Origin of the sequence: Achromobacter sp. NPDC058515, assembly GCF_042721735.1 — a bacterium.
Classification (GTDB): domain Bacteria; phylum Pseudomonadota; class Gammaproteobacteria; order Burkholderiales; family Burkholderiaceae_B; genus Achromobacter.
The window spans coordinates 1-57,259 of the sequence record NZ_JBHXNI010000004.1 but is presented as its reverse complement, the minus strand read 5'-3'; the positions used below and the strand labels follow the sequence as shown (position 1 = coordinate 57,259).

Here is a 57,259-nt window from a genome sequence, read left to right as displayed (position 1 = left end):
TGCCGCAGGGAGCTTTTGACGCTTGGCACGGCGTTCTTTTCACGCCAGTCCCCCGACGCGCCAGGCTCTGCTGGCTTCAGCTTCTCAGGCGCTGGGGCGGGCGGGGTTCTTGAGGTTCTCGCCACGGGTGGGGGGATGCCGCTACGCGTGCTGGTGTAGCGGATTCCGGTGTCAGACACCTCGGAGCGGAGATGATTCAGGTATCTGACACCCCGGAGATGTCAGATCAAGTTGAAGACTGTCTTGCACGGGTGTCAGACACCGGGCAGGCATCACCGTCCCTCCCGCCGATTGCTGCCGCCCGCGACGATGGGCGGCCTGCGAAGCCCCCCCACCGCCACCCATCAAAAACCAAACTACTTCGCATAAACCAGATCACGAAGCCCCAGCGACAGCCCCGGCCAGTAAGTGATGATCATCAGGCAGACAATCACCACCCCCACGAATGGCACCAGCGGCTTGATCAGCCGTTCCAGCGGCAGCTTGGCCACCGCGCAGGCCGCGAACAGGTTCACCCCGAATGGCGGCGTGATCATGCCCAATGCCAGGTTCACCACCATGATGATCCCGAAGTGCACGGGATCGACGCCGAACTGCAGGGCCACCGGCAGCAGCAAGGGCGCCAGCACCACGATGGACGCCGAGGTCTCGATGAACATGCCGATCACGAACAGCGCGGCGTTCACGCCCATCAGGAACGAGAACTGCGTGTCGAACAGCTGCGCCAGCCACACGCCCAGCGCGTCGGGGATGCCGGCCCGGTTGAGCAGGAAGCTGAACACGCCGGCGTTGGCGATCACGAACATGATGACGGCGGTCGACACCACCGACTTGTGCAGCGTGTCGGACAGCTGCCTGAAGCTCAGGCGGCGGTAGATGAACTTGCCGACGAACACGGCGTACATCACGGCCACGACGGAGGCCTCGGTCGGCGTGAAGATGCCGCCGTAGATGCCGCCCAGGATGATGACGGGCATCAGCAGCGCCAGCCAGGCGCTCTTGAAGGCCGGCCACAGGGGCAGGCGGCCTTCGCCGTCGCGCTTGCCCAGGTTGTTGCGCTTGGCGTAGAGCCACACGTAGAGCATCAGCGCGATGCCGATGAGAATGCCGGGCATCACGCCGGCGATGAACAGTTCGCCGGTGGAGGTGTCGGTCGACACGGCGAACAGGATCATCGGGATGGACGGCGGGATGATCACGCCCAGCTCGGCCGCGCTGGCCTGCAGCGAGGCGGCGAAGGGAGCGGGGTAGCCGTGCCGGATCATGGCCGGGATCAGGATCGCGCCCACCGCGAAGGTGGTGGCCACGCTGGAGCCGGCGACCGCCGCGAAGATCATGCAGGTCAGCACGCAGGTGCAGGCCAGGCCGCCCTGGATGCCGCCCACCACGCTCTTGGCGAATTCCACCATGCGTTCGGAGATGCCGCCGGCCTCCATCAGGTTGCCGGCCAGGATGAAGAAGGGGATGGCGACGAGCGGGTACTTGTCCAGCGCCGCGAACAGCTGCTGGGCGACGACCAGCCAGGGCAGGCCGGTGGCGCCGACGCCCGCCAGGCTGGCCAGGCCGATCGACACGGCGACCGGCACGGACAGCCCGAAGAAAATCAGCATCGAGACAATCATTAATTGGGACATGGCGATATCTGCTGCTCAGGTTCGATGGGGGCGGCTCAGCCTTGCGCGTCGTTGCGCACGGGCACGTCTTCTTCCTCGCCGGCGCACCAGCGGGCGAGCACGGCGATGGCGGCCAGGGTGGCGCCCACGGGGATCGCCAGGTAGATCCAGGAAATCGAGATGTCCAGGCTGGGCACGTTCTGGAAGCGCACGCGCCAGGTCATGTTGCCGCCGATCCAGGCCAGAAAGCCCAGGAAGCCGGCGCAGGTCAGGCCGATGACGGCTTCGAGCGCGCGGCGGCGCGCGCCGCCGAGCAGGTTGCGCAGCAGTTCCACGCTGATCATGGCGCCGTGGCGGAAGGCCAGGGCCACGCCCAGCAGCACCGTCCAGATCAGCAGGGCGCGGGTCAGCACCTCGCTCCAGTCGGCGGGCGAGTGCAGCACGAAGCGGGCGATGACCTGATAGAAGGCGGCGGCCGCGGCGGCCACCAGCAGGAGTTGGGCGAAGACCGAGACCAGCTTGAACAGGCCGCGGTCGAAAGCGCAGAGCAAACGCATGGTGAATCCCGTGAGCGATGTACGCGGAAAGGATGGGGAGTGAAGGGCGGCGGGAGTCGGATCCCGCCGCCAGGGCCCTATGCCCCGAAAAGGCGCAGGCCCCCGCTTACTTGGCGTCGCGGATCGAGTCGATCAGCTTCTTGTCGAACTTCTTGTAGTACTCGGGGTAGGCGGGCTCGACGGCTGCCGCGAAGGCGGCGCGGTCGACTTCGGACACTTGCATGCCTTCCTTCTTCAACTGCTCCGCGCCTGTCTTCTCGATGTTGTCCACGTAGGCGCGCATGGCCTGGGCGGAATCCTTGCCGGCCTTGTCGAAATTGGCCTTGTCGGCGGCCGACAGGCCCTCATAGACGTTGGCGGACATCAGCACCAGCGCCGGGCCGTATACGTGGCCGGTCAGGGACAGGTACTTCTGCATCTGCGACAGCTTGGCCGACGTGATCACCGACAGCGGGTTTTCCTGGCCGTCGATGGTGCCCTGCTGCAGGGCGGTGGCCACTTCAGGCCAGGCCATCGGGGTGGGCAGGATGCCGATCTGGCGGAAGGCGGTGATGTGGATCGGGTTCTCGGTGGTGCGGATCTTCAGGCCCTTGGCGTCCGCCGGGGTCTTGACCGGGCGCACGTTGTTGGTCAGGTGGCGAAAGCCCTGTTCGCCCCAGGCCAGCGCCACGATGCCGCGGCCGGGGAACTTGGCCAGCATGTCCTGGCCGATCTTGCTGTCCAGGACCGTGCGGGCGTGCTGCAGGTCGCGCAACAGGAACGGGATATCGAAAACCCCGGTCTCGGGAACAAAATTCAGGGTAGCCCCTGTCGAAACGATGGCCAGGTCGATGGTGCCGATCTGCAGGCCTTCGATCACCTCGCGTTCGCCGCCCAGCGCGCTGTTGGCGAATTGCTGTACCTTGTACTTGCCGTTGGAGGACGCCTCGATGGACTTGGCCAGCGCATCAGCCCCGGCGCCGTAGTGCGACGAGGTCGACAGGGCGTAGGCCATCTTCAAGGGAGTCTGGGCTGCCGAGGGCAGGGAGGTGGCGGCCGCGCAGGCGGCCAGGATCGTGGCCGCAAGCCAGGATTTACGCATTGTCTTCTCCGGATTTGGTTATCTTTATGGGCGGCTTTGCCTCCCGCCCCCGGGATGATATCGGGATTCAGTTCCGTTTCAGGCGGTTTTTAACTTAGTTGAATGATGGATTTCCCTGATATGTCACAGGCCAAGCGCCCTGGTTTCTGGTCCACCCTGCGCCTGGGCGCAAGGATGATGATGCGCGATGCGCGCGCGGGCGAATTGCGCCTGCTGGTGCTGGCCCTGGTCGTGGCGGTGGCCGCCGTGACCAGCGTGGGCTTCCTGGCCGACCGGGTCGGCCGGGCGCTGGAGCGCGACGCCGGCCAGATGCTGGGGGCGGACCTGGTGCTGGACGCCGACGAGCCGGTGCCCGCCGCTTTCCTCGCGCAGGCTCGCGAGCGCGGCCTGGCGGTGTCCAGCACCTGGCAGTTCCCGTCCATGGTCGGCGCGGGCGACGGCGCCCAGTTGGCGGCGTTGAAAGCCGTGGAGCCCGGCTACCCGCTGCGCGGCGCCTTGCGCGTGACCGAAGCGCCGTTCGCGCCCGACTCGCCCACCCGCGACGTGCCGCCCGAAGGCGCGGTCTGGGTGGATGCGCAGCTGCTTTCCCTGCTGAGCCTGAAGGTGGGCGACACGCTGAACGTGGGCGACGCCCATCTGCGCGTCGACCGCGTGATCACCTATGAGCCGGACCGCGGCATGCAGTTCGTCAACGTGGCCCCGCGCGTGCTGCTGCGCGCCAGCGACCTGCCCGCCACCGGCCTGATCGCACCGGGCAGCCGCATCGGCTATGCGCTGCTGGCCGCCGGCGAGCCCGACGCCGTGGCCGGATATTCGGCTTGGCTTAGCCAGAACCTGAAGCGCGGCCAGAAGGTCGCCACGCTGGAATCGGGCCGTCCGGAAGTGCGCCGCACGCTGGACCGCGCGCAGCGCTTCCTGTCGCTGGTGGCCCTGCTGGCGGTGCTGATTTCGGCGGTGGCCGTGGCGCTGGCTGCCGGCCGCTACATGACCCGGCATCGAGACGGCATCGCGGTCATGCGCTGCCTGGGGGCGGTGCAATCCCAGGTGTCGCGCATGCTGACGCTGGAATTCACGCTGGTCGGCCTGTTCTCGTCGGCCGCCGGCTGCCTGCTCGGCTACGCCGTCCACCAGGTGCTGGTGATGCTGCTGGGCTCGGTCATCGACACCACGTTGCCGGCGCCGTCGGCCATTCCGGCCTTGCAGGGCCTGCTGACCGGGCTTTTGCTGCTGCTGGGGTTTGCCTTGCCGGCGCTGGCGCAACTGCGGCATGTGCCGCCGGCCCGGGTGCTGCGGCGCGACGCGGATACGCTCAGCGCGCGCAGCGCCTTCGGCTATGCCTTGGGCGCGACGGGTTTTGCGCTCCTGATCTGGTGGTTCGCGGGCGACGCCAAGCTGGGCGCCGTGGTGGCGGGCGGCTTCCTGGGCGCGTTCGCGCTGTTCGCGCTGGTGGCCTGGCTGTGCATCCTGGGCCTGGCGCGCGTGCGCGGCCTGGCCGCGGGCCTGCCGGCGCTGCGCTTCGCGCTGGCCGGCGTGGTGCGCCGGCGGGCGGCCACGATCACCCAGGTCTGCGCGCTGGCCGTGGGCCTGATGGCGCTGCTGCTGCTGACCATTACCCGCACCGACCTGATCCAGGGCTGGCAGCGGACCTTGCCGCCGGACGCGCCCAATCGCTTCCTGATCAACGTGCAGCCGGACCAGCGCCAGGCCGTGACGGACGCGCTGACCCGCGAAGGACTCGGCGGGATCACGCTGTCGCCGATGGTGCGCGGGCGCCTGATCGCCGTCAATGGCAAGCCCGTGGGGCCGGACGACTACGAAGAGCCGCGCGCCAAGCGGCTGGTGGATCGCGAGTTCAACCTGTCCTATGGCGACGAGATGCCCTCGTCGAACCGCATCGAGCAGGGCCGCTGGCTGGCGCCGGGTTCCGCCGAGGTCTCGCTGGAATCGGGCCTGGCCAAGACGCTGGGCATCGCGCTGGGCGACAAGATGACCTTCGACGTGGCCGGCCAGCAGGTCGAGGTGGCGGTTTCGGGCACCCGCCGGGTGGATTGGGATACGATGCGCGTGAATTTTTTCGCCATCCTGACCCCCGCCTCGCTGGCCGACATGCCCCAAAGCTGGATCACCTCGTTCTACCTGCCGCCTGAAAAGGCGCCGGTGCTGCCCGCGCTGGTGCGCGAGTTTCCGAACCTGACGGTGTTCGACGTGGGCGCCATCCTGCAGCAGCTGCAGTCCGTGCTGGGCGAAGTGGGCCGCGCGGTGCAGCTGCTGTTCCTGTTCACGCTGGCCGCCGGCGTGCTGGTGCTGTCGGCGGCGCTGACCGCCACGCGCGACGAGCGCATGCGCGAAGCCGCGGTGCTGCGCGCGCTGGGCGCGACCCGCCGACAGCTGGCGCGGTCCCAGCGCATCGAGCTGTGGGCCGTGGGCGGGCTGGCCGGCCTGCTGGCCGCCGCCGGCGCCACCGCGATTGCCTGGGCGTTGTCAACCCTGGTGTTCGACTTCACCATTACCTTCAGCCCCTGGCCGTGGCTGGCGGGCATCGGCGCGGGTATGCTGGGCGCTTGGGCGGGCGGCGCCCTGGCCCTGCGCGGCGTATTGCGCACGCCGCCCCTGGTCACCCTTCGAGAAACCTGATGACGTCCCGCGTCCAAACCATTACCGAACCCGTGGAAAATTCCCGCAGCATTTTTGACCTACTTGGCGGCGAGCCCGGCGTGCGCGCGCTTGTCGACCGCTTCTATGACCTGATGGACATGGAGCCCGACTTAAAGGAGCTGCGCGCCGCCCACGGCCCCAGCCTGGACGAGGCGCGAGACAAGCTCTTCTGGTTTCTTTGCGGGTACTTCGGCGGCCCGGACCACTATATTGAGCGTTTCGGCCATCCCCGGCTGCGCGCGCGGCACCTGCCGTTTTCCATCGGCCAGGCCGAGCGCGACCAGTGGGTGACCTGCATCGGGCGCGCCATGGAGGACCAGGGCGTCGAGCCCGCGCTGGTCGAGCGCCTGCTTGAATCTTTCTACGGCGTGGCCGACTGGATGCGCAACCGTGAAGGCTGAGGACCCGCAATCCGGCGCGCGGCGCCAGGTCTGGGCGGGCCCCCTGGGCGGGGCCATGCTCAGCGACGCCTCGCGCCTGGCGGACGCCGGGCCGGAGGTCTTCAATCCCGCGCACTATGGCGAGCGGGCGCGGCCGGTGGACGCCGGCGGACGCCAGGCCGCCTGGTTCGTGCAAGGGCAGGGCTGGCAGGGCGTGCTGCGGCGCTACCGCCGCGGCGGCATGATCGCCCGCGTCAGCAGCGACGCCTATCTCTGGAACGGCGAGGCGCGCACCCGCAGCTTCCGGGAATACCGCCTGCTGGCGGCCATGCGCGCGCAGGGCCTGCCCGTGCCCGCGCCGCTGGCCGCCGCCTATTGGCGGCAAGGCCCGATCTATCGCGCCGCCATTGTGGTCGAACGGATACCCGGCGTGCGGCCGCTGGCCCAGGCGGTGGCCGAGCCGGTCTGGCAGGCGGTGGCCGATGCCATCGTCCGCATGCACCGGGCGGGCGTCTGGCATGCCGACCTGAATGCCTTCAACATCCTGATCGGCGGCGACGGGCAGGTCTGGCTCATCGATTTCGACCGCGGCACCCAGGGCGCCTTGTCCGAACGGCAGCGCCAGGCCAACCTTGACCGGCTGCGCCGCTCCTTGCGCAAAGTCGCCGGGGAGGCCGGCGAGCGCTTCTGGCTGCGCCTGCGCGACAGTTACTGGACGGCCTGGGGCGTCGGCATCCAGCCCTGACCGCGGTCCGGGCGCCCCAGGGCTCCGATCGCCGCCATCGGGGCCTAATTGCGCCAATCAGCCCCCAAAATTGGGCAGGCCATCGGTAAAAGGCTTTATCATTTCGCCTTTTGGTACTCGTGTCACACACGGCTAATAGCAAGGGGGCTGGTAATGGAACTCAGGCCGGGAATGCGCTGGGCGCTCGGGGCGGTGCTGGCCGCGGCAGCCGCTTCGGCGGCGGTCGCGCAGAACAAGGTCGTCAACGTCTACAACTGGGCCGAGTACACGGCTCCGGACACGATTCCGGGTTTCGAGAAGGAAACCGGCATCAAGGTCCGCTATGACGTCTACGACAGCAACGACACCCTGCAGGCCAAGCTCCTGGCCGGCAAGTCGGGGTACGACGTCGTTGTCCCGTCCACCCATTACGCGTCGCGCCAGATCGAGGCGGGCCTCTTCCAGAAGCTGGACAAGTCCAAGATCCCGAACCTGAAGCACCTGGATCCGGAAGTGATGGCGCTCGTCGCCACCGTCGATCCCGGCAATGAATACGCCGTTCCGTGGGGCTACGGCACCAACGGGCTGGGCTACAACGTCACCAAGGTCCGGCAGATCATGGGCGACAACGTCGACCTGGCCAGCTGGGACATGCTCTTCAAGCCCGAGAACGCCGCCAAGCTGAAGGAATGCGGCATCTCCATGCTGGACGAGGCCGCGCAGGTGTTCCCCGCCGTGCTGAAGTACATGGGCAAGGATCCCAACAGCACCAACGCCGACGACTACAAGGCCGCGCTGGATCTCCTGAAGACGATCCGCCCGTACATCCGCCAGTTCAGCTCGTCGGGGTATATCGACGAACTGGCCGTGGGCGACCTGTGCATGGTCTACGGTTTTTCCGGCGACGTCATGATCGCGCGCAAGCGCGCGCAGGACGCCAAGAAACCCTATGAAGTGAACTACTTCATTCCCAAGGGCGGCGCGCCCGCGTGGTTCGACCTGATGGTCATCCCCAAGGACGCCCCGCATCCCGAAGAGGCGATGGCGTTCATCAACTACATCGAAACGCCGCAGGTCCACGCCGCCATCACCAACACCATGTTCTACCCCAACGCCAACAAGGACGCGCGGCAGTACGTGGTGAAGGACGTGGCCGACAATCCCATGATCTACCCGCCGGCCGAGGTCTCCAAGACCCTGTACGTGATCAAGGCGCTGCCCTTGAACATTTCGCGCCTGCAAAACCGGATGTGGTCCGAGCTGAAGTCTGGAAGATAGTCATCATGAGCGATAGCCGTTACTCGGCGCAGCATTCGGCCGACCCGGACGAGTTCGTCCGGGTCTCCGATGTAGTCAAGATTTTTGGCGACGTGGTCGCCGTGCGCGCCGTCAATCTCTCGGTCAAGCGCAACGAGATTTTCGCGCTGCTGGGCAGTTCGGGCAGCGGCAAGTCCACCTTGCTGCGCATGCTGGCGGGCTTTGAAGACGCCACCTCGGGCCAGATCTGGCTCGATGGCGAGGACATCACCAGCGTGCCGCCGTACCGCCGGCCCGTGAACATGATGTTCCAGTCGTATGCGCTGTTCCCTCACATGACGGTCGAGGCCAACGTGGCCTTCGGCCTGAAGCAGGAAGGCGTGGACCGCGCCGAAATCCACGACCGCGTGTTCGAGGCCCTGGATCTCGTCCAGATGGCCGGGTATTCGCGCCGCAAGCCGAACCAGCTCTCCGGCGGCCAGCAGCAGCGCGTGGCGCTGGCGCGCAGCCTGGTCAAGCGTCCCAAGCTGCTGCTGCTCGACGAGCCCATGTCGGCGCTGGACAAGCAGATCCGCCAGAAGACCCAGATCGAGCTCGTGAAGATCCTGGAGCAGGTCGGCGTGACCTGCATCATGGTGACCCACGACCAGGAAGAAGCCATGACCATGGCGCACCGCCTGGCCGTGATGACCGAAGGCCAGATCGTCCAATGCGGCGCGCCGCAGGACGTCTACGCGTTTCCGAATTCTCGGTTTGTCGCCAGCTTCATCGGATCGACCAACATGTTCACCGGCACGATCGTGGTCGACGAGCCCGACCACGTGGCCATCGAATGCGCCGAGCTCACGCGCCCGCTCTTTGTGAACCACGGCGTCAGCGAGCCGCTGGGCATGGAAGTGCACGTCTCCATCCGCCCCGAGCGACTGGTGGTGTCGCGCGAGCAGCCCGCGGGCGAATACAACTGGGCCCACGGCATGGTCAGCCACATGGCCTGGATGGGCAGCTACGCGCTCTACCAGGTGCGGCTGGATTCCGGCAAGACGGTCGAGGCCAGCGTGCCCAGCCTGCTGCTGGCCCAGATGGACGCCCCGGGCATCGACGAAGAGATCTTCGTGAGCTGGGACGCCGACAGCGCGACGGTGCTGGCGTCATGATCCGCTTTTCGCCCCGCGACTGGTTGCCGTCGGGCCGGGCGCTGGCGGTGGTGCCGCCGTTCGCCTGGCTGGTGCTGTTCCTGCTGCTGCCGTTCCTGCTGGTGCTCAAGATCAGCTTCGCCGAAGTCAACTTCGGCATTCCGCCCTATACGCCGCTGGCCGAGTTCAAGGACGAAGCGGTGCAGTTCAGCCTGCACCTGCGCGGCTACATCCTGCTGTTCACCGACAGCCTGTACTTCAAGACCTACCTGAGCTCCGTGAAGATCGCCTTCATCACCACGCTGGTCTGCGTGCTGATCGGCTATCCCATCGCGTACTACATCGCCCGGTCCTCGCCGCGGGTGCGCAACCTGCTGCTGCTGGGCGTGATCCTGCCGTTCTGGACCTCGCTGCTGCTGCGCGTGTATGCCTGGGTGGGCATCCTGCGCAACGACGGCATCCTGAACAACCTGCTGCAGAGCCTGGGCATCATTTCCAGCCCGCTGGAAATCTACCGCACCGACCTCGCCGTCTATATCGGCATGGTCTATGCCTACCTGCCGTTCTTCATCCTGCCGCTGTACGCCACGCTGGTGAAGATGGACCTGCGCCTCCTGGAAGCCGCCTACGACCTGGGCGCCAAGCCCTGGCAGGCCTTCTGGCAGATCACCGTGCCGCTGTCGCGCCAGGGCGTGATCGCCGGCGCCATGCTGGTGTTCATTCCGGCGGTGGGCGAATTCGTCATTCCGGAAATGCTGGGCGGCGCCAATACGCTGATGATGGGCCGGGTCATGTGGTATGAATTCTTCAGCAACGCCGACTGGCCCATGGCCTCGGCCGTGACCTGCGTGATGGTCCTGCTGCTGCTCGTGCCGCTGGTGTACTTCCAGTACAACCAGGTCAAGCAGCAAGAGCTCGCCGGCGGAGGCCGCAAATGAACGGACCCAACAAGACCCTGCGCGCCGTGGTGCTGGGGCTGGGCTACTTCTTCCTGTACGTGCCCATCATCAGCCTGATGGTGTTCTCGTTCAACGCCTCGCCCACCGTCACCTCCTGGACCGGCTTCTCGTTCCGCTGGTATCACTCGCTCCTGAACGACGACGCGCTGCTGCGCGCGGCCTGGCTGTCGTTCCGCATCGCGGCCTTGACGGCCACCGCCGCGGTCGTCATCGGCACCTGGGCGGGCTACGTGCTCGGGCGCATGGGCCGCTTTCGCGGCTTCACGCTCTATGTTGGCATGCTCAGCGCGCCGCTCGTCATTCCCGAGGTCGTGCTGGGCATCTCGCTCCTGCTGATGTTCGTGGAATTGCGCGGCAGCCTGGGCTGGCCGGCCGAGAACGGCATCTTCACGATCTGGGTCGGCCACGTCACGTTGTGCATGGCGTTCGTGGCGATCGTCATCCAGACCCGCATCCGCGACCTGGACCGGTCGCTGGAAGAAGCCGCGCTGGACCTGGGCGCGACACCCATGACGGTGTTCTTCAAGATCACCCTGCCGCTCATCGCCCCGGCGCTGGCGTCGGCCTGGCTGCTGTCCTTCACGCTGTCGCTGGACGACGTCGTCCTGGCGTCGTTCCTGTCCGGCCCCAGTTCCACCACGCTGCCCATGGAGGTTTTCTCCCGGGTGCGCCTGGGGCTGAAACCCGAGATCAACGCGCTCGCCACCCTGTTCATCCTGGGCGTGGGCACCTGCGTGATCCTCGCCAACCGCATGCAATGGCGCAAGGAGTCCGAATCCAAATGAAGCAAACCACCCTGTATGGCCTGACCAAGTGCAGCACCTGCGTCAAGGCGCGCGACTGGCTGAGCGAGCACGGCGTCGACCACGCCTTCGTGGACTACCGCGACCACCCCGTGCCCGCCGCCACGCTGAAATCCTGGTCCGACCAGCTCGGCGGCTGGGAAAAACTGGTCAACCGCGCTTCCATGACATGGCGCAACCTGCCCGAAGACCGCAAGACGGCCCACACCGACGCGCAATGGAGCAAGCTGATCGCCGAGTACCCGGCGCTGGTGCGCCGTCCGGTCACGGTGACGCCGGATGGCGAGGTGAGCGTTGGCTTCAGCGAAAAGCGCTACGGCGAACGTTTCGCCTGAGCCCGCGGCGATGGCCGGCGGGGCCCCGCAAGGCGCCGGCCAGGCGCTGCCCGATGCCTTTTTCGACCGCGACGCGGCCCAGCTCGCTCGCGAGCTGCTGGGCAAGGTGATCCGCCATCGCGTCGACGGCCTGTGGCTGTCGGCGCGCATCATCGAGACCGAGGCCTACTACCTGGAAGAGCGGGGCAGTCACGCCTCGCTGGGCTACACGCACAAGCGCCGCGCCCTGTTCATGGATGGCGGCACGGTCTACATGTATTACGCCCGGGGCGGGGATTCGCTGAACTTCAGCGCCGCGGGTCCGGGCAACGCGGTCCTGATCAAGTCCGCTCACCCCTGGACGGACGCGCTGTCCGGCCCCGAGTCGCTGGCCCGCATGCAGCAACTGAATCCCGACGCGCAAGGGCGTCCGCGTCCGCCCGCCGGCCTGTGCGCCGGCCAGACGCTGCTGTGCCGCGCCCTGGGGCTGAAGGTGCCGGACTGGGACGCGCGCCGCTTTGATCCCGACGCCCTGTATGTCGAGGGTGTCGGCGAGGCCCCCGCGATGCTGATCTGCACCACGCGCCTGGGCATTCCGGCGGGGCGCGACGAACACTTGAGCTATCGCTTCGTGGATCCGGCCTACGCCGCCTTCTGCACGCGCAACCCCTTGCGGCGCGGCCAGCGCGCCGGGCATGACTATGTGTGGGTGGACCGCCAGGGCATCGTGCTGGCCGAGGCGCCCGCGGGCGGCTAGAGGCGGTTTTCCAGGGCGCGCCGAATCAGGGATTCGCGCATTTTTGCGTACTTCTGCTTGATGCGGCGGCGATTGAGCCGCTTGCTCCAGGCGTACAGCGGCACCAGCGGCAACACGCCAAAGCCGTCGACCAGGTACAGGCCCCGCTTGCCATCGGCGTTCATGCCCACGGCGATATTGCTGGCCGACACGTCGTTCACCACCACATGGGCGTCGGCCAGGTCATCGAAGAACTCGTCCATCTGCGCTTTGAGCGTATCGTCGAGCAGGCCTTTCCTGGCCAGTTCCTTCACGTTGGGGGCCATGTTGCCGGCTTCGTCGGTGATTTTCTCGACCAGCAGGCCCAGGCCCAGCGTCGTTTGCGCCACGCCCAGGATGCGCGCCATGGGCACCTGCCACACGCCGGAGGGACGGGTGGTGGTGGTGACGTATTCCGAGATTTCCTTCAGATACACGCGGTAGGCGCTTTCGCGCTGGTACTGCTTGTACCAGCGCTTGAACGGCCGATCTTCCAGATAGACGGCGTGCGCGCGCATATTCACGACCTTGACGAGCATGGCCGGTGAATGGGGATGCTGGTAGATTTGCCGGTCCGAGCCCGCCGCGATCGGCGTCTGGGTATTCAGATCCAGGGGGCCGAATACGGACTGAAACGAACCGGGCAGTTTGGAGGGGGAGAAATGGGCTGGATTCAAAGCAGCAAGCGGAGCCGTTGAGATGGCCGACAGTTTAATCCCGTTACGTCTTCGCGTCTTCCCGCTCGTCCTTGAACAAGGGCTGCTGGCTGCACAGAGGCAGGGACGGGACCTACAATTCGCGCTTTGGAGATGCATCTTTTGAACGACATTCTGCTTTGGGTCGCCGCCGGCGGCGCCGTGCTGGCTTTTCTGGCGGCGGTGCTGGCATGGCTGCGCCCCGCCGCGTCCGACGCCCGCCTGGACGCCTTGCTGGAGGGGCTGGAAAGGACCGAGCGCGCGCTGCGCGCCGACATCGCCGAGGGCCAGCGCGGCCTGCGCAGCGAATTCGCGGAATCCACGCGCGCCCTGCGGGTCGAACTGTCGCAGTCGCATGGCGAGCTGCGCGCCGGCCTGTCGCGCGACGCGCAGGCGGCCCGCGCCGAGTCCGCCGAATCGCTGGCCCGTTTCGCGACTGGTTTCGGCGAGCAATTGCAGGGTCTTATCCAGATCAACGAGCGCCGCCTGATGGAGGTGCGCGCCACGGTGGACCAGCGCCTGCAGTTGTTGCAGGCTGACAACAGCGCCAAGCTCGACGAGATGCGCCGGACCGTGGACGAAAAGCTCCATGCGACCCTGGAGCAGCGCCTGGGCGAATCCTTCAAGCTGGTGTCGGACCGCCTGGAAGCCGTGCACAAGGGGCTGGGCGAGATGCAGGCCCTGGCCGCGGGCGTCGGCGACCTGAAGCGTGTGCTGACCAACGTGAAGTCGCGTGGCACCTGGGGCGAAGTGCAGCTGGCCCGGCTGATCGAAGACAACATGACGCCGGACCAGTACGCCAGCAACATCAAGCCCGTGCCGGGCAGCGAGGCGGTGGTCGAATTCGCCATCCGCCTGCCCGGCCGCGGCGATGGCGGCGAACCCGTCTGGCTGCCGATCGACGCCAAGTTCCCCAAGGAAGAGTACGAGCGCCTCATGGACGCGCAGGAGGCGGCGGACGCCGAAGGCGTGAAGGCAGCAGGCGCCGCTCTGGGCAGGGCGGTCGAGCTGCAGGCGCGGCTGATCGCCAGCAAATACGTGGCGCCGCCCCACACGACCGATTTCGCCATCATGTTCCTGCCCACGGAAAGCCTCTATGCCGAGGTCCTGCGGCGGCCAGGCCTCCTGGACAAGCTGCATGACCTGCGCATCAACGTGGCGGGCCCCAGCAACCTGGCGGCGCTGCTGAACAGCCTGCAGATGGGATTCCGCACGCTGGCGATCGAGCAGCGTTCGTCCGAAGTCTGGCAGGTGCTGCGCGCGGTCAAGACCGAATTCGGCAAATTCGGCGAAGCGCTGGCCAGCGTCAAGAAGACGCTGGACACGGCCAGCAACAAGATCGGCCAGACCGAAGTCCGCACCCGCGCCATGCTCAGGAACCTGAAGAGCGTGGAGGCGCTGCCCGAAGCCGATGCCCTGCGCCTGCTGGGCGGGGCGCAGGCCGGCGACGCGGCCGAGGCGGAAGACGACGCGCAGGACCTGGACGCGCCGTCCGCGGGCGCCATCTGATCCGTCCCGTCGGACGCATCAGACGCGCGCCAATCCGGGCGCGCTTGTTGCCCGCCCCTACAGCCGATATCCTCATGCTTACGGCAATTCGCCGTCGATACCTGGAGCATCGTAAGCATGAGCACCGCCGAACGCCATGATTCTTCCTCCCTCGACGCGACGGCGCTGGCCGCCGATATCGCCCAAGGAGCCACCACGGCGTTTGCCGCAATGCAGCAAGCCGTGGACAGGGTGGCGGCCCGCAACCCCTCGGTCAACGCGGCCTGCGGCCTGCAGGCCGAGGCCGGCCTGAGCCTGGCCCGCTCCCTGGACGACGAACTGGCCGCGCTGCCGCCCGAACAGCGACTGGCGCAACTGCGCGACCGCCCCTTCCTGGGCGTGCCCACGCTGCTCAAGGACCTGGGCACCGCCGCCATCGGCCTGCCCAGCGCCATGGGGTCGGTGCTGTACGGCCATGTGGAATGGAATGTCGATGCCGAGATCGTCAAGCGTTACCGCCGCGCCGGCCTGATTCCGTTCGGCCGCAGCACCAGCGCCGAACTCGGCCTGAGCCCCACCACCGAATCCCCGGCCTACGGCCCTCCCACGCAAAACCCCTGGAAACGCGGCCATAGCGCGGGCGGCTCCAGCGGGGGCGCGGGCGCGGCGCTGGCCAGCGGCATGGTGCGCATCGCGCACGGCAGCGACGGCGGCGGCTCGATCCGCATTCCCGCGTCCTGCTGCGGGGTGCTGGGCCTGAAACCCTCGCGCGGACTGATGCCTCTGGGGCCGTTGAAGGGCGAAGGCTGGGGCGGCCTGGCCACCGAACACATGATGACCCTGTCCGTGCGCGATTGCGCGGCGTCGCTGGATATCAGCGCGGGCGCCGACGTGGGCGCGCCCTACGCCGCGCCCGCCCAGCCCGCGCAATCCTACCGCGCCGTCGTGGCGCGGGTGGCCGCCGATCCGCACGCCGCCGCGCGCCGCCGCATCGCCTTCATCAACACCACCTACGAAGGCGGCGCCATCCATCCCGACGTCGCCGCGACGCTGGACGAGGCCGCCAGGTTCTTTGCGTCCCTGGGGCACGAACTGATGCAGGCCGCCCCGCCCGTGGGTTCCGAGGAAGTCCTGTCCCCCATGCTGCCCCTGATCGCGAGCGCGGCGGCCAACGCCATCGACAGCTTCGTGGCCGCGCGCGGCAGGCGCCTGGCCGCCGATGAATTGCAGCCCACCACGCTGGGCGCCCGCGAGTACGCCCGGGCCATTTCCGGCTCGCAGTATGTGGCCTGCGTCGACACCTGCCATGAAATCACCCGCCGCATCGGCCACTTCCTGCATCGCGACGGTTCCCGGGGCTACGACCTGTTCCTCTGCCCGGTGCTGGCGCAGCCGCCGGCGCCTATCGGCCGCTACGCCATGGACAACGCCGACTACCTGGCCTACCGTCTGGGCAAGAAGGGCGTCATCGGCTATTCGCCGTTTGCGCCGCTGGCCAACCTGACCGGCATGCCGGCCATTTCCATTCCCTTCGGGATGTCGGCCGACGGCCTGCCCATCGGCATCCAGCTCATGGGGCCGCTGGGCAGCGAGGCGCTGTTGCTGGAACTGGCGGCGCAGGTCGAGGCGCTGCGCCCCTGGCCCCTGGTGGCGCCGATGGCCAGATAAGCGCGCAGGAGCGAATCGCGCCGCTTCGGCCCGTGGCGCCCGAGCGGATTGAACTGGGGAGTTGCCATGTCATCGTTTGCGACGCACGCCGTAGTCAACCAGGTCCCGCCCCTGGAAGACTATTCCCTGTATGACACCGATCCCGCCTTGCGCGAGGCCGTGCGGCGCGAGGGCGCCGATGCCTGGGCAGGCGACCTGAACGCGCACGGCGCCTGGCTGGGCCGCGCGCAGACGCTGGCGGCGGGCGCCGAGGCGAACCGCTGTCCGCCCCGTCTGCTCAGCTACGACCGCGGCGGCCACCGCATCGATCACGTCGAGTTCCATCCCTCATGGAACCTGCTCATGGGCGGCATCATGGCGCGCGGCCTGCACAGCCGCGCCTGGTCCCAGCCCGCGCACGGCGCGCACGTGGCGCGCGCCGCGGCCTATGTGATGCAGGGCCAGGTCGAGGCCGGCACCCTGTGCCCCACGACCATGACCTTTGCCGCCGTGCCCCTGCTGCAGCGCGAACCCGCCGGCGTGGTGGACTTTGGCGGCCAGTGGCTGACCGCGCTGTATTCCCGGGAATTCGATGCAAGCGATGCGCCGCTGTCCGCCAAGCGCAGCGCCCTGATCGGCATGGGGCTGACCGAAAAGCAGGGCGGCTCCGACCTGCGCGCCGCCACCACGCGCGCCACGCCGCTGGGGGCGCCCGGGCGCGGCGGCGCCTACCAGCTCGTGGGGCACAAATGGTTTTTCTCGGTGCCGCAGGCGGACGCGCACCTCGTGCTGGCGCAGACGGACGGCGGCTTGAGCTGCTTCTTCGTCCCACGCTGGATTCCCGACGGGCCGCGCAACGCCATCCGCGTGCGGCGGCTAAAGGACAAGCTGGGCAACCGCAGCAATGCCAGCGCCGAAGTCGAATTCGAAGAAGCCTGGGGCGTCATGGTTGGCGAACCTGGGCGGGGCCTTTCGGTGCTGCTGGAAATGGCGGGCGCCACGCGGCTGGACTGCGTGCTGGGCAGCGCGGCGCTGCTGCGCCAGGCGCTGGCGCAATCGGCGCACCATGCGCTGCACCGGCATGCCTTCGGCAAGGCGCTGATCGGGCAGCCGCTGATGCGCAACGTGCTGGCCGACCTGGCGCTGGAAAGCGAAGCCGCCATGGCGCTGGGACTGCGGCTGGCGCGCGCCGTGGACGAACGCGCCGACGCCGGGGCGCGGGCCCTGGTGCGCGTCGGCACACCCGCGGCCAAGCTGTGGGTCTGCAAGCGCGCGGTCTCCGCCGTGGCCGAGTGCATGGAGGTCTGGGGCGGCAACGGCTACGTTGAAGAAGGGCCGATGCCCAGGATCTATCGGGAAACGCCCGTCAACTCCATCTGGGAGGGCTCGGGCAATGTCATGGCGCTGGACGTGCTGCGCGCCTTGCTGCGCGAGCCGGACGCCCTGCCGGCGCTGGAGGCCGAGTTTGCGCGGGCGGCGGGCCAGCACCGCGGCTTTGACGAGGCCGTGGCGCGCTGGCGGGCCCTGCTGGCCGATGGTGGCCAGGCGGAGTTCCAGGCGCGCCGCATCGCCGGCGGCCTGGCGCGGCTGTGGCAGGCCGCCTTGCTGATCGAGCACGCGCCGGACGCCGTGGCGCAGGCGTTCGTCGCCAGCCGCCTGCAGCCGGACGGGGGCATGTTCGGCGAGCTTGCCGCCGGCGCGGATACTCAGGCGATCCTGTCGCGGGCGTGGCCCGCCGTCGGCGCATGCTAAATTTCCTGGCTCAACCAACCTTCCCGCATTCTTCACCGCCATGCTCTCCCAGCAAGAACTCAAGCAGCAAGCCGCCGACGCCGCCCTGGAATTCGTTGAACAGGTCGCCGGCCCGGACGTCATCATCGGCGTGGGCACCGGCTCCACGGCCGACCTTTTCATCGACGGGCTGGCGCGTTTCAAGGGCCGCATCGGCGGCACGGTGGCCAGTTCGGAGCGCAGCGCGGCGCGCCTGGCCGGCCATGGCCTGAAGGTGCTGGACCTGAACGACGTGTCCACCATGCCGGTCTACGTGGACGGCGCCGACGAGATCGACGCCAACCTGCACATGATCAAGGGCGGCGGCGGCGCCCTGACGCGCGAGAAGATCGTGGCGTCGGTGGCCGAGCGCTTCATCTGCATCGCCGACGAATCCAAGCTGGTCCAGACCCTGGGCAAGTTCCCGCTGCCGCTGGAAGTCATTCCGATGGCGCGCGAGTCCGTGGCGCGCGCGCTTGCCGCGCTGGGCGGCCAGCCGCGCCTGCGCGAGGGTTTCGTCACCGATAATGGCAACATCATCCTGGACGTGTCCGGCCTGTCGATCGCCGATGCGCCGGCATTTGAAGCGCGCGTGAACAACCTGCCCGGCGTCGTGACCTGCGGCCTGTTCTCGCTGCCCGGCGCCGACGTGGCGCTCCTGGCCACCCAGAACGGCATCCGCCGCCTGGACCGCCGCGCCTGATTCTCCTGGCTCCCGCGGCGCTCCGCCGGTCGCCTTGCGGGCGGCGGAGCGCCGATTCATAATCCTGTCACACTTGGGTCATAACCTTGCAGGTTGTGCAGGCCCATCTCGCAACTCTCTCTATTTCGGGGCAATGCAATGAGATCAACCACGCAGGGAGCCCGGATGACGGAGCATACAAACAAGCAGTTCGACGCCGATCTGGAAAGCGTCCGTTCGCAATTCTTGCAAATGGGCGGCCTGGTGGAAGCCATGATCCAGGAGGCCATCGACGCGCTGGCCAGCGGCGACCTGTCGCTGGTTGAGAAGGTCCGCGAGCGGGAAAAGGAAGTCAACCGCCACGAAGTCGAGATCGACGAAAGCATCAGCCGCATCCTGGCCCGGCACCAGCCCACCGCCATTGACCTGCGCATGCTGATGGCCGTGTCCAAGATGCTGACCGACATGGAGCGATCCGGCGACGAAGCCGAGAAGGTCGCCACCGTTGCCCGCCGCATCCACGAAGGCGAACTGCGCCACATCCCCGTGATCGAACTGCGCCACATGGCCGCCAATGTGCGCACCATGCTGCATCAGGCGCTCGACGCGTTCGCCCGCCTCGACCCCATCCAGGCCGCCGCCGTCGTGCGCAGCGACAAGGAAGTGGACAAGGAATGGAAGGGCGCGCTGCGCCACCTGATCACCTACATGATCGAAGACCCGCGCACCATTTCGCGCGCCATCGACATGATCTTCATCGCGCGCGCGCTCGAACGCATCGGCGACCACGCCAAGAACATGTCCGAACGCGTGATCTACATGGTCAAGGGCGCCGACGTGCGCCATACCGGCGTGAAGAACACCGAGCGCCTGGCGCGCGGCGAGGAAGAACTGGACGAGTCGCAGGAACCGTAAACGGCGGCGCGGCCACGGCAGCGCGCGGCCGAAAAAAACCCCAGGCGCATCCAGCCCTGGGGTTTTTCTTTTTTGTGGACCGGCCGGCGCTACAGCGGCAGCGTCGCGCCCTGGCACAGGCGCGGGTCCGGCACGCCGGGCTTGCCCGCGTCGATGCGGCCGGCCAGCCGGCGTCCGAAGGCCGGCATCGCGGGCGCGCTGACCTCCAGGTCGTACCAGCCTTCGCAGCCGGCGTACTTGAGCTCCATCGCGCCGCCCGAGGGCACGTGCGCCATGGCGCGCCAGCCATCGTTCATGCGCGACTCCAGCTTGACGGGCTGGGGCGCGTCGCCGTGGTTGATCAGCCGCAGGCGCAGGCCCGAGGTCACGGGCACGAGTTGCGCCTCCAGCGTGCCGGCATCCCGGGCATCGCCGCGGAACTGCCGGTGGAAACCGTCGGGACCGAGCAGCCACAGGTCATACGCGCCGCCGCCGGCCAGGCGCCAGCCGTCGTCCAGGCGGGCGCCCGCGCCCACGGTGTAGCGCCTTGGCGCCCGCGTCAGCGCGTTGCGGTCATAGACATGCATGACGGCGCCCGCGCTGCCGGGGTTGCGCAGCGTCAGGCGGTAGTGTTCGCCGTCGGCCGTCATCCGGCCGACGGCCTCCAGCGCATACGGCAAGGGGCAGGCGTGGCGGTTGCTGTCCGGATGGTGCGAGCCCCGGTCGCCGGCGAAGTCGAAGGCCGAGGTCAGGTCGCCGGCCACGGCGCGCCGCCATGCGCTGATGTTCGGTTCGGCCACGCCGAAGCGGGCCTCCAGGAAGCGGATCACCGAGGTGTGGTCGAACACCTGGGAGTTGACCCAGCCGCCGCGGCTCCAGGGCGAGACCACCAGCATTGGCACGCGCGGGCCCAGGCCGAATCCGCGCCCGTGCAGGCTGGCCGGGTCATCGTCGGTGGATGCGCTGGGGCCGCGCCGCGCATCGTGGTATTCGCCGTCCAGCTCGACGGTGGACAGGCCGCCCGGCTGGCCGTCCGCGTGGCGGGCCGGCGGCGCGGGCGGCGGCATGTGGTCGAAGAAGCAGTCGTTCTCGTCGTAGGTGACAAAGAACACGCAGCGGCTCCAGGTTTCGGGATGCCGGGTCAGGATGTCCAGCACGCGCTCGGTGTAGGCGCCGCCCTGGCGGGGCGACGACACTTCCGGGTGTTCGGAGTCGGCCGTGGGCGCGATGATCCAGGACACCGCGGGCAGCGTGCCCTGGGCCACGTCGCGCGCCAGGTCGTCGAGCGTGCGGGTGGACAGCGCGCGGTCGCGCAAGGGCGCGTCGGCGGCGGCGGCATGCTGGCGCCGGTACTGCCTGAAGCCGGCCAGCGGATTGTCGTGGTAGTTGTCCGCCATGTCCTGGTAAATGCGCCAGTCCACGCCCGCGTCCTGCAGGCGTTCAGGATAGGTGGTCCAGGCGTAGCCTTCGCCGGCGGGGCCCAGGCGGTCGAAGGTGTTGACCAGGGCTGGTCCGCCGGCCAGGCCCTGCGGGTCGTTGGTGCCGGTCCACAGGAACAGCCGGTTCGGATTAGTGCCGGCCTGCATCGAGCAGTGGTAGGCGTCGCACAAGGTGAAGGCGTTGGCCAGCGCGGTCTGGAACGGCACCTCGGCAGCCTGGTAGGCGCCCAGTCCCAGCCGGCTCTTGGCGGACAGCCACTGATCCATGCGGCCGTCGTTCCAGGCGCGCTGCGAGTCGTCCCAGGTGTGCGGCGTGATGTAGCCCACCGGCGTGTCGCTCGCGTACTCCGGCTGCAGCGCGTAGGGGCCGCAATGCGCGGCGCCGTCCGCCTGCGTCATGACCGTGCCGGCCGCCGTGGGCGCCGGGTGCGGGTCCGCAAAGCCCCGCACGCCGGGCAGCGTGCCGAAATAATGGTCGAAGGAGCGGTTCTCCTGCATCAGGATCACAACGTGCCGCACGTCTTGCAGCGTGCCCGTCTTGCGATCGGGGGCGATCTCCAGGGCGCGCTTGATGGATGGGGCCGGTTCGGCGGGAATGGACGAGCGCGATTCTTCTTTCATGACAGCATTAATACGGCCTGCGATATTCGAATCTTAAGGCCAGTCCAGCGCTCGTGCGCGGCCGGGGCGCGCTTGCCGCGCCGGAAATGCGAAGCCCCTCGCGGGCGAGGGGCTTCTTGGGCGTGCCGCCACGAGGGCGGCGCAGCCGGGTCAGGCCGAGGGCGGAACGTAGCCGTCGGCTTCGACGCTGCCGTCTTCGAACAGGAAACGCTCCATTTGCTGTTGCAGGTACTTGCGCGCGCGGGCGTCCGCCAGGTTCAGGCGGTTTTCGTTCACGAGGCGCGTTTGCACGCCTTTCCATTCTTCCCAAGCTTCCTTGGAAATGCTCTGCCAGATGCGCGTGCCGACTTCGCCGGGGTAGGGCGGATAGTCCAGCCCTTCTGCTTCACGCTTCAATTTCACACAGTTGACGATACGGGCCATGGTTCGCTGCCGGAAAGATAAGTAACGCCCTATTTTAGCGGGCTTGGCGTCCAGACGGCGCCAAGCCCCTTCAGGTCCTGTGGCCAGGGCCTGCCGCAAGGGTTTCAGAGCTTCTTGATGAAGACCAGGCTGTTGCGGGAACGGTTGTAGTTGTTCTGCTTCTCGCGGGGCAGGTCGGCGATTCCGCCCTGCACGAAGCCGCGCTTCATGAACCAGTGCGACGTCCGGGTGGTCAGCACGAACAGCCGCTTGGCGCCGGTGGCGCGGGCGCGGGACTCCATGTGGCGCAGCAGGATCTCGCCTTCGCCCGAGCCTTGCCATTCGGGGTGCACGATCAGGCAGGCCATTTCCGCCATCTGCTCGTCGGCAAACGTATGCAGGGCCGCGCAGCCGTAGATCACGCCGTCATGCTCCAGCACCGTGAAGTTCTCCACGTCGCGCTCGATCACGCTGCGCGGACGCGGCACCAGGGTGCCGTCCGCTTCCAGCGGCTCGATCAGGCTCAGGATGGCGCCCACGTCGTCGATCGTGGCGGCGCGCAGGTCGTCCAGCGTGTCTTCGACCACCATGGTCCCCACGCCGTCATGGGTGAAGATCTCCAGCAGCACGCTGCCGTCCAGCTCAAAGGGCAGCAGGTGCGCGCGCGCCACGCCGCGCTTGACCGCCAGCGAGGCGTATTGCAGGAAGGCGTGGGTTTCTTCTTCCAGCTCGCCGCCCGCGAGCAGCGCGTCGGCATCCACGCGGGCCAGTTCGGTGTCCAGCGTGCCGTCTTCGTTCAGCACGCCTTGCGAACTGGACAGGAAGATCAGCTTCTCGGCGCGCAGCGCCACGGCGACGCTGGTCGCCAGGTCTTCCATGGCCAGGTTGAAGGCGTCGCCCGTCGGGGAGAACCCGAGCGGCGACAGCAGCACGACCGACGAGCCTTTCTCGATGGCGAACTTCAGCGCGTCCACGTCGATCTTGCGCACCTGGCCGGTGTGCTTGTAGTCCACGCCGTCCAGCACGCCGGTGGGGCGCGCCGTGACGAAATTGCCGGAGATCACGCGGATGTGCGCGTGGGACATGGGCGTGTTGGGCAGGCCCTGGCTGAACGCCGCTTCGATGTCCAGGCGGATCTCGCCGGCGGCTTCCTTGGCGCATTCCAGCGCGGCGGCGTCGGTGGGCGACAGGCCGCGGTCGAATTGCTGGGTGTAGCCCTTCAGGCGCAGCTGTTCGTTGACCTGCGGACGCGAGCCATGCACCAGCACCAGCCGGATGCCCAGCGAAGACAGCAGGGACAGATCCTGGACCAGCGCATTCAGCGCGCCGGCCTGCACCAGTTCGCCGCCAAACGCCACCACGAAGGTCTTGCCTCGGAACGCATGCACATAGGGGGCGACATCTCGGAACCATCGCACAAACTGCGCGGCGGCGAATTCGGGGGCTTCAAGGGCGGAGACGGTGTCTGGTTCCAGGTCGGGCATGATGTGCGTTGCTAGGTCCTATGGGGTCGCGGGACGGCAAAGCCGGCGGGCTGTGCCGCGCGCGCCGCCGGGAGGGCGGCGCTACGCGGAATTATATGGCCGCGCGGCCCGCCCGCCATCGGCGTTCGTAACACCGTTTGTTGCGGGCGCCCCACAGGAAACTCAGTGCTTGGCCAGGTGCCGGTGCTCCAGCCGGCTCAAGAGGCGGACGACGGGCCACAGCAGCGCCAGGTAGAAGAGCGCCGCCAGCACGATGGGCGAGGGGTTGTAGACCAGCGACTGGGCGTCGCGCGCCACCCGCAGCAGTTCCGGCAGCGCGACGGCGCTGGCCAGCGTGGTCAGCTTGACCACCTCCAGCGTGTTGCTTATGAGGTCCGGCATGACGTTGCGCGTGGCCTGCGGAATCTGCACATGCCACATCGTCTGCCAGGCGGACAGCCCGGTCGAGCGCGCCGCCTCGATCTGCCCGCGCGGCACGCTTTCCAGGCCGGCCCGGAATACCTCGCCGTAGTAAGAGGAATTGTTGAGCATGAAGCCGACCGCCACCGCCAGCAGCTTGGGCAGGTCCAGCCCCAGGAAGGGGGCGCCGAAGTAGATGAAGATCAGCAGCACCAGCGGCGGCAGGGCGCGGAAGAAGTCGATGTAGATGGCCAGCAGCAGGCGCGCCCAGCGGCGCTTGAGCGTGATCGACAGCACGCCGATCAGAAGCCCCGAGGCCAGCCCCACCGGGATCACCATGGCGGACAGCATCAGCGTGCGTCCCAGGCCCTGCAGCAGGTAGGGCGCCACGCTTGCGTAGATGCTCAGGTTGAAAAAGTTCTGCAGGATTTCGTTCATGCCGTTCCCCTGGCGCGGAATCGTCGTGCCGCCGCCTTGTTTTGATGGCGCAACCTCAGTGTTTCCACTTGAAGCGCGTTTCGGTCCAGCGGCCCAGCGCCACCACCGGCAGGAAGATCAGCAGGCAGGCCACCGCGGCCAGGGTCAGCGGCGTGGCGTTGCCGGCATTGCTGCTGGCCGATTGCGCGTTGTTCAGCACTTCGCTCAAGCCCACGACCGAGCCCAGCGCGGTGCTCTTGGTGATGGCGATGACGCGGTTGGTCAGGGGCGCCACCGTCAGCCGCATCGCTTGCGGCATCACCACATGGACCATGCTCTGCAGCCAGTTCAGCCCCGTGGAGCGGGCGGCCTCCGCCTGGCCGCGCGGCACCGACAAGATGCCGGCCCAGAAGATCTCTTCGGCGAAGGCGGCCAGCACCAGCGACAGGGACAGCCAGCAGGCCACGAACGCCGACATCGACAGGTTGATGTAGGGGAAAGCGAAGAACAGCACCATGATCACCACCAGCGGCGGCAGCGCGCGCAGGATGTCGGCAAAGCAGATGATCAGGAAGTTCAGCGGCCGGATGCCCAGCGCGCGCAGCACGGCCAGCACCAGGCCGAGCGCCACGCCGGTGGCGGCCACCGCCACCCCCAGCTGCAGCGTGATCCACATGCCCGCCAGGATGTCCGGCAGGTAGCGCCACGCGACTTCGGCGTTGAAGAAGGAGAACAGCAGGGCTTTCAGATCCATGGATGGCTCACCGAACCCGCCTCAGGCGGCATGTTCCGCCATGCGGGCAAGAAAGGCCTGCGTGCGGGGTTGACGGGGAGCGCCGAAGACGGCTTGCGGCGGGCCTTGCTCGACGATCACGCCGCCGTCCATGAACACCACCCGGTCGGCCGCCGCGCGCGCAAATCCCATCTCGTGGCTGACCACCATCATGGTCATGCCGTCCTGCTTGAGCTCGCGCATTACGTTCAGCACGCTGCCCACCAGTTCGGGGTCGAGCGCGCTGGTGGGTTCGTCGAACAGCACCACCTTGGGCCGCAAGGCCAGCGATCGCGCGATGCCCACCCGCTGCTGCTGGCCGCCCGACAGCTGGTCGGGGTAGGCGCCGGCCTTGTCGCCCAGGCCCACGCGCTCCAGCGCTTCCATGCCGCGGCGGTCGGCTTCGGCGCGCGCCAGCTTCTGCACCTTGCGCAGCGCCAGCGTGATGTTCGACAGCACGGACATGTGGCGGTACAGGTTGAAGTGCTGGAACACCATGCCGATGTTCTGCCGGATGCGGTTCAGTTCGGCGGCGGGCGCGGTGATCTCTTCGCCGTCGACGTGGATGGTGCCGGCCGACGGCTCCTCCAGCCGGTTGCAGCAGCGCAGCAGGCTGCTCTTGCCCGAGCCGGACGGGCCGATCATGAAGACCAGCTCCCCCTTGCCCACCTCCAGGTCGATGCCCTTGAGTACGGCGTTGTCGCCATAGGATTTGTGCAGCCCGGCGATTTTCAGGATCGGCGTTTCCATCGTGTGCTCCTCGGTGCGCCGGGGCGGGCCGCAAGCGGCGCCATCCCCGGGCGTTGGCAATGGCGGCGGGAAATCAGCTGCAGCGCAGTTCGACCGGCGTGGCGTCGTAGCCCGGCAGGTCGGGCACGCCCTGGCCCGGCGTCACCGTGACCGCGGCCGAGCCGGCGGCGGGCGTGAAGCCGAACCATTTCTGCGCCAGCTTGGAGACCGTGCCGTCCTGCTTGAGGCACTTGAGCGCCGTGGACACGCGGTTGCGGCCCGCCTGGTCGTCCAGCCGGAACGCAAGCGCCCAGACCAGGCCCGTCTTGACGGTGTAGCTGGTGCGCACCGCCGGGTTCTGCTTGGCGACCCAGGCGGCCACGGTGTTGCCGGCCAGATTGGCGTCGGCGCGGCCCGCCTGCACGGCCTGCACCGCGTCCGCGTTGGACGCGTATACGTCGTACTTGAAACCGTACCTGGCCGCGTTGTCGCGCGCCCAGTTCTCATAGGCCGAGCCCTTGTTGACCGCCAGCTTCTTGCCCTTCAGGTCTTCCAGGCCGGCGATGTCCTTGGCCCCTTTGCCGATCACGAAGGTGTAGTCGGTGTTCAGGTAGCCTTCGGAAAACAGCAGGGCGCGGGCGCGCTCCTCGGTGGCGGTGGTGGGCGCCAGCACAAAGTCGTACTTCTTGGCGTTCAGCCCCGGGATCAGCGCGGCGTACTCGGTGCCTTCGATCTTGATGGTGGTGCCCAGCTGCTTGGCCAGGGCCTGGCCAAGCTCGATGTTGAAGCCGTCCAGGCCGCCGCCCAGCTTGGGCATGGCGTGCGGTGCGAACGTGGCGTCCACGCCGGTGGTGAGCGGCTGGGCGGCCGCGGCCAGGCCGGCGCCGGCCAGCAGGAAGGTGAGGCCGCAGCGGCCGGCAAACGTCAGGGTGCGGGTGAGGCGGGTCATGGCGGGTCCTTTAGGGCAGAGGCGTCTTGCCCAGCGCGGGTCCGGTGCCTACGCGCTCGAGAATCAAGCCGTAATGCTCCGGGCGCCGGTGGGCGGCGAAGTTGAAGATGTGCTGCTTGAAGGTGTCTCCCAATGCCAGGTCGGCCTGGCAAAAAATCACCTCGTCCTCCTCCCCCTGCGCCTGCGCCACGATCTCGCCCGTGGGCGCGACGATGGCCGATCCGGCGATCAGGTGGCTGCCGTCTTCCACGCCGGCCTTGCCCGCCGCCGCCACCCACACCGCGTTCTGATACGCGGCGGCCTGCAGGCTCAGCAGGTGGTGGAACATGCGCAAGTGGGCCGGTTCATTCCAGTGGATATTCATGGACGGCGTGTTGTATCCCAGCGCCACGATCTCGGCGCCCTGCAGCGCCAGCACGCGCCAGGTTTCCGTCCAGCGGCGGTCGTTGCACAGGCACATGCCGATGCGCGCGCCCAGCGTTTCCCAAACATTGAAGCCGTCGTTGCCGACCTCGAAGAATTTTTTCTCCAGGTGCTGGAAGGGGGCCTCGGGCTTGTGGTCGCTGTGCCCCGGCAGATGGATCTTGCGGTAGCGCCCGACGATCCGCGCGTTCGCGTCGACCAGGATGCTGGTGTTGTACCGGCGCCCGTCCGAGGCAATCTCGGCGTAGCCCAGGTAGAAGCCGATGCCCAGTTCGCGCGCGGCGTCGAACAGGACGCGGGTCTCGGGGCCGGGCATTTCCTTTTCGAAATAGCGCTCCATCGCCTCTTCTTCCGTCATCCAGTAGCGCGGGAAGAAGGTGGTCAGCGCCAGTTCCGGGAACACGACCATCCGCGCGCCGCGGCCATGCGCCTCGCGCATCATCGCCAGCAGCCGGGCCACCGCCTGGCGGCGGGATTCGTTTGGCTGCACCGGGCCCATCTGCGCGACCGCCAGGCCGAAGGGACGTTTGCTCATCGGGTGATCCTCATGCCGGGCCGCTGTTGGAAAAATACTTGCGCACGAGCGCGTTGGGATTGCCGGTCAGGCGCTGGCGCAGCACGGGTTCCGGCGTGCCGCGCTTGATGAACCGGCCGCTGCCGCGCGCCACGTGCAGCTGGCCGTTCTCGACCGCCACGCGGCCGCGGCTGATCACCACTTCCGGCCAGCCGCGCACGGTCCTGCCTTCGTACGGCGTGTAGCCGACGCTGTCGTGCAGCATGGAGGCGGAGATCGTCACTTCGCGTTCCGGGTTCCATATGGCGATGTCGGCGTCCGCGCCCACGGCGATGGTGCCCTTTTGCGGATACAGCCCGTAGGTGCGCGCGTGGTTGGCGGCGGTCAGCGCCACGAAGCGCTCGATGGAGATGCGGCCGCCCAGCACGCCTTCGGAGAACAGCAGCGGCATGCGCACCTCCAGGCCCGGCACGCCGTTGGCCACGTCCTTGAAGGTGGTGGCTTCGCCCTTGGGCAGCTTGCCGCTGGCGTCGTAGCGGTAGGGCGCATGGTCGGACGAATACAGCTGCAAGGTGCCGTCGGCCAGGCCCTGCCAGACGGCCTCCTGCGAGGCGGCGTCGCGCGGGGGCGGGCTGCAGCAGAACTTGGCGCCTTCCAGGCCGGGCAGGTCGATGTCCTCGGCGGTCAGGAACAGGTACTGCGGGCAGCTTTCGGCGTGGATCGGCAGGCCCAGCGCCTGCGACGAATGGACCACGCGCACCGCCTCCAGTCCGGCCACGTGCACGATCAGGATCGGCACGTCCATCATGCGCGCCAGCGTCACGGCGCGATGCGTGGCTTCGCTTTCCGCCAGCGGCGTGTGGGCGACGGCGTGGTACTTGGGCGCCGTCATGCCGCGCTCGGCCAGGCGGCGGGCCACCCAGCGGATCATGTCGTTGTTCTCGGCGTGCACCATGACCAGCGCGCCCTCGCGGTCGGCAACCTCCAGCACGTCCAGCAGCTGGTAGTCGTCCAGCTTCAGGCGGTCGTAGGTCATGAACACCTTGAAGGAGGTGATGCCGTTCCTGATCAGCTCGGGCAGGTCGTGCGCCAGCGCCTGCTCCGTGGGGTCCGACAGGATCAGGTGGAAGCCGTAGTCGATGACCGCCTTTTCCTCGGCGCGCCGGGCATAGTCGGCCACCACCTCCGGCAAGGCATTGCCGCGATGCTGGGCCGCGAACGGAATGATGGTGGTGGTGCCGCCGAAGGCCGCCGATACCGTGGCGCTGTAGAAATCGTCGGCGCACATGATGCCCATGCCGGACAGCTGTTCCACATGGCAGTGGCTGTCGATGCCGCCGGGCAGCACCCAGCGCCCCGCGGCGTCGATATCGCGCGCGCCCGGCGGCAGTCCCTGGCCCAGCGCCGCGATCACGCCGTCGCGCACGCCGATGTCTGCATGGAAGGTGTCCGTGGCCGTGCTGATGCGTCCGTTTCGGATGGTCAGGTCGAATGCGGCGGTGTCGGTCATGGGTGGGGTTTTCCGCGGGAAGAGTGTTCAGAGCGTGCCGGGATAGATGCCGCCGTCCAGCACCAGGTTCTGTCCGGTCGTGAAGCCGGCGCGGGCGCCGCACAGGAAGGCGCAGGCGTCGCCGAACTCGGCGGGGTCGCCATAGCGGCCGGCCGGTATGCCGGCCAGCCGCGCGGCCAGCACCTCGTCCACCGTCTTGCCGCTGTCCCGCGCGCCGCGCTCGGCGGTCTGGCGCAGGCGGTCGGTAAGGAAGGGGCCCGGCAGCAGGTTGTTGATGGTGACGCCATGGCGCACCGTCTGGCGCGCAAGGCCCGCCACGAAGCCGGTCAGGCCGGCGCGCGCGCCGTTGGACAGGCCCAGGATGTCGATGGGCATCTTCACAGCGGCGGACGTGATGTTGACGATGCGGCCGAAGCGGCGCGCGATCATGCCGTCGACGGTGGCGCGGATCAGCGCGATCGGCGTGAGCATGTTGGCGTCCAGCGCGGCGATCCAGTCCTCGCGCGACCACTCGCGGAAGTCGCCCGGCTTCGGGCCGCCCGCGTTGGTCACGAGGATGTCGGGTTCGGGGCACGCGGCCAGCAGGGCCTGCCTGCCGGCCTCGGTGGTGACGTCGGCGGCTACCGTCGCGACAGCCGCGCCGGCTTCGCGGCGGATCGACTCCGCCGCGGCCTCAAGCGTGGCCGCGGTGCGCGCGGCCATCACCAGGTTCACGCCTTCGCGCGCCAGCGACAACGCGCAGGCGTAGCCCAGGCCCTTGCTCGAGGCGCACACCAGCGCCCGCTTGCCTTTGATTCCCAAGTCCATCGCGATGCTCCTGTCAGCCTTGAACGGGTTGGCGGCCGGTAGCCGCGAGCGACAGGCCGACGCGCTTGACCGTGGCCTCCAGTTCGGCCGCCGTCGCCGGATCGATGCGCATGCCGGGCGCGCGCAGCGCATGGCTCTTGATCGCGCCGCGGCGCTGGTAGACATACTTGCGCAAGGCCAGTCCGATCTTGGGCTGGAACTCGTAGCGGATCAGCGGGCAGTAGCGGTCGAAGATGGCGGCGGCGCCGGCTTGGTCGCCGCTGGCGTAGCGCTCATAGATGGCCACCAGGATCTCCGGGAAGGCGAAGCCGGTCATGGTGCCGACCGCCCCGCGCTGCAGCTCTTCCAGGAAGTACACGCCGCCCAGGCCGCCGAAGATCTTCATGTCCGCATCCGGAACCAGCTCGCGGATGCGGCTGATCTTCTGCGCCACCGGCGGCTCTTCCATCTTGATCATGTGCACGCCGCCTTCGCGGCCCAGCCGGGCGACGACTTCGGGGCGGATCTCGGTGCCGAACGAATCGGGGAAGTCGTGGATCACCACCGGGATCTTCACGGCGGCGGCGACGGCCTGGTAGTAGTCGAACAGCAGGGCGTCGCTGGCGTTGTCCAGCGGCGCGGCAAACACGGCGGACGCGCCCAGGTCCTGCGCTTCGCGCGCCTGTTCGATCGCGCCGGCGATGCCGTGGGCGCGCACCCCGACCCAGACCGGCACGCGGCCGTCGGTGTGCTTGACGAAGGTCTCAAGGACCAGCCGGCGCTCGGCATTGGACAGCTTGTGCAGCTCGCCCAGGAATCCCAGGATGGCCAGGCCGGTCACGCCGGTTTCCAGCAGGAAGTCGACCAGTGTGCGGATGCTGTCGGCATCCACCTTCAGGGCGTCGTCGAAGGGCGTGGGGCAAATGGTGAAGACGCCGTTGGCGTCGAGGGAGGCGGCCATCTTTTCTCCGTCAGGATGCGTGAAAACCGAAATCGGAAACAACGTTTCGGATGTCATCCTAAAGCGGAAGTTTTAGAACTCCACTTGCTTTTTTATTGCTTTGGTATAACAGCCTGTTAAGTCAAGGTTTACCCTTGGCAGGGTTTGCCAGCGCGGTCGCCGAGAGCTCGAAACCCTGCTCCTGCAAGGTGTGGCGCAGCACGTCCACGAAGGCCTGCGCCAGTTGCGACAAGGGTTCGAAGCGCGACTGCACCAGGCTGGCCGTGATGATCTTGGCCTGGTCGATGGGGCGCACCACGAAGTCGCCCTGCGTGCGGCTCTTGACCGAGAATTCGTCCACGATGGCGATCCCCGCGCCGGCCTGCACCAGCGAACACGCGTTCTGCGGCGAGCTCACTTCGACCGCCAGCCGGCGGGCCTGGCCGGCCTCAAGGTACATCTGTTCCACCAGCGTGCCGAACGGCGTGTCGCCGCCGTAGGAAATGAGCGGGTAGGGCTGCAGGTCCGCAATCGACAACAGCGAACGGCGGGCCAGCGGATGGTTGTAAGGACAGATGCAGACCAGCCGCGCCTGCCCGATGGCCTGGGTCAGCAGGTTCGGGTGCTGGATCGGCAGGATCACCACGCCCAGTTCGGCGCGGTTGTCCAGCAGCATCTGCGTCAGCGGCTGCTGGGTCAGCGGCTGGAAGGTGATCTTCACGTCGGGATGCGTTTCGCGGAAGCGCGAAATGGTCAGCGGGACCAGCATATGGCCGATGCTGGGGCTGGACACCAGGTGCAGGATGCCGCTGCGGCGCTCGGCCAGTTCGGACGCCAGTTCCCCCACGCGCCGCACGCCGGCGTAGACGGCCTCGACTTCACGGAACAGCTGGCGCGATTCGGGCGTGGGGTAGAGCCGGCCCTTGATGCGCTCGAACAGCGCGAAGCCCAGCCGCTGTTCCGTGTGCGACAACAGGCGGCTCACCGCCGGCTGCGAGACGAAGAGCAGCTTGGCCGCCCCGCTGATCGAACCGGTCGTCATGACCGCCCGGAACACTTCGATTTGCCGCAGATTCAGTTGCATGGCGCGCACGCTCCGACTTGACCGGAAGAGCATAACAAAGGGTTAAGGCCGGCAGACAAATTGACAATACATGCTCATGCGGCGGCGCAGCTAGACTGGCGCCGTACCCAGCCCAGGACAGACGAATGGAACAGACCCTCTTTGTCATCAATCCCAATTCCACCCAGGCGGTGACGGACGCGTTCGACGCCGCGCTGGAACCGCTGCGCATGGCCGGCGGCCCGCGCATCCAATGCCTGACGCTGGCCGAAGGGCCCGCGGGCGTGCAGACCCAGCTGGACGTGGAAAGCGTGACCCTGCCGCTGGCGGACCTGGTGCGCAGGCTGGATGCCGAGCATGGCGCGGCCGCCGCGGGCTACGTGATCGCCTGCTTCAGCGACCCCGGGCTGCACGCCGTGCGCGAGGCGACGTCCAAGCCGGTGCTGGGCATCAGCGAATGCGGCATGCTCACGGCGCTTACCCTGGGCCAGCGCGTGGGCGTGATCGCGATCCTGCGCCAGTCGCTGCCGCGCCACGGGCGGCTGTTCGGCGCGGCGGGCGTGTCGGGCCGCGTGGCGGCCGAGCTGCCGCTGGACCTGGGCGTGGTGGAATTGTCGGACGCCGCGCGCACCCGCGCGCGCCTGCTGCAGGTGGGGCGGCGCTTGCGCGACGAGCACCAGGCCGACGTGCTCGTGCTGGGGTGCGCCGGCATGGCGGCCTACCGTGGCTGGCTGCAGGGCGAACTGGGCCTGCCGGTGGTGGAGCCGACCCAGGCCGCGGCGGCCATGGCCATCGGCCGCATCCGGCTCAACTGGCACGGCGCCTGAGGCCGGCATGCGCAATCACGAACTGATCGAACGGCTGTCGCACCTGGTGGGCGACGGCGGGCTGGTGCTGGACGCCGACGACCAAGCGCCCTATGTGCGCGACTGGCTGGGCAAGTGGCAGGGCAGCACGCCCGTGGTGGTGCGCCCGCGCAACGCCACCGAAGTGTCGGCCGTCATGCGCCTGTGCCATCAGACGCGCATCCCCGTGGTGCCGCAAGGCGGCAACACCGGCATGAGCGGCGGCGCCACGCCGGACGCCAGCGGCGCGCAGGTGATCCTGAGCCTGAACCGCATGAAGCGCATCCGCGAGGTGGACCCCGTCAATAACACCCTGTGCGCCGACGCCGGCGTGCTGCTGGCCGACGTGCAGGAGGCCGCGCGCGCAGCCGGCCGGTTCTTCCCCTTGAGCCTGGGCGCCGAAGGCAGCTGCACCATCGGCGGCAATCTCGCCACCAATGCCGGCGGCACCGCCGTGCTGCGCTACGGCAACACGCGCGATCTGGCGCTGGGGCTGGAAGTGGTGCTGCCGGACGGCCGGGTCTGGAACGGCCTGCGCGGCTTGCGCAAGGACAACACCGGCTACGACCTGAAGAGCCTGTTCATCGGGTCGGAAGGCACGCTGGGCATCATCACGGGCGCGGTCCTCAAGCTGTACCCCGCGCCCGCCGGCCGCGCCACGGCCTGGGCCGGCGCGGAAACGCCCTCGCAGGTGGTGGGCCTTTTGACCCGCCTGCAGGCCGCCTGCGGCGAACGCCTGACCGCGTTCGAGATGATGTCGGCGCGTTGCCTGGAACTGGTGGTGGCCCATGTCAGCGGCGCGGTCAGCCCGCTGGCCGGACGGCACCCCTATTACGTGATGCTGGAGCTGTCGGATACGGAACCGTCGGGACTGCCCGCCCTGCTGGAGGCCGCGCTGGGCGCGGCGCTGGAAGACGGATTGATCCAGGACTGCGCGATCGCCATGAACGATGCGCAGGCCCAGTCCATGTGGCGGCTGCGCGAAGGGATTTCCCAGGCGCAGGTGCGCGCCGGCAAGGCGGTCAAGCACGATATCGCGCTGCCCATTTCCCGGCTGGCCGCGTTCGTGGAAGAGGCCGACCTGGCGCTGGTGTCCGATTTTCCTGGCCTGCCGATCGTGAATTTCGGCCATATCGGCGACGGCAACCTGCACTACAACGTGCTGCTGCCGCTGGATGCGACGCCGGCGGAATACTCGCGCCTGACCGCGGCGCTGAACCGCCGGGTGCACGACCTGGTGGCGCAGCGCGGCGGCAGCATCAGCGCCGAGCATGGCGTGGGGCAATTGCGGCGCGACGAGCTGCGGCGCTACAAGTCGCCCGTGGAAATGGACCTGATGCTGATGATCAAGCGGGCGCTGGATCCGAATCAGCTGATGAACCCGGGCAAGCTGCTGTAGCGGGCCGCAAAGCGGGGCGGGGAGGCCGGGAGGCGGCTTTGCCGGCCCGCCCGGGCGCGAAGTCCGCCGGAAATTTATAATGGCAGGCTAATTGGATAAATCCTACATGCCTGAATCCTCCAGCCCGCGGGCGCCAAAGAACCCGGCGCCGGACGCCGGCGACCGGAAAGCGCCCCGGAAAGCGCCCCGGAACGAAGCCGGGAATGCTCCCCGGAACGCCTCGGGGAACGAACCCCGGAAAGACGGCGGCAACGCCCCGGCGAACGAGTCCCGTGCCGGATCCCGGCCCGAAGGCCGCCCGGCGCCGCGTCCCGAACGGCCCATTCCCGTCGTGAACTACCCCGAAGACCTGCCCGTCAGCGCGCGGCGGCAGGAGATTGCACGCGCCATCGCCGGCCATCAGGTCGTGATCGTCAGCGGGGAAACCGGGTCGGGCAAGACCACCCAGCTCCCGAAGATCTGCCTGGAACTGGGCCGCGGCCGCCAGAAGATGATCGGCCACACCCAGCCGCGCCGGCTGGCGGCGACTTCCGTGGCCAAGCGCATCGCCGAAGAGCTGAACACGCCGATGGGCGAGGTGGTCGGCTACCAGGTCCGGTTCAACGACCGCACCGGCCCGAATGCGTCCATCAAGCTGATGACGGACGGCATCCTGCTGGCCGAGTCGCAGCGCGATCCGCTCTTGCGCCGCTACGACACCATCATCATCGACGAGGCGCACGAACGCAGCCTGAATATCGATTTCCTGCTGGGCTACCTGAAGCAGCTGCTGCCGCGGCGCCCGGACCTGAAGCTGATCATCACGTCGGCCACCATCGACGCCGACCGCTTCGCCAGGCATTTCGGCGCGTCCGAGGACAAGCCCGCGCCCGTCATCGAGGTGTCCGGCCGGCTGTACCCCGTCGAGGTCCGCTACCGGCCCGTGCGCGAGGAGCCGGCGGCGGAGGCCGGGGCGCCACAGCCCCCCAAGACCGGCCGCGACCGCGAGCGCATGTCGGGCGACGAAGAGCGCGACCTGATCGACGCCATCGTGGACGCCGTGGACGAATGCGCCCGGCACGGCCCCGGCGACGTGCTGGTGTTCCTGCCCGGAGAGCGCGAGATCCGCGAATCCGCCGAAGCGCTGCGCAAGCGCCATCCCGCCGGCACCGAGGTGCTGCCGCTGTTTGCGCGCCTGTCGCAGGCCGAGCAGGAGCAGATCTTCCATCCGCGCGGCAATGCGCGGCGCATCGTGCTGGCCACCAACGTGGCGGAAACCTCGCTGACCGTGCCGGGCATCCGTTTCGTGGTCGACAGCGGGCTGGCGCGCATCAAGCGCTATTCCTGGCGCAACAAGGTCGAGCAGTTGCGCATCGAGCCGATCAGCCGCGCTTCGGCCAACCAGCGCGCCGGCCGTTGCGGCCGGGTGGGGCCGGGCGTGTGCATCCGGCTCTACGACGAGCTGGACTTCAACAACCGGGCCGCCTTCACCGACCCGGAGGTGCTGCGCTCCTCGCTGGCCTCGGTCATCCTGCGGATGAAGTCGCTGAAGCTGGACGAAATCGAACAGTTCCCCTTCGTCGAGGCGCCGCCCGGGCGCGCGGTGGCCGACGGCTACCATCTGCTGCAGGAACTGGGCGCGATCGAACTGGCCTCGGCGTCCGACGACGACGCGGACGCCGCGCGCACCGGCGCGGCCTTCGTGCTGACGCGGACGGGCCACGAGCTGGCCAAGCTGCCGGTGGACCCGCGCATCGGCCGGATGATCCTGGCGGCGCGCGAACACGAGTGCCTGGCCGAGATGCTGATCATCGCCTCCGCCCTGTCCGTGCAGGACGCGCGCGACCGCCCCATGCAGGAGCGCGAGGCCGCCGAGGCGGCGCACGCCAAGTTCGCTGACGACAAGTCGGAGTTCATCTCCTTCCTGAAGCTGTGGCGCTGGTATGGCGAACAGGTGCAGCACAAGGCGTCGCAGCGCAAGCTGGTGGGCCTCTTGCGGCAGAACTTCCTGTCGCCGATCCGCTTGCGCGAATGGCATGACGTGCATACGCAGCTGGCGGCGCTGGTGGGAGAGCAGGGCTGGCGCGTCAACCAGACGGAGGCCACGTACGAGCAGTTGCACCTGGCGCTCTTGTCCGGCCTGTTGGGCAATATCGGCTTCAAGAGCGACGAGGGCGGCCATTATCAGGGCGCCCGCGAGATCCGCTTCCACATCCACCCGGGCTCGCGCCTGGTGAAGAAGGCCGGCCGCTGGATCATGGCGGCCGAACTGGTCGAGACCACGCGCCTGTACGCGCGCTGCGTGGCGCGCATCGACCCGGTGTGGCTGGAAAAGGTGGGCGCCCACCTGATCCGCAAGAACTGGTCGGACCCGCGCTGGGAAAAGAAGGCCGGGCAGGTCGTGGCCAACGAACGGGCCACGCTGTACGGGCTGACCATCTACACGGGCCGGCGCATCCAGTACGGCCGCGTCAACCCCAAGGAGGCGCGCGAGCTCTTCATTCGCCAGGCCCTGGTGCCCGGCGAGATCGACACGCGCCTGGCGTTCGTGGCGCACAACCGCAAGCTGATCGCGGGCATCGAAAAGCTGGAGCACCAGAGTCGCCGCCCGGACATCCTGGTCGACGACGAGCTGATCCATGCGTTCTACGACCGCCAGCTGCCCGCCGACATCTCGCAGACGGCGTCGCTGGAAAAATGGGTGAACGGCCTGGACAAGGCGTCGGCAGCCAAGCTGATGCTGACCCGCGACGAACTCATGCGGCACGAAGCCGCCGGCGTCACGACCGATGTCTTCCCCAAGAAGGTGGAATGGCAGGGCGTGTCGATGGCGCTGGACTACCATTTCGAGCCGGGCTCGCCGCGCGACGGCGTCACCTTGGCGGTGCCGCTGTTCGCCCTGAACCAGATCGATCCGGCGCGCTGCGAGTGGCTGGTGCCCGGTATGCTGAAAGAAAAGGTGCATCTGCTGCTGAAGTCGCTGCCGCAGAAGCTGCGGCGCCATTGCGTGCCGCTGCCGGACTACGCGGCGGGCTTCTACGACCGCTGGTTCGAACGGCAGGCCGATCCCCAGATGGGGCTGGTGGACGCCATCATTGCCGACATGTGGGACCAGGTGCAGGTGCGCCCCGCGGTGGGGGACTTCAAGCTGGAGACCCTGCCGGCGCACTTGTTCATGAACTTCCGCGTGGTCGACGAGCACGGGCGCATGCTGGCCGCCGGCCGCAACCTGGCGCAGCTGCGGGCAGAGTTCGGCAAGCAGGCCCAGGCCACCTTCCAGCAGCTTGCCGCCAGCGACACGCAGGTCGCCCAGGCGCTGGCGCACGAGAACCTGACCACCTGGTCCTTCGGCCCCTTGCCGGAGATCATGGAGATCAAGCGGCGCGGGCAGTCAGTCATCGGCTATCCGGCGCTGGTGGACCGCGGCGCGCATTGCGACCTGGACGTGTTCGACGACCCGGACGACGCGCGCAAACATCACCGCGCGGGCCTTTTGAAGCTGTTCCGGCTGGGGCTGCGCGAACAGGTCAAGTTCCTGGAAAAGAACCTGGCGGACCTGACCAAGATCAGCATGCTTTACATGACGCTGGGCACGCAGGAAGAACTGCGCGACCAGATCATCGACTGCGCGCTCGGGCAGGCCTGCCTGGCCGAACCGTGGCCGGTGAACGAGCAGCAGTTCGAAGCCCGGCGCGCGGAAGGCAAGGGCAGGCTGGGCCTGCTGGCCCAGGAAGTGGCGCGGCTGGCCGGGGCAGTGCTGACCGAGTACGCCGCCGTCCAGCGCAAGCTGCCGCAAGCCAAGCCGCACGCCGCCGCCTATGCGGACCTGCAGCAGCAACTGAGCGCGCTGATGCCCAAGTGGTTCATCCGCGATACGCCGTATGCGCAGCTGTCGCACTATCCCCGCTACCTCAAGGCGGCGGTGGCGCGCATCGACAAGCTGCGCGCCGATCCGGCGCGCGACGCGAAGCTGGTGGCGGAAATGGCGCCGCTGGTCACGCAGTACCAGCGGGCGAGATCGGCGCTGAAGGGCGCGCCCGATCCCAGGCTCGACGAGTTCCGGTGGCTGCTGGAGGAGCTGCGGGTGGCGTTGTTTGCGCAGGAACTGCGCACGCCCATGCCGGTGTCGGTCAAGCGCCTGATGAAGAGCTGGGAGTCATTGAAGCGCTAGCGCGCGCCGGGCAAAAGAAAGGCCGCGAATTCGCGGCCTTTCTTCTTTACAGCGCCAGGAACCCGGCGACCACCAGGATGATCAGGCCGTACTTGGTGGCCTTGTAGGCGTTGCGGTTCCAGGCCTTGAAGGCCTTGCGCTTCTGGTCGATGACCCAGTGCGCGTGCGTCAGCCTGTTGATGGCGCCGGTCTGGTCGCCGCCGTCGTTGGGCGAGCTTGCGGCCGACATGACCACGCGGCCGAACCAGCGGTTGAAGGCTTCGGCCCAGCGCCACTTCAGCGGGCGCTCCACGTCGCAGAACAGGATGATGCGGTTCTGGTCGGTCTTGTTGTAGGCTTCGTGCACATAGGTTTCGTCGAACACCACGCTTTCGCCGTCGCGCCAGCTGTAGTGTTCGCCGTCGACGATGATGTGGCAGCCGTCGTCGTTCGGGGTGACCAGACCCAGGTGGTAGCGCAGGGACCCGGCGAACGGATCGCGGTGCGGGTTCAACTGGCCGCCCGGGGGCAGCTCGGCGAACATCGCGGCCTTGACCTTGGGCAGGGTCTTCAGAATGGCGACGGTCTGGGGGCAGAGTTCTTCCGCCGACGGGTGGCGGGCGTCATACCACTTCAGGTAGAAGCGCTTCCAGCCGTACTTGAAAAAGGAGTTGAAGCCGATGTCGTTATGGGCATCCGCGGCCTTGATGCGCCGCAATTCGGCCATTTGCACGGCTTCTGCGCGGATCGTCTCCCAATTGTCGTCCAGCACCTTGAGCTCGGCGATCTCGCTGGTCGTCAGATAGGGGGTGGATGGCACCCGCGACGTCAACACCATGAAGGCGTTGATGGGCGCCAGCAGCACAGAGTGGTCCAGCAGTTGCCGGCTCAGCGGCAGCTTGACGCGGCCTCGGAAGTGCGCGAACAGGATGGCGACAAGCCAGATCCCGGGGATTAGCCATTTCATACGTAAGTCTCGTCCTGCAACGAGGTAGTCCGGTACAGCGCGTATTGTCCCACAAGCGTCATATAAGCAGCGCCGCGGCGGCGCTGCGCGCCTGGACGGCCTCCATTCGGGTACGCATGCGAAGCTCCTTCTAGTAAGAAGATGGCCTAGGTACAATTCCGCTATGTCCGAAGCCGTAACAACTCCGTCCCCATTTGTCCATCTGCGCGTTCACTCCGAGTTTTCGGTCGTGGATGGCACGGTGCGCATCCCCGACCTCATCAAGCGTGTCGCCAAGCTGGGCCAGCCCGCGGTGGCGCTGACCGACCTGTCCAACCTGTTCGGCCTGATCAAGTTCTACAAGGGCGCGCGCGGCGCCGGCGTCAAGCCCATCGCGGGCTGCGACGTCTGGGTCACCAACGACGAAGACCTGGCCAAGCCGTTCCGCCTGCTGCTGCTGGTGCGCAACCACCAGGGCTACCTGAACCTGTGCGAATTGCTTTCCAAGTCCTTCCTGACGAACCAGGGCAAGGGCCGCGCCGAAATCCGCCGCGAATGGCTGCAAGGACAGGAGGGCCTGATCGCCCTGTCGGGCGGCCGCGGGGGCGACGTGGGGCAGGCGCTGGACGCCGGCAACGCCGTGTCGGCGCTGGCGCTGGCGCGCCAATGGGCGCACCTGTTCCCGGGCAGCTACTACATCGAATTGCAGCGCGCCGGCATGGACGGCGACGAAGCCTATTGCCAGGCCGCCATGCGGCTGGCGGGCGAGGCCGGCCTGCCGGTCGTGGCCACGCACCCGGTGCAGTTCCTGGACGAGTTCGAATTCCAGGCGCACGAGGCCCGCGTCTGCATCGCCGAAGGCGAAATCCTGGCCAATCCGCGCCGCGTGCGCCGGTTCACCAAGGAACAGTACCTGCTCAGTTCCGAGGAAATGGCGCGGCGCTTCGCCGACGTGCCCTCGGCGCTGGCCAATACGGTGGAAATCGCCAAGCGCTGCAACCTCAGCCTGGTGCTGGGCAAGCCGCGCCTGCCCGACTTCCCCACGCCCGACGGCGTCACGCTGGACGACTACCTGGTCCAGCTGTCGGAAGAAGGGCTGGAAAAGCGCATGGAGTTCCTGTTCCCCGACGTGGCCGAACGCGAGTCCAAGCGCGAGCAGTACTACGGACGCCTGCGCTGGGAGTGCAAGACCATCATCCAGATGGGCTTCCCGGGCTACTTCCTGATCGTGCAGGACTTCATCAACTGGGGCAAGAACAACGGGGTGCCGGTGGGGCCGGGGCGCGGGTCGGGCGCCGGTTCGCTCGTGGCCTACGCACTGGGCATTACCGACCTGGACCCGATCCGCTATGACTTGCTGTTCGAGCGCTTCCTGAATCCCGAGCGGGTCTCCATGCCCGACTTCGATATCGACTTCTGCCAGGACAACCGCGAACGGGTCATCGACTACGTCAAGGAAAAATACGGCCGCGCGGCCGTGAGCCAGATCGCCACCTTCGGCACGCTCGGCGCCAAGGCCGTGGTGCGCGATGCCGGCCGCGTGCTGGACATGCCCTATATGTTCTGCGATGGCCTGTCCAAGCTGATCCCGTTCAACCCGATGGATCCCTGGACGCTGGAACGCACCCTGAAGGACGAGCCCGCCTTCAAGGACCGCTACGAGCAGGAAGAGGAAGTGCGCGCGCTGGTCGACCTGGCCAAGCCGCTGGAAGGCCTGACCCGCAACATCGGCATGCACGCGGGCGGGGTGCTCATCGCGCCCGGCAAGCTCACCGACTTCTGCCCGCTGTACTGCCAGCCGGGGCAGGAGAACAGCGCGGTCTCGCAGTTCGACAAGGACGACGTCGAGGCGGCCGGCCTGGTGAAGTTCGACTTCCTGGGCCTGCGCAACCTGACCATCCTGGACTGGGCCGTGCGCTACGTGCGCCAGTTCAACGAAGGCAAGCGCGACTTCGACGTCATGGCGCTTGAACTGGACGATCCGGCCGCCTACAAGATTCTCTGCGACGCCAACACTACCGCCGTGTTCCAGCTGGAATCGCGCGGCATGAAGGAACTGCTGAAGAAGCTGCGGCCCAACACGTTCGAAGACATCATCGCCATGCTGGCCCTGTACCGTCCGGGGCCGCTGGAATCGGGCATGGTGGACGACTTCGTCAACCGCAAGCACGGCCGCGCCGCGGTGGACTACTTCCACTCAGACCTGGAAAGCACGCTCAAGAGCACCTACGGGGTCATCGTCTACCAGGAACAGGTGATGCTGATCTCCCAGATCATCGGGGGCTATTCGCTGGGCGGCGCCGACCTGCTGCGCCGCGCCATGGGCAAGAAAAAGCCCGAGGAAATGGCCAAGCACCGCGAGCTCTTCGAGCAGGGCGCCAAGGAAAAGGGCCATGACCCCGACCTGGCGGTCAAGCTGTTCGACCTGATGGAGAAGTTCGCGGGATACGGCTTCAACAAGTCGCACTCGGCCGCGTACGCGCTGATCTCGTACCAGACGGCCTGGCTCAAGGCCTATCACCCGACCGAATTCCTGGCCGCCACCATGTCCTCCGACATGGACGACACGGACAAGGTCCAGATCTTCTGCCGCGACGCCCAGGACAACGGCGTCGAGGTGCTGCCGCCGGACGTGAATTTCTCGGGCTACCGCTTCGAGCCCGTCGCCGACAAGCACACCGAAAAGGGCAAGCCGCCGCGCACGATGCGCTACGGCCTGGGCGCGGTCAAGGGCACGGGCCAGGGCGCTGTCGAAGACATCCTGCGCGCGCGCAAGGAAGGCGGCCCGTTCCTCAACCTGTTCGACTTCTGCCGCCGCGTCAGCAAGCAGGCGGTCAACCGCCGCACCATCGAGGCCCTGATCAAGGCGGGCGCGTTCGACACCATCGAACCCAACCGCGCCGCGATGCTGGCTTCGGTTCCCACCGCCATGGAGGCGGCCGAGCAGGCTGCCCGCAGCGCCAACCAGGCCTCGCTGTTCGGCGACGACAGCGGCGACGTCGTCGCCGGCGAGCTGGCCAAGGTGGCGCCGTGGGACCTGCACAAGAAGCTGACGGAAGAAAAGTCCGCGCTGGGCTACTACTACAGCGGGCACCTCTTCGACGCGTGGCGCGACGAAGTGCGCCGCATCGTGCCGATGCAGCTTGTCCGCGTGGAACCGCAGCGCGACCTGCAATGGATGTGCGGCGTGCTGGCCAGCGTGCGCGTCATGATGACCCGCCGGGGCAAGATGGTCTTCGCCGTGCTGGACGACGGCACGGCGCAGGTCGAGATCTCGGTCTTCAACGAACTCTACGAAAAGCACCGCAACCGGCTGCGCGAAGACCAGCTCGTCATCGTCCAGGGCAAGGTCAGCAATGACGACTACTCCGGCGGCATGCGCATCGTGGCCGAGCAGCTCTATGACCTGCAACTGGCCCGCGAGGCGCGCGCCAAGTCCTTGCGCGTCAAGCTCAACGGCAGCGCCGACGCCGCCCGCCTGCGCCAGATGCTCAATCCGTTCCGCGCCGAGCCCGAGAACGGCATTCCGGGCGTGCCGGTCGACATCGTCTATACCAAGAACAACTTCCTGTGCACGGTCCGGCTCGGGGAAGAATGGCGCGTGCGCATGGCCGATACGCTGCTGGCGAACCTGAACGACTGGACCAAGCCCGACGGAGTGGAGGTCACTTATTAATGCCCAGCCTGCGTATCGTGCACTCGGAGGCAGCCACCAGTTTTGGCGGCCAGGAAGGAAGAATATTCAAGGAAATGCACGCCATGCGCGCGCGCGGCCATCATCTTGAAGCAATCTGCCAGCCGCACGCGCAGCTGACGGAACGCCTGCGCGACGCCGGCTTTACCGTGCATGCCCTCAGCATGAAGGGGCCCGTGAATTACCTGAAAGGCGTGGCCGCCGTCCGGAACATCCTGAAAGAAGGGCGTTTCGACGTGCTCAACACGCACAGCCGGCGCGATACCGTCATCGCGGCTGCAGCCGCCCGGCTCACCTCGACGCCGCTGATCGTGCGGACCCGGCACCTGTCCAACAAGGTCGGGTCGCTGTGGTCGTACACCATCCTCCCGCACCGGGTCACGACGGTCAGCAACCATGTGCGCGAGTACCTGATCAGCCGGGGCGTGGCGCGCAACAAGGTGGCAACCGTTTACTCGCCCATCGTGCTGCCCGCGCCGGTCGAGCGCTCCACCTTGCGCGAAGAGCTGAGCCTGGCCGACGACGACATCGTCGTGGGCTGTGTGGCCGTCATGCGCGCCACCAAGGGCCACAGGGATCTGATCAACGCGATCGCGCCGCTCATGGCCAATCGGCCCAAGCTGCACCTGGTGTTCGTCGGCGCCGGATCGCCGGTCTTCGAGCAGACGAAGGCGTATATCGCCGAGCGCAGGCTGCAGGACCGCATCCACTTGATGGGCACGCGGCGCGATGTTCCCAACCTGCTGGCGGGCTTCGACCTTTTCGCGCTGGCGACGCAGCAGGAAGCGTCCGGCACGGTCTACGTCGAAGCGCAGGCCAGCGGCCTGCCCGTGGTCGGCACGAACGTCGGCGGCGTGTCCGAGATGTTCCGCAACGGCGTGACCGGCATCCTGGTCCCGCCCAAGGACCAGGCCGCGCTGACCGAGGCCTTGCAACGCCTGATCGACGACCCGGCCTTGCGCCAGCGCATGGGCGAGGCCGGCCGCAAGATGGTCTGGGAAGAGGCGGTGTTTTCGCCCGCCCGCCTTGCCGAAACCACCGAGGCTCTCTATACCAAGTGGCTGGCGGAGCGCCGTAGATGAACGCGCCCAACGTTCCGGTGCTGATGTACCACCACGTCACGCCGGCCGGCGGCATGATCGCCGCGACGCCCGATGTGTTCGAGGCGCAGGTCGCGCGGCTGGCGCGCGCGGGCTACCAGTCGCTGTCGGCCGCGCAGTTCGCCGGATACCTGGCCGGCGCCAGCGTCCCGGAACGCTCCGTGCTGATCACCTTTGACGACGGCTACCTGAACAACTGGGTGCATGCGCATCCGGTGCTGGCGCGCCACGGCATGCGCGCCGTGCTGTTCACCATCACGGGCTGGATCGGCGACGGCCCGCCGCGGCCGCATGCGGGGCAGGGTGGGGCATTGCCTCCCACGCCCGACCACGACGCCTGCAAGCAGCTGGTGGCGGCGGGCCGCGCCGACGAGGCCATGCTGCGCTGGAGCGAGATCGAGGCCATGCAGGCCGCGGGCACCTTCGAATTCCATTCCCACACACATACGCACACCCGCTGGGACAAGATCTGCGGCCCCGACGTGCAGGCCAAGCGCGAGCGCATCGCGCAAGATCTGCACGACTCCCGCGACGCGCTGGCCAGCCGGCTGGGCGGGGTCAGCGACCACCTCTGCTGGCCCCAGGGCTATTTCGACGCCGACTATGTGGCCGCGGCCCGGCAGGCGGGGTTCCGGCACTTGTACACTACCGACCCTTTCGGGCAGAACACCCCCGGCGCGGACCCCGGACACATCTATCGTTTCGCGGTGCGCAATCAGGGCGGCGCCTGGTTGAACCGGCGCATCTGGCTGTCGCGCGACCCGTTCTGGGGTCCGCGCTATCACGCCTGGAAGGCCTGGAAAAAGCGTCTTAGGAATCGCGGATGAAGTTATCAGTCATCATCATCACCAAGAACGAAGCGGCGAACATCGCCGCCTGCCTCAAGTCCGTGGCGTTTGCCGACGAATTCATCGTGGTGGATTCGGGCAGCACCGACGGCACCGTGGAACTGGCGCAAGCCTTGGGCGCGCGGGTCGAAGTGACGCCCGACTGGCCCGGCTTCGGGCCCCAGAAAAACCGCGCGCTGGACCTGGCGACGGGCGACTGGGTGCTGTCGATCGACGCCGACGAGCGCGTCACGCCCGAACTGGCCCAGGAAATCCAGGACGTGCTGCGCGACCCGCGCGGCGATGCCTACGAGATCGCGCGGCTGTCGAACTTCTGCGGCCGCGATATCCGCCACAGCGGCTGGTGGCCCGACTACGTGCTGCGCCTGTTCAAGCGCGGCACGGCGCGCTTCACCGACGCCGCCGTGCATGAGCGCGTGGTGCCGGCCGGCGGCCAGCCCCTGCGGCTGAGCGGCCATTTCCGCCACTACCCCTACGACAACCTGGACGCGCTGATCACCAAGGTCAATCGCTATTCGTCCGACGCGGCCGCGATGATGCATGCCAAGGGGCGGCGCACATCGGTCTTCGGCGCGCTCGGCCATGGCTTCTGGACCTTCGTGCGCATCTATCTGATCCGGCGCGGCTTCCTGGATGGCCGCCATGGCCTGGTCCTGGCCGTGATTGCGGCAACAGGCAGCTTCCTGCGCTACGCCAAGCTCATGTTCCTGACTACCCGCGGCAAGTGAACACCACGCGTCCTAGTGCGCCAATCCAATGAACATTCTTTATACGAACTATCACGGCAATGCCACGATTGGCGGCCACACCATTTACGTGGTCTCGCTGCTGCGCGCATTGGCGCAGCGCCATCGCCTCACCGTCGCCGCGCCGGATGGCAGCAGCCTTCACCGGCTGGCGGGCGACGTGCCGGGCGTGCACGTTGTGGCCCAGGACTTCCCGAACAGGCTGGGCAAGCGCCTGGCGGCCGCGCGCAGCCTGCGGCGTGTGATCGTCTCCCAGCAGATCGACGTGGTCCATGTCAATGGGTCTTCCGATCATCGCACCGTCATTCTGGCCTGCATGGGCATGGGAAAGCGCCGTCCGCGCATCGTGCTGACCAAGCACAATGACATTCCTATTTCGTACGTCGGAGCCGCATTGCGCGCGCGTGTGGGCACGGACCACGTGATTGGCGTGTGCGATTTCGTCGAGCGCATGCTTCGCGCCTCTCCCTACGCCACCCGGCCTGTTTCCACCATCGCCAACGGTGTGGATATCGAACGCTACTCGCCTTGGCCCGATGAGCGCGCGCGCGCGGCGCGCGCCGAATTGCTGGGTGAGCACGCGGCGAAATGCACGCTGCTGCTGGGCAGCAACGCGGGCACGAATTCATACAAAGGCTGGATGGATATGGCCCGCGCCGTGTCCCAACTCGGACCGCGCGCCGCTGGCGTTTACATTGCGCTGGCCGGCGCCCCGCCCGACGCCGGGCAGATGCAGGAAATACAGGCGTTGGGGCTGGCCGACCGGGTTATCTTTGCCGGCATGCTCGATGACGTGCGCCCGTTTCTGGCTGCGCTTGATCTGGGCTTCGTGCTTTCGTACCGCGTCGAGACCATTTCGTTCGCCTGCCGCGAGATGATGTCCATGGGATTGCCGGTCATCGTGTCGGATCAGGGCGGACTGCCCGAGAACATCGAGGTGGGCGTCGACGGCTGGATCGTGCCTAAGCGCAATCCGGAAGCGGTGGCCGAAGTGCTGGCGGGGATATTGAACGAACCCGGATGCGTCGCGCGCATGGGCGTCGCGGCGCGCGCCAAGAGCGTGGCGGAATTCGGACTGGACCAGTTCGCTCGGCGCACGGAACAGGTCTACTTGAGCTTGACGCGTACGGCGCATTGAGCGTTGCCTCCCGGCGGGGGGCTGCCCTCTATAATCTGCCGCATGGCCATACCAATTCTCATGTACCACCAGATCGGCGAGCCCAACCCCAGGGGCACGCCGTTTCGCGGGCTGACGGTGCACCCCGATAGTTTTGCCCGCCAGATGCGCTGGATGCGCCGGCTGGGCTATCGCGGCCTCTCCATGCGCGACGCGATGCCCTACGTGCGTGGAGAGCGGCAAGGCAAGGTGTTCGCCATCACGTTTGACGACGGCTATCGCAATGTTCACCACAACGCGATGCCGGTGCTGAGCGAACTGGGATTCACCGCCACCAATTATTTCGTGGCGCGCCAGTTCGACGGCGGCAATGTGTGGGACCTGCAAAAGGGCATCCCCTTCTCGGCGTTGATGACCGTGAACGAAATGCGGGAATGGGCCAAGGCCGGCAACGAGGTCGGCTCGCACACCCTGGACCACGTCCACCTGTCCGAGATGCCCCCCGAGGAAGCCCGGCGCCAGATCGCCGAGTCCAAGAACGAACTCGAACAGGCGCTGGGCGCGCCCGTCACCGCCTTTTGCTATCCCTATGGCGACCACGGTCCGGAACACCGGGTCATGGTGCGGGAAGCCGGCTACGAAAACGCCACGGTGACCCAGCGCGGCCTGGCAGGGGCGTCCGACGATCCGTTCGGATTGCCGCGGGTGTTGGTGGCGCGTTCCACCAACATCATCCGCTTCCTCCAGAAGTGCCTGACCGGGTACGAAGACGCCCGCAGGCGCCGCTGACCGGCGGCTGCCGATCGACCTTTGCTAGGGCAATCGCTGTACGGGCGCCGTAGCGCGCTCCAGGTCTCCCAGCCACAGGATCGCGTGTTCGCGATCCGGACCGCACATTTCGCGCTGGGGCTGCAGGCCGCCGCAGAAATCCGGCCGGGACGGCTGGCCGAAGATCGCGCAGCGCATGTCCGGCAGCAATTGAATACAGGGTGTGCCGGCGGGCTTGCCTTGCGGCATTCCCGGTATCGGCCGGGTGATCGACGGCGCGATGCAACAGGCGCCGCATCCCGCGCGGCATTCCAGCGCGGGCGCCGCGGCCAGGCTCATACCCACCCGCGCAGCCAGTAGATGAACAGGCCCGCGTATTCCTTGAGGATGGAGCGGCTGGCGTCGAAGGTGCGCTGGTCGGGCAGCCACAACGGCAGGGAGCCGTCCGCCGGCGCGACGATCTGGGGAGGATTGGGGGCCGCGACGGCCTCCACGCCCTGCTTGGAAAAGGCCGCCATGGCGCGCGGCATGTGCAGGGCGGAGGTCACCAGCAGGACCTTGCCGATGCCGCGCGACTTGAGCTGGTCTTCGGTCAGAGCCGCGTTCTCGTAGGTGGTGCGGCTGGAATTTTCCAGGATCAGCGCCGTTTCCGGCACGCCCTGCTGGCGGATGGAATGCGCCATGCCCCGGGCTTCGCTGACGTCGCCCTCCAGCGCGCCGCCCGACAGCAGCACCTTGGGCGCGCGGCCGGCCAGGTAGAGTTGGGCCGCGGTGTCCACGCGCACGACCGCCGTCTCCTTGTCATAGGGCAGGAACCAGTTGGCGCGCCCGTTGGCGGTATTGCCGCCCAGCACCACGATGGCGTCGGCCGTCGGCGACTCCGACGGCGGCAAGTGCGGATAGCGGTTCTCCAGCGCGCCGCCGGCCCATATCGACGTGGCGGGCAGGGACCAGGCCAGCGCCCAGAGCAAGCCCGCGACGATGAGGGCGCCGCCGGTCTTGCGCAGCCGGAACAGCCCGAGCACCAGTCCGACGACGACCAGGGTCAAGCACAAGTTGTAGGGAATGATCAGATTCGTGAGATAGCTGGACAAGGTCATTTCAAAGACAATCCTGATTACTGCGCACCATCCAGCAGGCTGTTCGCCTGCCGTTCAACTTCTTCTCCGGAAGGCCAGGCCTCTTCGGATCCCACGCATACCGCGCGCGGAGACCACGGGCCCGTCCTTCCTGGCCGCGTCACGCCAAACAGCGTGAGCTCCCGGGCGGCGGCTGCCGCAGCCACGTGCGACACGCCGGAATCGTTACAGATCACCAGCGCCGCCCTGGCTGTCAGCGCCGCGAAGGCGCCCAGCGACAGCGGCGGGAGCAATTGCGCGGTCGGCGCATTGCGCCGCGCTTCGTCGGTTTCGGCCGGAGGAGGGCACATTACCACGGTATGGCCGCGAGCCTGCAAGGCGCGGGTAAGTGTATCGAAACCTGGCCAGACCTTGATTTTTCCCTTGTGCAGGCCGGTGGCGGTGGGTGCGATCAGCACGAAACGCCGGCCCGCCAGGCCGGCTGCCTCCAGCGCCTGGCCGGCGGCGGCCTGGTGGGCCGGCGTCAAGGGCAGGTCCAGCGTCGGGCCCGGCTGCGCGGGGCCGGAAGGCAGGCCCCAGCGGGTCAGGGCTGCGCGGGTCAGGTGGTGCCAGGACTCGACGGCATGCAGGGATTCGGCCGGCTTGGCGAACGGCCAGCGCAGCAGAAAGCTGCGGCCGTCGTCCCGGTAGCCCGCCGAAGGCAGGCCGGCCAGCCGGAAGACCAGCGCGCTGGACAGCGAGTCCGGCAGCAGCAGGCCGCGGGCGTGGCGGCCCTGGGCGCCCAGGGCGCGCCGGTGGGCGCTGACGGCGGCCCGGTCCGGGCCCACCTTGCCGCGCATGGGGATGAAATCCTGCTTGGCGACGCCGTCGAGCAGATCGCGGGCCCAGGGGCGGGCGCAGATCACCAAGGGCAGGCCGCTGGCGTGCAGGGCGCGCAGGCTGGGCAGGCTCATGCAGACGTCGCCCACCCAATTGGGCAACCGGACGTACAAGCAACTGATATCGGACATGGATGGGCGCGTCGCGCGTTTAGGGCTAAGGGGGCGGGGCCAGCGCGCGGGCGCGCAGCCGGTACAATCCTGGGCACAATTGTATAAAAGCGAGTGATCCCTTTGAATTCTGCCGCACGCAATGCGCCCGCGGGTTCTCAACCCGTCAAATCTGAACTCTGGAGCCGGATCTACAGCCGCGTGGGTTCCTATTGGAAGGGGTTGGTGGCGGCCGTTCTGCTGATGGCGGGCGCGGCGGCCACGCAACCCGTCCTGGCCGTCATTATGAAGCCCTTGCTCGACGGCGGCTTCTCGGGCACCAAACCCTACTACGTCTGGGCCTTGCCCCTGGCGGTCGTGGGCCTGATCCTGCTGCGCGGCATCTGCAACTTCTTCAGCGATTACCTGCTGGCCTGGGTGGCCAACAATGTGCTGCTGGGCATGCGCCGCGACATGTTCGAGCGCCTGCTGGGCCTGCCCGACGCCGACTTCAAGCGCGGCGACACCGGCCGCCTCCTGAACCGCTTCACGATCGACGCCGGCAACGTCACCGGGTACGCCACCGACGTCATCACCGTTCTGGTGCGGGAAACCCTGGTCGTCATCGCGCTGATCTGCGTGCTGCTGTATATGTCGTGGGTGCTGACGCTGATCATCCTGGTCATGCTGCCGGTATCGGTAATGATCTCCCGCTTTTTCATCAAGCGCCTGCGCCGCATCAACCGAGAAACCGTCAACATGAACGCCGAGCTGACCCGCGTGGTCGGCGAGGGCATCGACGGCCAGCGCGTCATCAAGCTGTTCGACGGCTACGAAGTCGAGCGCGGCCGGTTTGATTTCGTCAGCCGGCGCCTGCGCCGCTTCGCCATGCGCACCGCCACCGCCGACGCGGCCCTGACGCCGCTGACCCAGGTGTGCATCTCGATTTCGGTCGGCGCCGTCATCGCCGTGGCGCTCAGCCAGGCCAACAGCGGCGCGCTCACCGTGGGCAGCTTCGCCTCCTTCATGGCCGCGCTGGCCCAGATCTTCGACCCCATCAAGCGCCTGACCAACGTCGCGGCGAAAATGCAGAAGATGCTGGTTTCCGCCGAAAGCGTGTTCACGCTGATCGACCAGACTCCCGAAAACGAGACCGGCTCCAAGCAACTGCCCGAACCGGTGCGCGGCAAGGTCGAATTCCGCGGCGTCTCGCACCGCTTCCCCGACGCCGACCGCGATACCGTCCAGGATATTTCCTTCGTCGTGGAGCCGGGGCAGACCGTGGCCCTGGTGGGCCGTTCGGGCAGCGGCAAGACCACGCTGGTCAATATGCTGCCGCGCTTCGTGCTGGCCGACAGCGGCCAGATCCTCGTGGACGACGTGCCCATTGACGACCTGACGCTGCGCAGCCTGCGCTCGCACCTGTCGCTGGTGAGCCAGGACGTGGTGCTGTTCGACGACACCATCGCCGCCAACGTCGGCTATGGCGCTTCGGGCGAGTCCAGCGAGCAGAAGGTGCGCGACGCGCTGGCCGCGGCCAATTTGCTGGAGTTCGTCGAAGGCCTGCCGCAGGGCGTCAACACGCCGGTCGGCGAGAACGCCGCCCGCCTGTCGGGCGGCCAGCGCCAGCGGCTGGCGATTGCCCGCGCGCTCATCAAGAACGCGCCCATCCTGATCCTGGACGAGGCTACCTCCGCGCTGGACAACGAGTCCGAGCGCCAGGTCCAGGCCTCGCTCGAACGCCTGATGAAGGGACGCACCACGCTGGTCATCGCCCATCGCCTGTCCACCGTGCAGAATGCGGACCGCATCATCGTGCTGGACGCCGGCAAGATCGTCGAGCAGGGCCCCCATGCGGACCTGCTGGCCGCCGGCGGCCTGTACGCCTCGCTCTACAAGATGCAATTCCGCGACGACTGAAGCGCGTCCCCGCCGTCCCCAACCCGCCGCCCTTCGCGGCGGTTTGTTTTTCCTGCCGAAGTTCCTGATTGCCAATCCGGCGGATTGCCGGAAAATGGACTAAGCGCGCCCGATCCGGGCCGCGCGGCGCTTCAGGCGCTTTGGCCCGCCGTGCAACCAGGAGCGCCTCATGGCCCTGCCTCCCGAAGGCAATCAACTCATCAACGTCGTCGTCCTGCTGGGGGCGGCGGTCGTCGCGGTCCCCTTGTTCAAGCGGCTTGGGCTGGGCTCGGTCCTGGGCTATCTGGCCGCGGGCCTCGTCATCGGTCCGTTCGGCATTGGCTTCTTCTCCGACTCCAAGTCCATCCTGCACGTGGCCGAACTGGGCGTGGTGATGTTTCTTTTCATCATCGGCCTGGAAATGCAGCCCTCCCGCCTGTGGAAACTGCGCGGCGAGATCTTCGGCCTGGGCGTGGCCCAGGTGCTGGCCTGCGGCGGGCTGCTGACGGCCGTCGGCCTGCTGGCCGGCTTGTCCGGCGCCGCGGCCTTCATGGCGGCGATGGGGTTCGTGCTGTCGTCCACCGCCATCGTGATGCAGATACTGGGCGAGCGCGACGAGACCGCCAGCGCCCAGGGCCAGCGCATCGTCTCCATCCTGCTGCTCGAAGACCTGGCCATCGTGCCGTTGCTCGCCCTGGCGACGCTGCTGGCCCCGGCTGGCAGCGCCGACCACGGCGATCCTTGGCTGCAATCGGCCATCGCGCTGGGCTGCATCCTGGCGCTGCTGGCGGCGGGCCGCTGGCTGCTCAACCCGCTGTTCCGCCTGCTGGCCGCCGCGCGCGCCCGCGAGGTCATGACGGCCGCCGCCTTGCTGGTCGTGCTGGGTGCCGCGCTGCTGATGGAGCTGGGCGGCCTGTCCATGGCGATGGGCGCCTTCCTGGCAGGGGTGCTGCTGTCTGAATCCACCTTCCGCCATCAACTGGAGGCGGAGGTCGAGCCGTTTCGCGGCATCCTGCTCGGGCTGTTTTTCCTGGGCGTGGGCATGTCCCTGGACCTGTCGGCCGTGGCGCGCGAATGGCCGCTCATCCTGGCGGGCGTCGTGGTGTTCATGCTGGTGAAGTCCGTCGGCGTGTATGTCGTGGCGCGGCTGCTGCGCGCCACGAACGCCGAAGCCGTGACTCGCGCAGCGCTGCTCGCCCAAGGAGGTGAATTCGCGTTCGTGCTGTACGGGGCTGCGACCGACAAGGGCATTTTCGACGCGCACGTGGGCGCGGTGCTGACGGCCATCGTCATCATCTCGATGGCGCTGACCCCGCTGTGCGTCCTGTCCTTGCGCTGGCTGCTGCCCAAGCCCGCGCCCTCCATGGACGGCGTGGACGTCGCCCGCGACCTGGACGGCTGCGCGCTGATCGTGGGGTTTGGCCGTTTCGGGCAGATCGTGACGCAGGCGATGCTGGCCCGCGACCTGAAAGTGTCCATCCTGGATACCGACACCGACGCCATTCGCGCCGCCGCAAAATGGGGCGTCAAGGTCTATTACGGGGACGGTACGCGCGTCGACATGCTGCGGTCCGCCGGCGCGGAGCGCGCTTGCGCCATCCTCATCTGCATCAACGATCCGCGGGCGGCTACCCATATGGTCAAGCTGATCAAGTCCGAATTCCCGCTCGTGCGGGTGGTGGTGCGCGCTTATGACCGCATCCACGCGCTGGCGCTGGCCAAGGAGGGCGTGGACTATCAGGTTCGCGAGACCCTGGAGTCCGCCCTGGTCTTCGGCGAAGCTGCGTTGCGCGCGATCGGCGTGCCGGCGGATGAGGCCGAAGGGGTGATGCAGGACGTGCGCCAGCGCGATACGGAACGCTTTGAACTGGAAGTGGCGGGGGGGCTGTTTGCCGGCCGGTCGCTTCTTTACGGAAATATGACGAGCCAGCCGGATGGCAAAAATGACAGGCCCGACCGCGAAACCAGCGAGACGGCGCCTAATCCTTCCGCCTGATTGCCGTATTTGCTCCACCATTTCGGTATCTTTGCATTACTTTACGCATCATTTCACGCGCAAACGCTGGCGGCTAAGGTAGATTGGTCCGTAATGACGCTTCACTGACGAAGCGCATTTGCCAGGGGGGTGCCATGCTGCAATCGGACCGCAATTCCACCACGCCGCACGCGATTGGCGTCGAGCTTGCCCGGCGTCAGGCTTTGACCCTTCGTTGCGGATTTTCAGCCGGCTCGATGCGCCAGCTGATGTCCCATACCGGATGGGCGGGTCCCGCGTGGGCCATCGGCGCTCACCGCGAGACCGACAAGGCAAGAGGCGCGAAGGCCTTCCCCTTCCGCATCGCCGCCGCGGCGGTGTCGTAAGGACGCGCTCCGGGGCGCCTTGCGCCAGCCATGAAAAAGCCCCGTCGCGTCGATGACGCGGCGGGGCTTTCCGTTGGCGGCGCTTAGCGGCCGAGCATCACGGCCTGCAAGCGCGTCTGCGCCTGCTGCACGTTCTTGGCCTGGGCATTCAGGTCTTGCAGCAGCTGGTTCAGCTTGGCTTGCACGGCCGGGTCCTGCACCTTCACCACCGGACCGGCGATCTCGATCTGCGCCTTGTTGGCCTCCACGTAATCGGCAATCTTGAGGCTGCTGTCGAACGTGGCATTCAGTTGCGGCAGCACGTCCCGGAACGTGTCGGCCGGCAGGCTCACCGTCTTCTCGTAGGCCTTGTCGTATACCGCCTTCAAGTCGGCCGGTTGTTTGAGTTGCGCGCGGGCGGCGTCCGCCTTGGCTTGCTGCTCCTTCAAGGCGGCGTTCATGTCGTTAAGCCCGGCCTGCACGGTCTTCAGGTCGTCGCGCCGGGTGACGATGTCGTTCAGCGAGCGCATGGCGCCTTTCTGCATGATGCCCGACAGCGGCTTGACCGACGCGTCCATGCCCGCGTTGAAGTCGGTGATCACCGCGTACTGGGCCGCGTAATCGCCGAAGGACTTCTTCTCTTCATCCGTCAATTGCGGCACGCGCACGCCGGGTTTGTCGACGATGCGGGTCTGCAAGAACTGCGTGAACGCGGCACGCTGTTCAGGTTCCTTGTCGCCGCAGGCCGCCAGCACAAGCGGCAGCGCCGCGACCAACATCAGGAACGGACGGAATAGGGACTTCATTGCATTGACCTCCGGAAAGCAAAAGAAAGGGCGCCAGACGGGACGTGACCCCCAAAGCGCCCGCAGCTTATCGGCAAGCCTTGTGCGCCGCCACCGGTTTCAAACTTCATTTCAAACGAATCTTTAAGACACACAAACTACACATCTCGACTTGAATCGCGCGCCTGATTCGGCTAGACATACTCACGCACTGCTTTCGAGGCGCACAAAAAAAGCCGCGGGGCTGTGCGCGGCTTTCGGAGCGATCCTGATGCGTGGAGATAAACGCGGAAGGCTAGACCAAAATGATGTCGTACTTCTCTTGGGAGTACGTGCTTTCCACTTCCAGCGACACCCGCTTGCCCACGAAGTCGCCCAGCATCGCCAGATGCTGGCTTTCTTCTTCCAGGAACAGGTCCACCACGTCCTGCGACGCAAGGATGCGGAATTCCTTGGGGTTGAACTGCCGCGCCTCGCGCAGGATTTCACGCAGGATCTCGTAGCAGACGGTGCGGGGCGTGCGCACATTGCCGCGCGACTCGCACATGGGGCAGGGCTCGCACAACTGGTGCGCCAGCGAATCGCGCGTGCGCTTGCGGGTCATCTCCACCAGGCCCAGTTGGGTAAAGCCGTTGACGGTCATGCGGGTGCGGTCGCGCGACAGCGCTTTCTTCAACTCGGCCAGCACCGTTTCGCGATGTTCCTGTTCCTCCATGTCGATGAAGTCCAGGATGACGATGCCGCCCAGGTTGCGCAATCGCAACTGGCGGGCGATGGCCTGCGCGGCCTCCAGGTTGGTCTTGAAGATCGTATCGTCGAAATTGCGGCCGCCCACGAATCCACCCGTGTTGACGTCCACCGTCGTCAGCGCCTCGGTCTGGTCGATGATCAGGTAGCCGCCGGACTTCAGATCCACCCGGCGCGACAGCGCGCGCGCGATCTCGTCGTCCACATTGGCGGTGTCGAACAGCGGCCGTTCGCCGCTGTAGTGCTGGATCCGGTCGACCACCGATGGCGTATAAATGCGGGCCCATTCCAGCATCGCCGCGCTGGTGGTGCGCGAGTCCACCAGAATGGCGCCGGTGCCGGGTCCGACCATGTCGCGCAGCACGCGTTGCGCCAGGGTCAGGTCCTGGTGCAGCAGGGCGGGCGCGGGCTGCGTGCGCGCAGCCGCCTGGACGCTGCTCCAGAGCTTGCGCAGGTATTCCACGTCCGCGGTCAATTCCTCGTCGTCGGCGCCTTCCGCCTGGGTGCGGACGATAAAGCCGCCTTTCTCCTCGGCGGGCATCAGCGCCTGCAGCCGTTCCCTGAGCTGAATGCGTTCGGACTCCGAGTCAATCTTCTGGGAAATGCCGATGTGGGGGTCGTGGGGCAGGTACACCAGCATGCGGCCCGCCATGCTGATCTGCGTGGACAGCCGGGCGCCCTTGGTGCCCAGCGGATCCTTGACCACCTGAACCATAATGGTCTGTCCCTCGAAAATGAGCTTTTCGATCGGCGTCGGCGTCAATCCCTGGCTGCGCTCGCTCCGGTTCTCGCGCAAGTCCGCAATATGGATGAATGCGGCGCGCTCGAGCCCGATATCAATAAAGGCGCTCTGCATGCCCGGCAGAACGCGGACCACCCGCCCCAGATAGATGTTGCCGACATGGCCCCGCTGGATGCTGCGTTCCACATGCAGTTCCTGCACCGACCCCTGTTCCACCAGTGCGACACGGGTTTCGAAGGGTGTGATGTTGATCAGGATATCTTCGCTCAAGGCGATGGCTGGGGGCATAGGGCGTTCGTCTCCAATTAGGTGCGGCGTACAAGGCGAATAGTAAACGTACCCAACCGGCAGGCAAGCGGGTGTTCGCACTATCTATATAGGGGCTCAGTATTAAGGGGCTTCGCCTGTGCTGGGGGAGCGGGGCGTTGCAGCTCCTCAAAGCGCCAGTCAGCCAGGGCAGACAACTTTCTTGCGACCGTTCCATGACAAGCCAAAATTCTGTGCTATAGTCTCGCTCCTTCGCAGTTCAAGCAGTTTTGAGCCGCGAAGCCCAAGCAGGTGCAACAGGTCAGGCGGGTTACCCGACAGGCCTGCCGCGGAAAGCGATCAGGAATGAGAGCCCAGCGGTTATTGCAAGGATTGGTGCAAATCAGGCAAAAGCCAGTTGCACGATCTGCAAAAATTGTGCTATAGTCTTGGACTTGGCAGTTGCCGAAAACTTAGGGTTAACCCTGATGTTTCGATAGCTGCTAAGGCGAGACCTGAAGAGGTCGTAGGCAAGAAGGCGAAGCAAGTTTGAAACGAACGACGCTGACTTGACAAACGATAAAAACTTCTTCATAATCTCGTTTCTCTGCTGCAACGACAGCAACGACGCGAAAGCGGAGTTGGCGGACGTTGAGGGCAGAAGCAGCAAGAAGCAAGTGCAATGCAGAATTTAGCAGTACCGCTCTTTAACAATTAAACAACCGATAAGTGTGGGCGCTTGATGCGAGTGCAGCGTGATTGGGTTTTAAACCCCGGTCACAAGCACAATGAAATCAAGTGCTCACTAGAAGTGAAGTACCTTAGACGTCAAGTTTAAGAACATACCTCACTTCCTTTGAGTAGCGACGTATGACCTGGTTTGGATTTATTCAGACCAAGAATACGAAACAAATACAGAGATTAAACTGAAGAGTTTGATCCTGGCTCAGATTGAACGCTAGCGGGATGCCTTACACATGCAAGTC

Annotated in this window: 48 protein-coding genes; 26 read left to right on the top strand and 22 right to left on the bottom strand. The window is 67.1% G+C overall.

The window, feature by feature from the left end; translation table 11 throughout:
* Positions 1-356 precede the first annotated feature (356 nt).
* The 3 genes from ACFWP0_RS08795 to ACFWP0_RS08785 all read right to left on the bottom strand — a co-directional run bounded on the left by ACFWP0_RS08795 (position 357) and on the right by ACFWP0_RS08785 (position 3,251).
* Positions 357-1,634: a TRAP transporter large permease gene (locus tag ACFWP0_RS08795; protein ID WP_377841282.1), complete on the bottom strand. Its 1,278-nt coding sequence runs from the start codon at positions 1,632-1,634 to the stop codon at positions 357-359.
* A 35-nt stretch (positions 1,635-1,669) separates the two neighbouring features.
* On the bottom strand, positions 1,670-2,170 hold the full coding sequence (locus tag ACFWP0_RS08790; protein ID WP_377841281.1) for a TRAP transporter small permease: 501 nt from the start codon (positions 2,168-2,170) through the stop codon (positions 1,670-1,672).
* Between the two features lie 106 nt (positions 2,171-2,276).
* Positions 2,277-3,251, bottom strand: coding sequence for a TRAP transporter substrate-binding protein (locus ACFWP0_RS08785; RefSeq protein ID WP_377841279.1), 975 nt, complete (start codon positions 3,249-3,251; stop codon positions 2,277-2,279).
* A gap of 102 nt (positions 3,252-3,353) precedes the next feature.
* On the opposite strand from ACFWP0_RS08785, the gene ACFWP0_RS08780 reads away from it, so the two are divergent.
* The 9 genes from ACFWP0_RS08780 to ACFWP0_RS08740 all read left to right on the top strand — a co-directional run bounded on the left by ACFWP0_RS08780 (position 3,354) and on the right by ACFWP0_RS08740 (position 12,233).
* On the top strand, positions 3,354-5,885 hold the full coding sequence (locus ACFWP0_RS08780) for an ABC transporter permease (RefSeq protein ID WP_377841277.1): 2,532 nt from the start codon (positions 3,354-3,356) through the stop codon (positions 5,883-5,885).
* Entirely contained in the window at positions 5,885-6,307 is a 423-nt protein-coding gene (locus tag ACFWP0_RS08775) for a group II truncated hemoglobin (RefSeq protein ID WP_377841275.1), read from the top strand. The genes ACFWP0_RS08780 and ACFWP0_RS08775 overlap by 1 nt, the downstream gene beginning before the upstream one ends.
* Complete coding sequence (locus ACFWP0_RS08770) at positions 6,297-7,031, top strand: 3-deoxy-D-manno-octulosonic acid kinase (protein ID WP_377841274.1); 735 nt, start codon at positions 6,297-6,299, stop codon at positions 7,029-7,031. Before ACFWP0_RS08775 ends, ACFWP0_RS08770 begins: the two co-directional genes overlap by 11 nt.
* Before the next feature lie 153 nt (positions 7,032-7,184).
* Entirely contained in the window at positions 7,185-8,288 is a 1,104-nt protein-coding gene (locus ACFWP0_RS08765; RefSeq protein ID WP_377841273.1) for a polyamine ABC transporter substrate-binding protein, read from the top strand.
* A 5-nt stretch (positions 8,289-8,293) separates the two neighbouring features.
* Positions 8,294-9,421, top strand: a complete 1,128-nt coding sequence (locus tag ACFWP0_RS08760; protein ID WP_377841272.1) for an ABC transporter ATP-binding protein — start codon at positions 8,294-8,296, stop codon at positions 9,419-9,421.
* Positions 9,418-10,338 carry an ABC transporter permease subunit gene (locus ACFWP0_RS08755; RefSeq protein WP_377841270.1) on the top strand — a complete coding sequence of 307 codons (921 nt, stop codon included), beginning with the start codon at positions 9,418-9,420 and terminating at the stop codon, positions 10,336-10,338. Before ACFWP0_RS08760 ends, ACFWP0_RS08755 begins: the two co-directional genes overlap by 4 nt.
* Entirely contained in the window at positions 10,335-11,144 is an 810-nt protein-coding gene (locus tag ACFWP0_RS08750) for an ABC transporter permease subunit (protein ID WP_377841267.1), read from the top strand. The genes ACFWP0_RS08755 and ACFWP0_RS08750 overlap by 4 nt, the downstream gene beginning before the upstream one ends.
* Positions 11,141-11,497, top strand: coding sequence for a Spx/MgsR family RNA polymerase-binding regulatory protein (locus tag ACFWP0_RS08745; protein WP_377841266.1), 357 nt, complete (start codon positions 11,141-11,143; stop codon positions 11,495-11,497). Before ACFWP0_RS08750 ends, ACFWP0_RS08745 begins: the two co-directional genes overlap by 4 nt.
* A 10-nt stretch (positions 11,498-11,507) precedes the next feature.
* A complete protein-coding gene (locus ACFWP0_RS08740; RefSeq protein ID WP_377841264.1) occupies positions 11,508-12,233 on the top strand; it encodes a DNA-3-methyladenine glycosylase in 726 nt (241 codons plus the stop codon).
* Here the strand turns inward: ACFWP0_RS08740 and ACFWP0_RS08735 are convergent.
* Entirely contained in the window at positions 12,230-12,898 is a 669-nt protein-coding gene (locus tag ACFWP0_RS08735) for a YrbL family protein (protein ID WP_377841853.1), read from the bottom strand. The genes ACFWP0_RS08740 and ACFWP0_RS08735 overlap by 4 nt on opposite strands.
* Positions 12,899-13,060: 162 nt before the next feature.
* On the opposite strand from ACFWP0_RS08735, the gene rmuC reads away from it, so the two are divergent.
* From rmuC to phoU, 5 genes are all read left to right on the top strand, one after another.
* Complete coding sequence (gene rmuC / locus ACFWP0_RS08730) at positions 13,061-14,455, top strand: DNA recombination protein RmuC (protein WP_377841263.1); 1,395 nt, start codon at positions 13,061-13,063, stop codon at positions 14,453-14,455.
* Positions 14,456-14,572: 117 nt separating this feature from the next.
* On the top strand, positions 14,573-16,102 hold the full coding sequence (locus ACFWP0_RS08725; protein ID WP_377841261.1) for an amidase: 1,530 nt from the start codon (positions 14,573-14,575) through the stop codon (positions 16,100-16,102).
* Positions 16,103-16,168: 66 nt separating this feature from the next.
* Positions 16,169-17,833 (top strand): isovaleryl-CoA dehydrogenase, encoded by a 1,665-nt coding sequence (locus ACFWP0_RS08720; protein WP_377841260.1) that lies wholly within the window; start codon positions 16,169-16,171, stop codon positions 17,831-17,833.
* A gap of 40 nt (positions 17,834-17,873) precedes the next feature.
* Positions 17,874-18,554 carry a ribose-5-phosphate isomerase RpiA gene (rpiA, locus tag ACFWP0_RS08715; RefSeq protein WP_377841258.1) on the top strand — a complete coding sequence of 227 codons (681 nt, stop codon included), beginning with the start codon at positions 17,874-17,876 and terminating at the stop codon, positions 18,552-18,554.
* Positions 18,555-18,719: 165 nt separating this feature from the next.
* Positions 18,720-19,448, top strand: a complete 729-nt coding sequence (gene phoU / locus ACFWP0_RS08710) for a phosphate signaling complex protein PhoU (protein WP_377841256.1) — start codon at positions 18,720-18,722, stop codon at positions 19,446-19,448.
* A gap of 89 nt (positions 19,449-19,537) precedes the next feature.
* On the opposite strand, the gene ACFWP0_RS08705 is transcribed toward phoU, so the two are convergent.
* The 12 genes from ACFWP0_RS08705 to ACFWP0_RS08650 form a co-directional block, all read right to left on the bottom strand.
* Positions 19,538-21,487 carry a phosphocholine-specific phospholipase C gene (locus ACFWP0_RS08705; RefSeq protein ID WP_377841255.1) on the bottom strand — a complete coding sequence of 650 codons (1,950 nt, stop codon included), beginning with the start codon at positions 21,485-21,487 and terminating at the stop codon, positions 19,538-19,540.
* 150 nt (positions 21,488-21,637) lie between these two features.
* Positions 21,638-21,910 carry an oxidative damage protection protein gene (locus tag ACFWP0_RS08700; protein ID WP_377841253.1) on the bottom strand — a complete coding sequence of 91 codons (273 nt, stop codon included), beginning with the start codon at positions 21,908-21,910 and terminating at the stop codon, positions 21,638-21,640.
* 104 nt (positions 21,911-22,014) lie between these two features.
* A complete protein-coding gene (argA, locus tag ACFWP0_RS08695) occupies positions 22,015-23,373 on the bottom strand; it encodes an amino-acid N-acetyltransferase (RefSeq protein ID WP_377841251.1) in 1,359 nt (452 codons plus the stop codon).
* Between the two features lie 162 nt (positions 23,374-23,535).
* Complete coding sequence (locus tag ACFWP0_RS08690) at positions 23,536-24,210, bottom strand: amino acid ABC transporter permease (RefSeq protein WP_377841249.1); 675 nt, start codon at positions 24,208-24,210, stop codon at positions 23,536-23,538.
* Between the two features lie 55 nt (positions 24,211-24,265).
* Complete coding sequence (locus ACFWP0_RS08685) at positions 24,266-24,943, bottom strand: amino acid ABC transporter permease (protein WP_377841248.1); 678 nt, start codon at positions 24,941-24,943, stop codon at positions 24,266-24,268.
* Positions 24,944-24,964: 21 nt separating this feature from the next.
* Positions 24,965-25,711: an amino acid ABC transporter ATP-binding protein gene (locus ACFWP0_RS08680; protein ID WP_377841246.1), complete on the bottom strand. Its 747-nt coding sequence runs from the start codon at positions 25,709-25,711 to the stop codon at positions 24,965-24,967.
* A 73-nt stretch (positions 25,712-25,784) separates the two neighbouring features.
* Entirely contained in the window at positions 25,785-26,639 is an 855-nt protein-coding gene (locus ACFWP0_RS08675; RefSeq protein WP_377841244.1) for a transporter substrate-binding domain-containing protein, read from the bottom strand.
* 10 nt (positions 26,640-26,649) lie between these two features.
* Positions 26,650-27,597, bottom strand: a complete 948-nt coding sequence (locus ACFWP0_RS08670; RefSeq protein WP_377841242.1) for an N-carbamoyl-D-amino-acid hydrolase — start codon at positions 27,595-27,597, stop codon at positions 26,650-26,652.
* 10 nt (positions 27,598-27,607) lie between these two features.
* Positions 27,608-29,086: a dihydropyrimidinase gene (hydA, locus tag ACFWP0_RS08665; RefSeq protein WP_377841241.1), complete on the bottom strand. Its 1,479-nt coding sequence runs from the start codon at positions 29,084-29,086 to the stop codon at positions 27,608-27,610.
* A 27-nt stretch (positions 29,087-29,113) separates the two neighbouring features.
* Positions 29,114-29,893, bottom strand: coding sequence for an SDR family oxidoreductase (locus ACFWP0_RS08660; RefSeq protein ID WP_377841239.1), 780 nt, complete (start codon positions 29,891-29,893; stop codon positions 29,114-29,116).
* A 13-nt stretch (positions 29,894-29,906) separates the two neighbouring features.
* Positions 29,907-30,833, bottom strand: a complete 927-nt coding sequence (locus ACFWP0_RS08655; protein WP_377841238.1) for a dihydrodipicolinate synthase family protein — start codon at positions 30,831-30,833, stop codon at positions 29,907-29,909.
* A gap of 121 nt (positions 30,834-30,954) precedes the next feature.
* Positions 30,955-31,896, bottom strand: coding sequence for a LysR substrate-binding domain-containing protein (locus ACFWP0_RS08650; protein ID WP_377841236.1), 942 nt, complete (start codon positions 31,894-31,896; stop codon positions 30,955-30,957).
* A 125-nt stretch (positions 31,897-32,021) separates the two neighbouring features.
* Between ACFWP0_RS08650 and ACFWP0_RS08645 the strand changes: the two genes are divergently transcribed.
* The 3 genes from ACFWP0_RS08645 (at position 32,022) to hrpA (ending at position 38,269) form a co-directional block, all read left to right on the top strand.
* Positions 32,022-32,702, top strand: coding sequence for an aspartate/glutamate racemase family protein (locus ACFWP0_RS08645; protein WP_377841234.1), 681 nt, complete (start codon positions 32,022-32,024; stop codon positions 32,700-32,702).
* Between the two features lie 7 nt (positions 32,703-32,709).
* The gene (locus tag ACFWP0_RS08640; RefSeq protein ID WP_377841232.1) at positions 32,710-34,119 is read left to right on the top strand and encodes an FAD-binding oxidoreductase; all 1,410 of its coding nucleotides are present in this window, start codon (positions 32,710-32,712) and stop codon (positions 34,117-34,119) included.
* 106 nt (positions 34,120-34,225) lie between these two features.
* Complete coding sequence (gene hrpA / locus ACFWP0_RS08635; protein WP_377841230.1) at positions 34,226-38,269, top strand: ATP-dependent RNA helicase HrpA; 4,044 nt, start codon at positions 34,226-34,228, stop codon at positions 38,267-38,269.
* Between the two features lie 46 nt (positions 38,270-38,315).
* Here the strand turns inward: hrpA and lpxO are convergent, their stop codons facing one another.
* Complete coding sequence (gene lpxO / locus ACFWP0_RS08630; protein ID WP_377841228.1) at positions 38,316-39,215, bottom strand: lipid A hydroxylase LpxO; 900 nt, start codon at positions 39,213-39,215, stop codon at positions 38,316-38,318.
* A gap of 163 nt (positions 39,216-39,378) precedes the next feature.
* On the opposite strand from lpxO, the gene dnaE reads away from it, so the two are divergent.
* The 6 genes from dnaE to ACFWP0_RS08600 are packed head-to-tail and all read left to right on the top strand — an operon-like array spanning position 39,379 to position 47,488.
* Positions 39,379-42,870 (top strand): DNA polymerase III subunit alpha, encoded by a 3,492-nt coding sequence (gene dnaE, locus ACFWP0_RS08625; protein WP_377841226.1) that lies wholly within the window; start codon positions 39,379-39,381, stop codon positions 42,868-42,870.
* Positions 42,870-43,970 (top strand): glycosyltransferase family 4 protein, encoded by a 1,101-nt coding sequence (locus ACFWP0_RS08620; protein ID WP_377841225.1) that lies wholly within the window; start codon positions 42,870-42,872, stop codon positions 43,968-43,970. The genes dnaE and ACFWP0_RS08620 overlap by 1 nt, the downstream gene beginning before the upstream one ends.
* On the top strand, positions 43,967-44,815 hold the full coding sequence (locus ACFWP0_RS08615) for a polysaccharide deacetylase family protein (RefSeq protein WP_377841223.1): 849 nt from the start codon (positions 43,967-43,969) through the stop codon (positions 44,813-44,815). The genes ACFWP0_RS08620 and ACFWP0_RS08615 overlap by 4 nt, the downstream gene beginning before the upstream one ends.
* Positions 44,812-45,564, top strand: coding sequence for a glycosyltransferase family 2 protein (locus ACFWP0_RS08610; RefSeq protein ID WP_377841221.1), 753 nt, complete (start codon positions 44,812-44,814; stop codon positions 45,562-45,564). The genes ACFWP0_RS08615 and ACFWP0_RS08610 overlap by 4 nt, the downstream gene beginning before the upstream one ends.
* 28 nt (positions 45,565-45,592) lie before the next feature.
* Positions 45,593-46,720 (top strand): glycosyltransferase, encoded by a 1,128-nt coding sequence (locus ACFWP0_RS08605; protein ID WP_377841219.1) that lies wholly within the window; start codon positions 45,593-45,595, stop codon positions 46,718-46,720.
* A 42-nt stretch (positions 46,721-46,762) separates the two neighbouring features.
* Positions 46,763-47,488 (top strand): polysaccharide deacetylase family protein, encoded by a 726-nt coding sequence (locus tag ACFWP0_RS08600; protein ID WP_377841217.1) that lies wholly within the window; start codon positions 46,763-46,765, stop codon positions 47,486-47,488.
* 24 nt (positions 47,489-47,512) lie between these two features.
* Here ACFWP0_RS08600 and ACFWP0_RS08595 read toward each other — a convergent pair whose 3' ends face one another.
* From ACFWP0_RS08595 to ACFWP0_RS08585, 3 genes are read right to left on the bottom strand one after another with little or no spacing between them, the layout of a single operon-like run.
* Positions 47,513-47,806: a YkgJ family cysteine cluster protein gene (locus ACFWP0_RS08595; protein WP_377841215.1), complete on the bottom strand. Its 294-nt coding sequence runs from the start codon at positions 47,804-47,806 to the stop codon at positions 47,513-47,515.
* Entirely contained in the window at positions 47,803-48,567 is a 765-nt protein-coding gene (locus ACFWP0_RS08590; RefSeq protein ID WP_377841214.1) for a YdcF family protein, read from the bottom strand. Before ACFWP0_RS08590 ends, ACFWP0_RS08595 begins: the two co-directional genes overlap by 4 nt.
* A 17-nt stretch (positions 48,568-48,584) precedes the next feature.
* Positions 48,585-49,556 (bottom strand): glycosyltransferase family 9 protein, encoded by a 972-nt coding sequence (locus ACFWP0_RS08585; RefSeq protein ID WP_377841212.1) that lies wholly within the window; start codon positions 49,554-49,556, stop codon positions 48,585-48,587.
* A gap of 102 nt (positions 49,557-49,658) precedes the next feature.
* On the opposite strand from ACFWP0_RS08585, the gene msbA reads away from it, so the two are divergent.
* The 3 genes from msbA (at position 49,659) to ACFWP0_RS08570 (ending at position 53,774) form a co-directional block, all read left to right on the top strand.
* Positions 49,659-51,434: a lipid A export permease/ATP-binding protein MsbA gene (msbA, locus tag ACFWP0_RS08580; RefSeq protein ID WP_377841210.1), complete on the top strand. Its 1,776-nt coding sequence runs from the start codon at positions 49,659-49,661 to the stop codon at positions 51,432-51,434.
* Between the two features lie 169 nt (positions 51,435-51,603).
* Positions 51,604-53,409: a monovalent cation:proton antiporter-2 (CPA2) family protein gene (locus ACFWP0_RS08575; protein ID WP_377841208.1), complete on the top strand. Its 1,806-nt coding sequence runs from the start codon at positions 51,604-51,606 to the stop codon at positions 53,407-53,409.
* Between the two features lie 134 nt (positions 53,410-53,543).
* Positions 53,544-53,774 (top strand): hypothetical protein, encoded by a 231-nt coding sequence (locus ACFWP0_RS08570; protein ID WP_377841207.1) that lies wholly within the window; start codon positions 53,544-53,546, stop codon positions 53,772-53,774.
* A gap of 83 nt (positions 53,775-53,857) precedes the next feature.
* Here the strand turns inward: ACFWP0_RS08570 and ACFWP0_RS08565 are convergent, their stop codons facing one another.
* Positions 53,858-54,559: a DUF3053 domain-containing protein gene (locus ACFWP0_RS08565; RefSeq protein ID WP_377841206.1), complete on the bottom strand. Its 702-nt coding sequence runs from the start codon at positions 54,557-54,559 to the stop codon at positions 53,858-53,860.
* Positions 54,560-54,833: 274 nt separating this feature from the next.
* Positions 54,834-56,297, bottom strand: coding sequence for a ribonuclease G (rng, locus tag ACFWP0_RS08560; protein WP_377841851.1), 1,464 nt, complete (start codon positions 56,295-56,297; stop codon positions 54,834-54,836).
* Positions 56,298-57,259 lie beyond the last annotated feature (962 nt).

Bases quoted from the DNA above. Each gene is read 5' to 3' on its own strand.
- ACFWP0_RS08600 (WP_377841217.1), top strand. From the start codon at position 46,763: ATGGCCATACCAATTCTCATGTACCACCAGATCGGCGAGCCCAACCCC.
- ACFWP0_RS08790 (WP_377841281.1), bottom strand. From the start codon at position 2,170: ATGCGTTTGCTCTGCGCTTTCGACCGCGGCCTGTTCAAGCTGGTCTCG.
- ACFWP0_RS08570 (WP_377841207.1), top strand. From the start codon at position 53,544: ATGCTGCAATCGGACCGCAATTCCACCACGCCGCACGCGATTGGCGTC.
- ACFWP0_RS08660 (WP_377841239.1), bottom strand. From the start codon at position 29,893: ATGGACTTGGGAATCAAAGGCAAGCGGGCGCTGGTGTGCGCCTCGAGC.
- ACFWP0_RS08690 (WP_377841249.1), bottom strand. From the start codon at position 24,210: ATGAACGAAATCCTGCAGAACTTTTTCAACCTGAGCATCTACGCAAGC.
- ACFWP0_RS08615 (WP_377841223.1), top strand. From the start codon at position 43,967: ATGAACGCGCCCAACGTTCCGGTGCTGATGTACCACCACGTCACGCCG.
- ACFWP0_RS08740 (WP_377841264.1), top strand. From the start codon at position 11,508: ATGGCCGGCGGGGCCCCGCAAGGCGCCGGCCAGGCGCTGCCCGATGCC.
- ACFWP0_RS08785 (WP_377841279.1), bottom strand. From the start codon at position 3,251: ATGCGTAAATCCTGGCTTGCGGCCACGATCCTGGCCGCCTGCGCGGCC.
- ACFWP0_RS08620 (WP_377841225.1), top strand. From the start codon at position 42,870: ATGCCCAGCCTGCGTATCGTGCACTCGGAGGCAGCCACCAGTTTTGGC.
- ACFWP0_RS08590 (WP_377841214.1), bottom strand. From the start codon at position 48,567: ATGACCTTGTCCAGCTATCTCACGAATCTGATCATTCCCTACAACTTG.
- ACFWP0_RS08780 (WP_377841277.1), top strand. From the start codon at position 3,354: ATGATGGATTTCCCTGATATGTCACAGGCCAAGCGCCCTGGTTTCTGG.
- argA (WP_377841251.1), bottom strand. From the start codon at position 23,373: ATGCCCGACCTGGAACCAGACACCGTCTCCGCCCTTGAAGCCCCCGAA.
- ACFWP0_RS08750 (WP_377841267.1), top strand. From the start codon at position 10,335: ATGAACGGACCCAACAAGACCCTGCGCGCCGTGGTGCTGGGGCTGGGC.
- phoU (WP_377841256.1), top strand. From the start codon at position 18,720: ATGACGGAGCATACAAACAAGCAGTTCGACGCCGATCTGGAAAGCGTC.
- ACFWP0_RS08705 (WP_377841255.1), bottom strand. From the start codon at position 21,487: ATGAAAGAAGAATCGCGCTCGTCCATTCCCGCCGAACCGGCCCCATCC.
- ACFWP0_RS08700 (WP_377841253.1), bottom strand. From the start codon at position 21,910: ATGGCCCGTATCGTCAACTGTGTGAAATTGAAGCGTGAAGCAGAAGGG.
- ACFWP0_RS08775 (WP_377841275.1), top strand. From the start codon at position 5,885: ATGACGTCCCGCGTCCAAACCATTACCGAACCCGTGGAAAATTCCCGC.
- ACFWP0_RS08655 (WP_377841238.1), bottom strand. From the start codon at position 30,833: ATGGCCGCCTCCCTCGACGCCAACGGCGTCTTCACCATTTGCCCCACG.
- ACFWP0_RS08765 (WP_377841273.1), top strand. From the start codon at position 7,185: ATGGAACTCAGGCCGGGAATGCGCTGGGCGCTCGGGGCGGTGCTGGCC.
- ACFWP0_RS08760 (WP_377841272.1), top strand. From the start codon at position 8,294: ATGAGCGATAGCCGTTACTCGGCGCAGCATTCGGCCGACCCGGACGAG.
- ACFWP0_RS08640 (WP_377841232.1), top strand. From the start codon at position 32,710: ATGCGCAATCACGAACTGATCGAACGGCTGTCGCACCTGGTGGGCGAC.
- ACFWP0_RS08755 (WP_377841270.1), top strand. From the start codon at position 9,418: ATGATCCGCTTTTCGCCCCGCGACTGGTTGCCGTCGGGCCGGGCGCTG.
- ACFWP0_RS08645 (WP_377841234.1), top strand. From the start codon at position 32,022: ATGGAACAGACCCTCTTTGTCATCAATCCCAATTCCACCCAGGCGGTG.
- ACFWP0_RS08610 (WP_377841221.1), top strand. From the start codon at position 44,812: ATGAAGTTATCAGTCATCATCATCACCAAGAACGAAGCGGCGAACATC.
- ACFWP0_RS08685 (WP_377841248.1), bottom strand. From the start codon at position 24,943: ATGGATCTGAAAGCCCTGCTGTTCTCCTTCTTCAACGCCGAAGTCGCG.
- ACFWP0_RS08670 (WP_377841242.1), bottom strand. From the start codon at position 27,597: ATGAGCAAACGTCCCTTCGGCCTGGCGGTCGCGCAGATGGGCCCGGTG.
- ACFWP0_RS08745 (WP_377841266.1), top strand. From the start codon at position 11,141: ATGAAGCAAACCACCCTGTATGGCCTGACCAAGTGCAGCACCTGCGTC.
- rpiA (WP_377841258.1), top strand. From the start codon at position 17,874: ATGCTCTCCCAGCAAGAACTCAAGCAGCAAGCCGCCGACGCCGCCCTG.
- ACFWP0_RS08575 (WP_377841208.1), top strand. From the start codon at position 51,604: ATGGCCCTGCCTCCCGAAGGCAATCAACTCATCAACGTCGTCGTCCTG.
- ACFWP0_RS08680 (WP_377841246.1), bottom strand. From the start codon at position 25,711: ATGGAAACGCCGATCCTGAAAATCGCCGGGCTGCACAAATCCTATGGC.
- ACFWP0_RS08595 (WP_377841215.1), bottom strand. From the start codon at position 47,806: ATGAGCCTGGCCGCGGCGCCCGCGCTGGAATGCCGCGCGGGATGCGGC.
- lpxO (WP_377841228.1), bottom strand. From the start codon at position 39,215: ATGAAATGGCTAATCCCCGGGATCTGGCTTGTCGCCATCCTGTTCGCG.
- ACFWP0_RS08650 (WP_377841236.1), bottom strand. From the start codon at position 31,896: ATGCAACTGAATCTGCGGCAAATCGAAGTGTTCCGGGCGGTCATGACG.
- hydA (WP_377841241.1), bottom strand. From the start codon at position 29,086: ATGACCGACACCGCCGCATTCGACCTGACCATCCGAAACGGACGCATC.
- ACFWP0_RS08565 (WP_377841206.1), bottom strand. From the start codon at position 54,559: ATGAAGTCCCTATTCCGTCCGTTCCTGATGTTGGTCGCGGCGCTGCCG.
- ACFWP0_RS08675 (WP_377841244.1), bottom strand. From the start codon at position 26,639: ATGACCCGCCTCACCCGCACCCTGACGTTTGCCGGCCGCTGCGGCCTC.
- ACFWP0_RS08725 (WP_377841261.1), top strand. From the start codon at position 14,573: ATGAGCACCGCCGAACGCCATGATTCTTCCTCCCTCGACGCGACGGCG.
- ACFWP0_RS08585 (WP_377841212.1), bottom strand. From the start codon at position 49,556: ATGTCCGATATCAGTTGCTTGTACGTCCGGTTGCCCAATTGGGTGGGC.
- rmuC (WP_377841263.1), top strand. From the start codon at position 13,061: ATGCATCTTTTGAACGACATTCTGCTTTGGGTCGCCGCCGGCGGCGCC.
- hrpA (WP_377841230.1), top strand. From the start codon at position 34,226: ATGCCTGAATCCTCCAGCCCGCGGGCGCCAAAGAACCCGGCGCCGGAC.
- ACFWP0_RS08795 (WP_377841282.1), bottom strand. From the start codon at position 1,634: ATGTCCCAATTAATGATTGTCTCGATGCTGATTTTCTTCGGGCTGTCC.
- ACFWP0_RS08720 (WP_377841260.1), top strand. From the start codon at position 16,169: ATGTCATCGTTTGCGACGCACGCCGTAGTCAACCAGGTCCCGCCCCTG.
- dnaE (WP_377841226.1), top strand. From the start codon at position 39,379: ATGTCCGAAGCCGTAACAACTCCGTCCCCATTTGTCCATCTGCGCGTT.
- ACFWP0_RS08605 (WP_377841219.1), top strand. From the start codon at position 45,593: ATGAACATTCTTTATACGAACTATCACGGCAATGCCACGATTGGCGGC.